Origin of the sequence: Paractinoplanes rishiriensis, assembly GCF_016862375.1 — a bacterium.
GTDB lineage: Bacteria > Actinomycetota > Actinomycetes > Mycobacteriales > Micromonosporaceae > Actinoplanes > Actinoplanes rishiriensis.
The window spans coordinates 1-52,444 of record NZ_BOMV01000009.1; the positions used below are offsets into that span (position 1 = coordinate 1).

The 52,444-nt window shown below is 72.6% G+C and carries 43 protein-coding genes; 21 read left to right on the forward strand and 22 right to left on the reverse strand.

Features of this window, described 5'->3' with window-relative positions:
* Positions 1–182: 182 nt before the first annotated feature.
* Positions 183–2,564 carry a phosphoketolase family protein gene (locus Ari01nite_RS07680; RefSeq protein ID WP_203780404.1) on the forward strand — a complete coding sequence of 794 codons (2,382 nt, stop codon included), beginning with the start codon at positions 183–185 and terminating at the stop codon, positions 2,562–2,564.
* A gap of 1 nt (position 2,565) precedes the next feature.
* On the opposite strand, the gene Ari01nite_RS07685 is transcribed toward Ari01nite_RS07680, so the two are convergent.
* Both Ari01nite_RS07685 and Ari01nite_RS07690 read right to left on the reverse strand, forming a co-directional pair.
* Positions 2,566–3,987 carry a fatty acid desaturase gene (locus tag Ari01nite_RS07685; protein ID WP_203780405.1) on the reverse strand — a complete coding sequence of 474 codons (1,422 nt, stop codon included), beginning with the start codon at positions 3,985–3,987 and terminating at the stop codon, positions 2,566–2,568.
* A gap of 85 nt (positions 3,988–4,072) precedes the next feature.
* On the reverse strand, positions 4,073–5,200 hold the full coding sequence (locus Ari01nite_RS07690) for a type III polyketide synthase (protein ID WP_203780406.1): 1,128 nt from the start codon (positions 5,198–5,200) through the stop codon (positions 4,073–4,075).
* A 196-nt stretch (positions 5,201–5,396) separates the two neighbouring features.
* On the opposite strand from Ari01nite_RS07690, the gene Ari01nite_RS07695 reads away from it, so the two are divergent.
* From Ari01nite_RS07695 to Ari01nite_RS07705, 3 genes are read left to right on the forward strand one after another with little or no spacing between them, the layout of a single operon-like run.
* Positions 5,397–6,188: a sulfotransferase domain-containing protein gene (locus tag Ari01nite_RS07695; protein WP_239162559.1), complete on the forward strand. Its 792-nt coding sequence runs from the start codon at positions 5,397–5,399 to the stop codon at positions 6,186–6,188.
* A gap of 37 nt (positions 6,189–6,225) precedes the next feature.
* Positions 6,226–6,660: a hypothetical protein gene (locus Ari01nite_RS07700; RefSeq protein ID WP_203780408.1), complete on the forward strand. Its 435-nt coding sequence runs from the start codon at positions 6,226–6,228 to the stop codon at positions 6,658–6,660.
* Entirely contained in the window at positions 6,657–7,526 is an 870-nt protein-coding gene (locus Ari01nite_RS07705) for a tetratricopeptide repeat protein (protein WP_203780409.1), read from the forward strand. The genes Ari01nite_RS07700 and Ari01nite_RS07705 overlap by 4 nt, the downstream gene beginning before the upstream one ends.
* Here Ari01nite_RS07705 and Ari01nite_RS07710 read toward each other — a convergent pair.
* Complete coding sequence (locus tag Ari01nite_RS07710; protein WP_203780410.1) at positions 7,523–10,597, reverse strand: tetratricopeptide repeat protein; 3,075 nt, start codon at positions 10,595–10,597, stop codon at positions 7,523–7,525. The two genes, Ari01nite_RS07705 and Ari01nite_RS07710, sit on opposite strands and share 4 nt — an antisense overlap.
* A 131-nt stretch (positions 10,598–10,728) precedes the next feature.
* Here Ari01nite_RS07710 and Ari01nite_RS07715 point away from each other — a divergent pair, with 131 nt between their 5' ends.
* The 4 genes from Ari01nite_RS07715 to Ari01nite_RS07730 all read left to right on the forward strand — a co-directional run bounded on the left by Ari01nite_RS07715 (position 10,729) and on the right by Ari01nite_RS07730 (position 13,156).
* The gene (locus Ari01nite_RS07715) at positions 10,729–11,151 is read left to right on the forward strand and encodes a peptidase inhibitor family I36 protein (RefSeq protein ID WP_203780411.1); all 423 of its coding nucleotides are present in this window, start codon (positions 10,729–10,731) and stop codon (positions 11,149–11,151) included.
* A gap of 39 nt (positions 11,152–11,190) precedes the next feature.
* Complete coding sequence (locus Ari01nite_RS07720; RefSeq protein WP_203780412.1) at positions 11,191–11,706, forward strand: hypothetical protein; 516 nt, start codon at positions 11,191–11,193, stop codon at positions 11,704–11,706.
* Positions 11,707–11,956: 250 nt separating this feature from the next.
* Positions 11,957–12,562, forward strand: a complete 606-nt coding sequence (locus tag Ari01nite_RS07725; RefSeq protein WP_203780413.1) for a response regulator transcription factor — start codon at positions 11,957–11,959, stop codon at positions 12,560–12,562.
* A 39-nt stretch (positions 12,563–12,601) separates the two neighbouring features.
* Positions 12,602–13,156, forward strand: coding sequence for a VanZ family protein (locus Ari01nite_RS07730; RefSeq protein WP_203780414.1), 555 nt, complete (start codon positions 12,602–12,604; stop codon positions 13,154–13,156).
* Here the strand turns inward: Ari01nite_RS07730 and Ari01nite_RS07735 are convergent.
* Positions 13,127–14,227: a glycosyltransferase gene (locus tag Ari01nite_RS07735; protein WP_203780415.1), complete on the reverse strand. Its 1,101-nt coding sequence runs from the start codon at positions 14,225–14,227 to the stop codon at positions 13,127–13,129. The genes Ari01nite_RS07730 and Ari01nite_RS07735 overlap by 30 nt on opposite strands.
* A gap of 227 nt (positions 14,228–14,454) precedes the next feature.
* Between Ari01nite_RS07735 and Ari01nite_RS07740 the strand changes: the two genes are divergently transcribed.
* Genes Ari01nite_RS07740 through Ari01nite_RS07755 form a run of 4 tightly spaced genes read left to right on the forward strand, consistent with a single transcriptional unit; the run spans position 14,455 to position 19,320 of the window.
* Complete coding sequence (locus tag Ari01nite_RS07740; RefSeq protein WP_203780416.1) at positions 14,455–16,299, forward strand: nucleoside-diphosphate sugar epimerase/dehydratase; 1,845 nt, start codon at positions 14,455–14,457, stop codon at positions 16,297–16,299.
* Positions 16,296–17,555, forward strand: a complete 1,260-nt coding sequence (locus tag Ari01nite_RS07745; protein ID WP_203780417.1) for a nucleotide sugar dehydrogenase — start codon at positions 16,296–16,298, stop codon at positions 17,553–17,555. Before Ari01nite_RS07740 ends, Ari01nite_RS07745 begins: the two co-directional genes overlap by 4 nt.
* Positions 17,556–17,564: 9 nt before the next feature.
* Complete coding sequence (locus Ari01nite_RS07750) at positions 17,565–18,200, forward strand: sugar transferase (protein WP_203780418.1); 636 nt, start codon at positions 17,565–17,567, stop codon at positions 18,198–18,200.
* Positions 18,190–19,320, forward strand: coding sequence for a hypothetical protein (locus tag Ari01nite_RS07755; RefSeq protein ID WP_203780419.1), 1,131 nt, complete (start codon positions 18,190–18,192; stop codon positions 19,318–19,320). The genes Ari01nite_RS07750 and Ari01nite_RS07755 overlap by 11 nt, the downstream gene beginning before the upstream one ends.
* Here the strand turns inward: Ari01nite_RS07755 and Ari01nite_RS07760 are convergent.
* From Ari01nite_RS07760 to Ari01nite_RS07800, 9 genes are read right to left on the reverse strand one after another with little or no spacing between them, the layout of a single operon-like run.
* Positions 19,222–20,460 carry an FAD-dependent monooxygenase gene (locus Ari01nite_RS07760; RefSeq protein WP_203780420.1) on the reverse strand — a complete coding sequence of 413 codons (1,239 nt, stop codon included), beginning with the start codon at positions 20,458–20,460 and terminating at the stop codon, positions 19,222–19,224. The two genes, Ari01nite_RS07755 and Ari01nite_RS07760, sit on opposite strands and share 99 nt — an antisense overlap.
* A gap of 9 nt (positions 20,461–20,469) precedes the next feature.
* Positions 20,470–21,468 (reverse strand): GNAT family N-acetyltransferase, encoded by a 999-nt coding sequence (locus tag Ari01nite_RS07765; RefSeq protein ID WP_203780421.1) that lies wholly within the window; start codon positions 21,466–21,468, stop codon positions 20,470–20,472.
* A complete protein-coding gene (locus Ari01nite_RS07770) occupies positions 21,469–22,572 on the reverse strand; it encodes a hypothetical protein (protein ID WP_203780422.1) in 1,104 nt (367 codons plus the stop codon).
* Positions 22,569–23,804 (reverse strand): O-antigen ligase family protein, encoded by a 1,236-nt coding sequence (locus tag Ari01nite_RS07775; RefSeq protein WP_239162560.1) that lies wholly within the window; start codon positions 23,802–23,804, stop codon positions 22,569–22,571. The genes Ari01nite_RS07770 and Ari01nite_RS07775 overlap by 4 nt, the downstream gene beginning before the upstream one ends.
* Complete coding sequence (locus Ari01nite_RS07780; RefSeq protein WP_203780423.1) at positions 23,801–25,057, reverse strand: lipopolysaccharide biosynthesis protein; 1,257 nt, start codon at positions 25,055–25,057, stop codon at positions 23,801–23,803. Before Ari01nite_RS07780 ends, Ari01nite_RS07775 begins: the two co-directional genes overlap by 4 nt.
* Positions 25,050–26,456 carry a tyrosine-protein kinase domain-containing protein gene (locus tag Ari01nite_RS07785; protein ID WP_203780424.1) on the reverse strand — a complete coding sequence of 469 codons (1,407 nt, stop codon included), beginning with the start codon at positions 26,454–26,456 and terminating at the stop codon, positions 25,050–25,052. Before Ari01nite_RS07785 ends, Ari01nite_RS07780 begins: the two co-directional genes overlap by 8 nt.
* Positions 26,443–27,669 (reverse strand): glycosyltransferase family 4 protein, encoded by a 1,227-nt coding sequence (locus Ari01nite_RS07790; RefSeq protein WP_203780425.1) that lies wholly within the window; start codon positions 27,667–27,669, stop codon positions 26,443–26,445. Before Ari01nite_RS07790 ends, Ari01nite_RS07785 begins: the two co-directional genes overlap by 14 nt.
* Before the next feature lie 7 nt (positions 27,670–27,676).
* Positions 27,677–28,798 (reverse strand): aminotransferase class I/II-fold pyridoxal phosphate-dependent enzyme, encoded by a 1,122-nt coding sequence (locus tag Ari01nite_RS07795; RefSeq protein WP_203780426.1) that lies wholly within the window; start codon positions 28,796–28,798, stop codon positions 27,677–27,679.
* Positions 28,791–29,576: a polysaccharide deacetylase family protein gene (locus Ari01nite_RS07800; protein ID WP_203780427.1), complete on the reverse strand. Its 786-nt coding sequence runs from the start codon at positions 29,574–29,576 to the stop codon at positions 28,791–28,793. The genes Ari01nite_RS07795 and Ari01nite_RS07800 overlap by 8 nt, the downstream gene beginning before the upstream one ends.
* A gap of 152 nt (positions 29,577–29,728) precedes the next feature.
* Between Ari01nite_RS07800 and Ari01nite_RS07805 the strand changes: the two genes are divergently transcribed.
* Both Ari01nite_RS07805 and Ari01nite_RS07810 read left to right on the forward strand, forming a co-directional pair.
* A complete protein-coding gene (locus Ari01nite_RS07805; protein ID WP_203780428.1) occupies positions 29,729–30,736 on the forward strand; it encodes a lipid II:glycine glycyltransferase FemX in 1,008 nt (335 codons plus the stop codon).
* A gap of 71 nt (positions 30,737–30,807) precedes the next feature.
* The gene (locus Ari01nite_RS07810; protein ID WP_203780429.1) at positions 30,808–31,764 is read left to right on the forward strand and encodes a DivIVA domain-containing protein; all 957 of its coding nucleotides are present in this window, start codon (positions 30,808–30,810) and stop codon (positions 31,762–31,764) included.
* Here the strand turns inward: Ari01nite_RS07810 and Ari01nite_RS07815 are convergent.
* From Ari01nite_RS07815 to Ari01nite_RS07835, 5 genes are read right to left on the reverse strand one after another with little or no spacing between them, the layout of a single operon-like run.
* Positions 31,685–33,319 (reverse strand): aldehyde dehydrogenase (NADP(+)), encoded by a 1,635-nt coding sequence (locus Ari01nite_RS07815; RefSeq protein ID WP_203780430.1) that lies wholly within the window; start codon positions 33,317–33,319, stop codon positions 31,685–31,687. The two genes, Ari01nite_RS07810 and Ari01nite_RS07815, sit on opposite strands and share 80 nt — an antisense overlap.
* Positions 33,316–34,485 carry an L-talarate/galactarate dehydratase gene (locus Ari01nite_RS07820; RefSeq protein WP_275410831.1) on the reverse strand — a complete coding sequence of 390 codons (1,170 nt, stop codon included), beginning with the start codon at positions 34,483–34,485 and terminating at the stop codon, positions 33,316–33,318. The genes Ari01nite_RS07815 and Ari01nite_RS07820 overlap by 4 nt, the downstream gene beginning before the upstream one ends.
* Complete coding sequence (locus tag Ari01nite_RS07825) at positions 34,482–35,807, reverse strand: enolase C-terminal domain-like protein (RefSeq protein WP_239162561.1); 1,326 nt, start codon at positions 35,805–35,807, stop codon at positions 34,482–34,484. The genes Ari01nite_RS07820 and Ari01nite_RS07825 overlap by 4 nt, the downstream gene beginning before the upstream one ends.
* Positions 35,804–36,730: a 5-dehydro-4-deoxyglucarate dehydratase gene (gene kdgD / locus Ari01nite_RS07830; protein ID WP_203780431.1), complete on the reverse strand. Its 927-nt coding sequence runs from the start codon at positions 36,728–36,730 to the stop codon at positions 35,804–35,806. Before kdgD ends, Ari01nite_RS07825 begins: the two co-directional genes overlap by 4 nt.
* A 43-nt stretch (positions 36,731–36,773) precedes the next feature.
* Complete coding sequence (locus Ari01nite_RS07835; protein ID WP_203780432.1) at positions 36,774–37,673, reverse strand: LysR family transcriptional regulator; 900 nt, start codon at positions 37,671–37,673, stop codon at positions 36,774–36,776.
* A gap of 201 nt (positions 37,674–37,874) precedes the next feature.
* Here Ari01nite_RS07835 and Ari01nite_RS07840 point away from each other — a divergent pair, with 201 nt between their 5' ends.
* The 3 genes from Ari01nite_RS07840 to Ari01nite_RS07850 are packed head-to-tail and all read left to right on the forward strand — an operon-like array spanning position 37,875 to position 40,847.
* A complete protein-coding gene (locus tag Ari01nite_RS07840) occupies positions 37,875–38,864 on the forward strand; it encodes a tripartite tricarboxylate transporter substrate binding protein (RefSeq protein ID WP_203780433.1) in 990 nt (329 codons plus the stop codon).
* Positions 38,861–39,316 (forward strand): tripartite tricarboxylate transporter TctB family protein, encoded by a 456-nt coding sequence (locus Ari01nite_RS07845; RefSeq protein WP_203780434.1) that lies wholly within the window; start codon positions 38,861–38,863, stop codon positions 39,314–39,316. Before Ari01nite_RS07840 ends, Ari01nite_RS07845 begins: the two co-directional genes overlap by 4 nt.
* A gap of 10 nt (positions 39,317–39,326) precedes the next feature.
* Positions 39,327–40,847 carry a tripartite tricarboxylate transporter permease gene (locus tag Ari01nite_RS07850; RefSeq protein WP_203780435.1) on the forward strand — a complete coding sequence of 507 codons (1,521 nt, stop codon included), beginning with the start codon at positions 39,327–39,329 and terminating at the stop codon, positions 40,845–40,847.
* Here the strand turns inward: Ari01nite_RS07850 and Ari01nite_RS07855 are convergent.
* Together Ari01nite_RS07855 and Ari01nite_RS07860 are read right to left on the reverse strand one after the other, a co-directional pair.
* The gene (locus Ari01nite_RS07855) at positions 40,828–41,118 is read right to left on the reverse strand and encodes a hypothetical protein (RefSeq protein ID WP_203780436.1); all 291 of its coding nucleotides are present in this window, start codon (positions 41,116–41,118) and stop codon (positions 40,828–40,830) included. The genes Ari01nite_RS07850 and Ari01nite_RS07855 overlap by 20 nt on opposite strands.
* 627 nt (positions 41,119–41,745) lie before the next feature.
* Positions 41,746–42,978 carry a LacI family DNA-binding transcriptional regulator gene (locus tag Ari01nite_RS07860; protein WP_203780437.1) on the reverse strand — a complete coding sequence of 411 codons (1,233 nt, stop codon included), beginning with the start codon at positions 42,976–42,978 and terminating at the stop codon, positions 41,746–41,748.
* A gap of 292 nt (positions 42,979–43,270) precedes the next feature.
* Between Ari01nite_RS07860 and Ari01nite_RS07865 the strand changes: the two genes are divergently transcribed.
* The 3 genes from Ari01nite_RS07865 to Ari01nite_RS07875 are packed head-to-tail and all read left to right on the forward strand — an operon-like array spanning position 43,271 to position 48,212.
* On the forward strand, positions 43,271–44,929 hold the full coding sequence (locus tag Ari01nite_RS07865) for a glucuronyl esterase domain-containing protein (protein ID WP_239162562.1): 1,659 nt from the start codon (positions 43,271–43,273) through the stop codon (positions 44,927–44,929).
* Positions 44,929–46,500, forward strand: a complete 1,572-nt coding sequence (locus Ari01nite_RS07870) for a GH39 family glycosyl hydrolase (protein WP_239162563.1) — start codon at positions 44,929–44,931, stop codon at positions 46,498–46,500. The genes Ari01nite_RS07865 and Ari01nite_RS07870 overlap by 1 nt, the downstream gene beginning before the upstream one ends.
* The gene (locus Ari01nite_RS07875) at positions 46,497–48,212 is read left to right on the forward strand and encodes a cellulose binding domain-containing protein (RefSeq protein WP_203780438.1); all 1,716 of its coding nucleotides are present in this window, start codon (positions 46,497–46,499) and stop codon (positions 48,210–48,212) included. Before Ari01nite_RS07870 ends, Ari01nite_RS07875 begins: the two co-directional genes overlap by 4 nt.
* Positions 48,213–48,569: 357 nt before the next feature.
* On the opposite strand, the gene Ari01nite_RS07880 is transcribed toward Ari01nite_RS07875, so the two are convergent.
* Together Ari01nite_RS07880 and Ari01nite_RS07885 are read right to left on the reverse strand one after the other, a co-directional pair.
* The gene (locus Ari01nite_RS07880) at positions 48,570–49,214 is read right to left on the reverse strand and encodes a response regulator (protein WP_239162564.1); all 645 of its coding nucleotides are present in this window, start codon (positions 49,212–49,214) and stop codon (positions 48,570–48,572) included.
* A 59-nt stretch (positions 49,215–49,273) separates the two neighbouring features.
* Complete coding sequence (locus Ari01nite_RS07885) at positions 49,274–51,283, reverse strand: sensor histidine kinase (protein ID WP_203780439.1); 2,010 nt, start codon at positions 51,281–51,283, stop codon at positions 49,274–49,276.
* A 76-nt stretch (positions 51,284–51,359) separates the two neighbouring features.
* Here Ari01nite_RS07885 and Ari01nite_RS50825 point away from each other — a divergent pair.
* Positions 51,360–52,444: CPBP family intramembrane glutamic endopeptidase (locus Ari01nite_RS50825; RefSeq protein ID WP_203780440.1), on the forward strand; the 1,085-nt coding region annotated here is incomplete at its 3' end.

A 52,444-nucleotide genomic window follows, 5' to 3' on the forward strand; every position in this document is an offset into this window, starting at 1 on the left:
CTCGTCGAGCCGCACCCGGGACAGCGGGCTGAGGCCCAGGGACGGCGGCGCGGGCTACTCGACCATGGTGGTCAGGGTATCGCCATCCGGTGTCCACGTCGTGATGCGACGCTGGGGTAGGGCCGTCCGGCCCTACGGGTGCGGCCGGTGGCCGCCATACGGTCGATGAGACGACCCGATCGATGGAAAGGGGCCTCGTGAAGACCCTCGCAGAGCTGGACGACGCCGAGCTGGCCGGGCTGGATGCCTGGTGGCGGGCGGCCAACTACCTGACGATCGGCCAGATCTACCTGCGCGGCAACCCGCTGCTGCGGGAGCCGCTGCGGCCCGAGCACATCAAGCCGCGCCTGCTCGGCCACTGGGGCACCAGCCCGGGCCTGTCGCTGATCTACGCGCACGTGTCCCGCCTGATCCGGCACACCGGGCAGGAGGCGATCTATCTGGCCGGTCCGGGGCACGGCGGCCCGGCGCTGGTGGCCGCCGGCTACCTGGAGGGCACCTACAGCGAGATCTACCCGCGGGTGAGCCAGGACGAGGCCGGTATGCTCCAGCTGTTCCGCCAGTTCTCCAGCCCGGGCGGCATCCCGAGCCACGTGTCGGTGACCACGCCGGGTTCGATCCACGAGGGCGGCGAACTGGGTTACGTGCTGGTGCACGCGTTCGGCGCGGTGCTCGACAACCCGGATCTGCTGGCCGTCGCGGTGATCGGTGACGGCGAGGCCGAGACCGGCCCGCTGGAGGGCTCCTGGAAGGGCATCTCGTTCCTGAACCCGGCCCGGGACGGCGCGGTGCTGCCGATCCTGCACCTGAACGGCGCCAAGATCGCCGGTCCCACGGTGCTGTCCCGCAAGCCGGCCGAGGAGGTCAACGGCCTGCTGCGCGGCCACGGGTACGAGGTGATCGAGGTGTCCGGCGACGACCTGCCCGGCATGCACGTGCGGTTCGCCGCCGCGCTGGCCCGGGCGTGGGGCCGGATCCGCGAGATCCAGGACGCCGCCCGCAACGGCCGGTGGGACGGCACCCGCCCGCTGTGGCCGCTGATCGTGTTGCGCTCGCCGAAGGGCTGGACCGGCCCGGACGAGGTCGACGGCGTCCGGGTGACCGGCACCTGGCGGTCGCACCAGGTGCCGCTGTCCGGGGTGCGGGACAACGCCGACCACCTGGCGCTGCTGGAGCGGTGGCTCAGGTCGTACCGGCCGGAGGAGCTGTTCGACGACGCCGGCGCGCCGGTCGAGGTGATCCGGCAGCAGGCGCCGGACGGTGCCCTGCGGATGAGCGCGTCGCCGCACGCGAACGGCGGCATCCTCACCCGTGATCTCGATCTGCCGGACTTCCGCACGTACGCCATCGAAGTGAAGGAACCGGGCACCGAGCGTGCCGAGTCGACGCGCAAACTCGGCGAACTGATGCGTGACATCTACGCGCGCAACCCGCGGACCTTCCGGCTGTTCTGCCCGGACGAGACCAACAGCAACCGGCTCGGCGCCGTCTTCGAGGTCTCCGACCGCGCCTTCATGGAGCGGGTGAACGACGACGACGTGGCGATCGGCCGGGACGGCCGGGTCATGGAGGTGCTCAGCGAGCACAACTGCCACGGCTGGCTGGAGGGCTACAACCTGACCGGCCGGCACGGGATGTTCGCGACGTACGAGGCGTTCGCGATGGTGAGCGCCTCCCAGACGGTGCAGCACGGCAAGTGGCTGCAGGAGGCCAAGCCGCTGCCCTGGCGGCTGCCGGTGCCCAGCCTGAACGTGCTGCTCACCTCGACCGCCTGGCGCAACGACCACAACGGCTTCTCGCACCAGGGCCCCGGCCTGCTCCAGGTGGTGCTGAACCAGCGCGGTGACGTGGCCCGGCTCTATCTGCCGCCGGACGCGAACACCCTGCTCTCGGTGGCCGACCACTGCTTCCGGTCGCGCTCGTACATCAACCTCATCGTGATCGACAAGCAGCCGCAGCTGCAGTACCTGTCAATCGACGAGGCGGTGGCGCACTGCACCCGCGGCGCCGGAGTGTGGGAGTGGGCCGGCACCGACGACGGCACCAGCGATCCGGACATCGTGCTGGCCTGCGCCGGCGACGTGGTCACCATGGAAACGGTGGCGGCCGCGCAGATCCTGCGGGAGCGGCTGCCCGGGTTCAAGGTGCGCCTGGTCAACGTGGTCGACCTGATGACGCTGATCCGGCCCAAGGACCATCCGCACGGGATGAGCGAGACCCTGTTCACCGAGTTGTTCACCGACACGGTCGACGTGGTGTTCGCGTTCCACGGCTACCCGGGCGCCATCCACCAGCTGGTGCACGGCCGGCCGGACGCCGACCGGTTCCGGGTGCGCGGCTTCGTCGAGCAGGGCACCACCACGACCCCGTTCGACATGACCGTGCGCAACCGGACCTCGCGCTACCACCTGGTGATGGACGCGCTGAACAACGCGCGGCGACTGCCGCGCGGCGCCGCCGAACTGATGGCCTGGTGCGAGTCCCAACTGCAGAAACATGAGGGGTACGTGGTGGAGCACCTCGAGGACATGCCCGAGGTGCGCGACTGGGTGGTGCCGCGCTAGGTCAGACGCCCACCCCGCGGAAGCCGTCGGCGGTGTACCGGACCAGGCCAGCGAGCTGGTTGCGGACGGTCACCTCCGGCGGCCTGCCGGGCAGCGGCTTCGCCGGGCGCGACAGGTAGTGCCGGATGACCGCGGGGAAGCGGTCGAACAGCAGGTTCCGCGGCCTCTCCCAGACGATGCCGTTCTCCTCGCACACCGCCCGCACGTCCCGCTCGGTGGCCAGGTTGGCGAAGCCGGAGCCCTGGTAGGGCAGGACGTGGTGCACCCGGTGCGGGCTGAGGCCGGCGCTCAGGAACAGGTCGACCCAGCGGTTGCCCACGATGGTCAGGTCGTAGCTGAGGCAGATCTGCCGGGCCGCCCAGTCGTCGCGCCACCGCTCCGGGATCGACGCGACCTCTTCCTCATCGGTGCGGTCGTCCTCGAAGTCGTGGCTGGCCACCACCAGGAACGTGTTGAACCAGAGCGTGATGACGAACTGGACCAGCCAGGCCAGCACGTGCCCGGTGAGCAGGCAGGCGACCAGTTCGACCAGCAGCCAGGCCCGGACCAGCCAGAAGTCGGCGCGCAGCGGCGGCTTGTCGCCCTTGGGCCGCTCGAACAGGGCCAGTTCGCGGGCCCGCAGCGACAGCCCGCTCAGGCAGATGCCGAGTTTGTGCAGCGTGTACCCGGGGATGCGCAGCACCGGGTGCAGCTGGAGCATGCCGTCGAAGAACGTCTTTTTCACGTCCGCGCCGGAGCCCATGTACGGGTGGTGCAGCAGCACGTGCCCGTCCGCGCCGATCAGGCTGGTGCCGACGTAGTTGACGTCGAACAGCGCCTTGCCGATCGGGAGCGAGTATTTGCGCTGGTCGCGCCACTTCCGGTGCAGGTGGTAGTGGCCGGAGCCGGCCAGCGCGGTGCGGGTCAGCACCATGACCACCACGAACAGCCAGGCCGGTACGAGGCCGGCGACCAGCAGGCCGAGCGTGGCCACGTGCGCGGCCGCGACGGCCACCGTGACCGCGTCGAACCAGCGGTCGTACCGGCGCAGGTCGCGTTTCGAGAACCGGGCGTTGACCCGGGTGCGGATCGCGGCGAGCAGGCTGACCTCGTCGCGGTAGTCGAGGCGGGGCAGGTCGCGCGCGGCGTCGAAGTCCGGGTCGAGCAGGAACGGTGGGACGCCCAGTTTCGGGAGCACGTCCTTCTCGGTGACGCCGGTTATCTCGTACCGGGAAAGGATCTTTTGAAGTTTGGCCGGGTCGCGGTGATAGGTGTGCAGGACCGCGCTGATGTCCCGGCCCTGACTCGGTCCGAACCAGGTGGTGCCGCCGGGATGGATTTTCATCCACTCGGTGAAGTCGTACGCCTTTCCGTCCACGATCCAGAACGGCCGGCCCTGCGGGAGAACGGTGCCGGTATAGGGCGAGCTGCGAATGTCGGTCATGCTGTGCCTTCCTTAGGCATGCCCTTCTGGCCCTCGCCTCCAGCGCCGTCCGCAAGTGCCGCCGGGTGCCGCTCGGTGCAGGCGGTCATGCGGACCACTCCACGAGTGCGGTTTCGATCTGTGCTCCCGGCCCCATGGTGACCAGCACACCCCGGTCGCCCTCCGCCGCGCTGCCCTCGGCCAGCAGCCGCTCGAGGCTCACCAGGAAGCTGCCGCTGGAGATGTTGCCGTAGTCGCGCAGCACCGAGCGGCTGTGCCGGACGTCGTGCTCGTCGAGGCCGAGCCCGTCCCGCACGGCGTCGATCACCGCCCCGCCGCCGGTGTGCAGCACCCAGTGCCGGACGTCGGCGAGGCCCATCCCGTGGCGGCGCAGCAGCCGGGTCACCGGTTCCCGGACGTTGCCGCCGATCACGGACGGGATGGCCGGGTCGATGTAGAAGCTCCACTTGCCGGCGGCGTCGTCGAAATCGAACCGCATGGCGGCCCACTGTTCGGGGATGCACCAGCTCTCGAAGTCGAGCACCACCGGCCGCGGCCCGCCGGTGCCGGCGCCCGCCGCGTAGACGCCCGGGCCGGTCAGCACCGCGGCCGCCGCGCCGTCGCCGAACAGGCTGTTCACCACGCCGGTCCGGGGCGTGTCGTCGACCACGTACATGGCCGAATTGATCTCGCAGCACACCAGCAGCGCGACCCGGCCGGGATGGTTCGCCACCCACTGCACCAGCGGGTTCAGGCCGTTGAGCCCGGCGTTGCAGCCCATGCCCACCACGTCGGCCCGCACCAGCCGCCGGCCGAACCCCAGTTCGCGGGCGAACAGCGAACTCAGTCCCGGCACCAGGAAGCCGGTGGAGGTGACGCAGACCAGGTGGTCGACGTCCGCGGTGGACAGACCGGCGCCGTGCAGCGCCCGGTCGACGGCCCGCGACCCGATCTGGAGGGCGCCGTCGGAGAACTTGGCCCGCAGCGCGGCCGGCGACTCGTCCGGCACCCGCCCGGTGCGCGGGTCGGCCGGCGGCAGGTAGAGATGGCGTTTGCGGATGTGCGGCGCGGCGAGCAGTTTGCGGACCGCCGGATGGTGCAGGCCGAGCAGCGCGCCCACCTCGTCCTGCGAATAGGAATCGTCCGGAAATGCGCTGCCGACCGAGGCGATGGTGGCGGTCTTTTCCCGTAATAGCGGCAGCCGGTCGGTTTCCCGGACATCTCCGATAGGCATCATGTATCTGTCCCCCGATCGACACGTGCCCACGTCGCGGCTACGAGAGTAGGACACTGACGACACCCCCACAACGCCCGGCGAATATATGGGAGCTAATGTGGACAGAGCGGTTAACGGGGCACCGATTCGCTATTTATCGCGCGACGAGGACAGCGCGCGGTGGCACGGATTCCGGTTCCGTCCCGGCGATATCGTGATCAGCACCCGGCGGCGGGGCGGCACCACCTGGATGCAGATGATCTGCGCGTTACTGATCTTCCAGCACCCCGAGCCGCCGATCCCGCTCTGGCACCTCTCGCCCTGGCTGGACCACACGATCGCGCCCGCGCATCTGGTGCACGCGCGGCTGGCCGAGCAGCCGCACCGGCGGTTCATCAAGACGCACACCCCGCTCGACGGCATCCCGTACGACGCGCGGGTCAGCTACATCGTGGTGGCCCGGCACCCGCTGGACGTGTTCGTGTCGCTGCGGCACCAGCTCAACAACATCGACGGCGCCCGGATGAGCCGGATCACCGGCGGCACCCTCCCGGACGAACCGGCCGGTCCGGTGCGCGACGCGCTGCTGCGCTGGATCGAGGGCGAGGCCGGGCCGTACCCGGAAACCCTGGCCGGCGTGCTGGGGCACCTGGCCGTCGGGTGGGACCGGCGGGAGCTGCCGAACGTGCTGCTGGTGCACTACGACGACCTGGTCGCCGACCTCGACGGGCAGATGCGCGGGCTGGCCGGCCGGCTCGGCATCGCGGTGCCGGAGGCGGCCTGGCCGGTGCTGACCCGGGCGGCATCGTTCGAGCAGATGCGCGGCGCCGCCGACCGGCTGGTGCCGGGCGCCCGCGGGATGTTCCGCGACATCGCCTCGTTCTTCCGCCGGGGCACCTCCGGCGCGGGCCGTGAACTGCTGACGGCCGCGGAGCTGGCGCACTATCACGCCCGGGCCGCCGAGCTGGCGCCGACGGACCTGCTGGAGTGGCTGCACGGGAAGTAGGCTGTGCCCCGCGACGCGCAGCGACAGGGACGGGGACGTGATGCACGACGAGCTGTTCCGCCCGACTATCCGGGAGGAACCCGGTCCGGGACGGCCGCCCTGGCGCCCCGAGTCGATCCTGTACCCGGCGTTCTTCGGCGGCCCGCTGGCCGGCGGCCTGCTCGGCGTGCTCAACGGCCGCCGGCTCGGCCTGTCCGCGCCGCAGCTCGCCGCGATCGGCGCCGCCGCGTGCGCCGCGTTCGGCGCCCGCCTCGCGGTCAGCGCTTCTCTCGACGCCAACTCCGGGGTGCGGCTGGCCGGTTCGGTGGCCGGCGTCCTGGTGTGGCTCGTCGTCATCGCCCTGCAGCGCCGGCCGTTCCGCAGCTGGAGCCTGCGCGGCGGCGACCCGGCCAGCCTGGTCGGACCGGGCTGGCTCGCGTTCCTCGGCTGCGGACTGCTGGAGGTCGTCGTCATCGTGGGGCTGATCCGGTGACCGCGCCCGAACCGGTGCTCGGCCGGGTGCAGGCGCTGCTCATGGCCGGCCGCCCGGACCAGGCGCTGGCCGAGCTGTCCGCGTTGCCGCCGGCCGAGGCGGTCGGGTCGGTGGCGATGCAGTTGCGCTGCGCCGCGCTGGTGCAGATGGGCCGCTGGCCCGAGGTGAGCGAGGCGGCCCGGGCCGGGCTGGCGAGCACCGGCCCCGATCCGGGGCTGCTGCTCTGGCTGGGCCGCGCCGAGCACGAACTGGGCCGGTCCGCGATCGCCGAGCGGGCGCTGCTGGACGGGCTCGCGCTGCTGCCGCACGACGTCGACCTGCTGTGCGCGTACGCCGACGTGTGTGCCGCCAACGGCCAGGTGGACAAGGCCGGCAAGCTGGTCGACCTGGCCGCCGCGCAGGACCCGCACTCGCCGGTGGTGTACGCGGCCCGGGTGCAGGTGGCCTACGCCCGCGGCGACGACAAGGCCGCACAGCGGATCAGCCAGGAGTTCGTGGCGGCGTACCCGGAGAACCCGGCAGCGCACGCACTGCTGGGCGGGATCAGCGCGGCCCGCGGTCAGGTCGGTGCCGCCTACGCCGGTTTCCGCCAGGCGGCCGCCACCGCGCCGGCCGAGCACTCGTTCGCCGAGTCCGCGCTGGAGCTCAAGGCCGCGCAGCATCCGCTGATGTGGCCGCTGCGGCCGGTGCTGCGGTTCGGCGCGCTCAAGGTGTGGATCGCGGCCATCCTGCTGATCTTCGGGTTGCGGGCGATCGGGCTGGCCCCGCTGGGCGGGCTGCTCGGCCTGTGCTGGCTGGTCTACTGCATCTACTCGTGGGTGGTGCCGCCCCTGGTCCGGCGCTGGGTGCGGCGAGCCTGGCGTTAGTCCAGGCGGCGCAGAAGGACCCGGACCTCGTCGGCTTCCGGTGTGCCGAGGTTGATGTACAAGGTCAAGGCCCGCTCGTAATGCTCGCGGGCAAGGTCAGGGTGGCCGAGGCTCAGATGTGCGTGGCCGAGACCGGTGTGGGCGCGGGCCTGCTGCTGGCGGTCGCAGACGTCGACGGCGAGTGCGTCGGTGTGGTGGCCGACGGCCTCGGCGTGGCGGCCCGCCGCGTGGGCTGCTTCGCCGAGGCCGTTGAGTGCCCAGACCTGCCCGAACCGGTGGTGAGCCTCGCGGAGGACGGTCAGTGCCCGCTGGTGGAGGTCGACGGCCCGGTCCGGCCGGCCGAGGCGGGTCTCGATGCTGCCGAGGCTGTCCAGCACGCTTGCTTCGCCGGTGTGGTTGCCGAGTTTCCGGAACAGGGCCAGGGACTGGCGCAGATGGCGGCCGGCGTCCTCGTACCGGCCCCAGCGCATCTCGGCGTAGCCGAGACTGTCCAGCGTGCTGGCCTCGCCGAAGAGGTCACCAGCCTGCCGGAACAGGAACAGCGACTGGTTGTCGTAGTTGACGGCCTCCTGGTATCTGCACAGCCGCCAGTGGACGTTGCCGAGGTTGTTCAGTGTCCGGGCCTCGCCGATCTGGTCGCCGGACTGCCGATCGAGGTCCAAGGCCCGGGTGAACTGGTCGGTGGCCTCGCGGTAGTCGCCCGCCCGGACGGCGGCGTTGCCGAGGTGATTCCGCGCGCGGGCCTCGCCGGCCGGGTCGCGGACCTGCTGGAACAGTTCCAGGGCCTGCTCGAAATGCTCGGTGGCCGGCTCGGGCCGGCCCAGTCGCTGGTAGGCGAGGCCGAGGCTGTTCAGGGCGTGGGCCTGACCGGCCGGGTCGCCGTTGTCGCGAGCGGCCCGCCGGGCGTGCGTGTGCACGGTCAGGCCGTCGGTGTAGTGCCCGCCATCGAGGTAAGTGTGCAGGATGCGGGCGAGCCGGGTGCTGTGGGCGGGCCAGCCGTGTGTCGCGGCGTGTACGGCGACGGCGACCAGGTTGGGTCGCTCGGTGTCGAGCCAGCCGAGGGCGGCGGCCGGGTCGGCCAGGTCCGGGTCTGGTGTGCCGGCCGAGGGTGGGTGGGGCTGCGGGCGCGACTCGGTGGGGTGCAAGGTGCCCATGGCAGCCGCGGCCGCGGCGAGGTAATGGTCGAACAGGCGGGTCAGCGCGGCGCGGCGCTGCGATGGGCGGTCCTGGTCGTGGGCGAGCGTGGTGGCGTAGGCGCGGACCAGGTCGTGGAACGTGTAACGGCCGAGGGACGCCTGCTGCAGGAGGTGGTCGCCGTGCAGCAGGCCGAGGTGGGTGCGGGCGGTGTCCGGATCCGTGCCGGCGAGGGCTGCGGCCGCGTGGGCGTCCAAATCGTGCCCCGGGTGCAGGGCCAGCAGCCGCAACAGTCGTCGCCGGTCGGGAGGCAGGTGCTGGTAGGACAGGTTCAGGGCGAGTTCGACACCGGTGTCCAGTCGCCGCTGGTGGTGGCGTTCGTCCAGCCAGTCGGCGTGGTCGGTCAGGCTCCAATCCGGTTTGGCCTGGATGTGCCCGGCCACCAGCCCGAGCGCGAGGGGCAGGTGGCCGCAGCGGTCGGCGATGCGGGCCGCCGCGGTGGAGTCGTCGCCGGCCGGCAGTCGCGGCGTGGCCCGGGCCAGGAACTCGACCGCCTCGCCGGGGGTGAACACATCCAGCGCGAGATGGGTGGCGGATCGCAGGTCGGCGAGAGCACGGCGGCTGGTGATGAGTGCGGGACTGTTCCCGTCGCGCGGTAGCAGCGGCCGGACCTGGTCGGCTCCGGCAGCGTTGTCCAGAACCACCAGCACGCGGCGGCCGGCCAGCAGATCTCGGTAGCGTGCGGCACGGCCCTCCAGGTCGTGCGGAATCTGCTGGCCGGTCTCGCCGAGCAGTCGCAGGAACCCCTCCAGCACGGCTGCCGGGTCGGCCGGGGGCTGACCCGCGTCGGGGTGGAAGCCACGCAGGTTGACGAAGAGCACCTGGTCGACGGACCGTTCCCGGAGCACAAGATGCCCGGCGTGCACGGCGAGCTGGGTCTTGCCGATCCCGGCCATCCCCTCGATCGCGGAGATCACCACCGGCCCCCGGTCGCGGCGGTCGTCGCCGAGCTCACGGCGTATCCACTCCACCTCGGCCGTGCGGCCGGTGAACCTGGCCAGCTCGGGCGGCAACCGGTCCTGAACCCGGACCTGCGCCGCCGCCGTGCTCTCCGCGCCGATCACCCGCAACGCCTGGCGCCACTGGGCCACGTATCCGACGTCCGGGTGCAGCGTCTGCACAATCGCGACAATCAACTCGGCGTTCACCCGCCGCCGGTCGGTCCGGAAGCAATCGAGCACGGTGGTTCGGCCCGGTAGTTCGGTGGCCGGCCGGCCCGCCGCGGACCACGCCTTGCCCACCCGGGTCCGAATGTCGCCGTAGGACGGATCACCGGCCCACACCTTCAGCATCCGTAGCCGTTCCAGCAGGCCGTCCAGAGTGGTTGCCGACCCGGGATCGGGTGGTGCCACCAGCGTGTGCCGGGGATCCGGCGTGCGGAGGCCGGTGTCGTCCGCGGGCGCCCGGACTGCGCCAGCCGCCGGTCGGGGCCACAACCGGGCGACCACCTCAACCGGTACGCCGTACGTCCGCGCCATCGCGGCGACGACCGCGGCGCGGCGGGACGTGGAGCGCCAAGCCGCCGGAACGTTGGCGGTCTCCGCCTGTTCAAGGAGCCACCTCGTCGCCGGCACACGGTCGCCGAGCGCACCGGCCAGCCGGGCGACGGCCTGAGTTCGGGTCATCCCCGCGGCCCGGCGCAGCCCCGCCAGATCCGCCGGCTCGGGCGCGGCGGTGAGCACGCCGGGCGCGCATCCTATCGCCGCCGCCAGCGTTGCCAGCCGGGCCGGCTCGGGTGCGGCTCGGCCCCGCTCGTAGGCGATGATCTGTTGACGGGTGGTGCCGACAGCTTCGGCCACCCGCTGCTGGCTGAGCCCGGTCGCCAGCCGCCGCCGCCGGAATTCCGCCGCGTTGAATCGGCTCGTCCCCCGCGCCACGCCCACAAGCCTAGAGCACCCGTGCGGTTTAGACCGGCCGCCCGGCGTCGGATCAGGTCGGACTTCGCGTCTCCTGCCGCGCCGGAACTCAGCCTGGGTGGAGGTTTTCATCTCGTTCACGGAGGACAATCGTGCATCGACAAATCCTGGCAACGGTGGCGGTCTTCGCCACCGCCCTGGCCGTTCCGCTCACCGTCGGCTCGCCGGCCCAGGCGTACGGCACCCGGCCCGCATCCTGCAACACCGCCTCGCTCTGCTTCTACAACTTCATCCAGTTCCGGGAGAGCGACGGCGTGGGAAAGGTCACCGGTAGTAACCCCCACCTCGGCGTCTTCTCACACGCCACCTGTAAGGACGGCACCTGGAACAACTGCATGTCGTCGGTGTGGAACGCCACCTCCAGGTGCTTCCACCTGCACAACGGCACCGACTACACGCTCGGCTATCACAACCTGGCACCCAACGACGGCTACACGGACATGGGCGCGCAGACGTCGTTGAACAACAGGGTCAGCTCGGTGCGGGCCGGCAGTACCGGCAACTGCAACTTCTGACGGGCCGCACCCATGCGATGGGTCATGACCATCGTTCCGGTGGCTCTGATCGCATCGGTGGTGTCGTCCGGCTGCGCGCCGGACGACACCACACCGCGGCCACCGGACACGTACGCAGTCGACATGGTCGTGCGGGGCGAGCAGTTCCAGCGCGACGCGGACCTGCTCGCCGCTGCCGAGGACCAGCTGGTCACGACATGCATGCGGGTCGCGGGCCTCGCGTTTCCGCAGGACGAACCGCCCGCCGGATACGACGAGGCGCTGACCGGGCGGTCCTACCTCGAGACGCGGTACGGCGACAGCCCCACGATCGTGGTCAGCTCGGGCGGATGCCGGGGCCGGGCCCGTGCCGGGCTGGCCGGATCGGTGCAGCGGTGGGCCACCGCGTTCTACGCACCCGGCTACCTGCGAGACGACCTGATCCGGCAGGCCGGGACTGACGACCCGACCGCCCTTCGCGCCGCCGCGGCTACGATGCCGAGGGACTGGCAGGCCGAGGTGGCGGAGGTCGCTCTGATCCGGCGCGCTGCCGTGGACGCCGCACTTCAGGTCTGACCGTCCCTAAAAGACAGACTATTTCCTCGCCATTTTGGTGGGCGGTTCAGAAGATCCGGTACATCTGGATCGGTCGATCGGCTACGCCTCGTGTGCGGTTGGTCCTTGGCCGTTACGCCGGGAACCGGCAGCATTCTGGGTGAGCTGGCGAAACGGCGGCGGCAACGGATCTTTGCCGGCGTGGCACGGAATGGACACGAGGCGCTAAAGAGGAATCGGCTGTTCTTTCCCTGGGGCGGGGTGGTGCGTCATGATCCGGGTTCTGGTGGTGCGGGACGAGGGGTATTTCGGGGTCCCGGTGCGTGCCCTCATCGAGTCCCGGCCAGACCTGCACTGTGTCGGCACCCTGGCCCTCGACCACGGCCTGGTCGAACGCGCCGCCCAGCTGTGGCCGCACGTGATCGTCTTCGACTCCCAGCACATGGTGAGCCAGTTGCTGCCGTTCGCGTCCGACCTGCACGCCGCCATCCCGTCCTGCGCCCTGCTGGTGCTGTCCGACCCCGCCAAGCGCGGCATGCTGCCGCCACGGCGGCGGGCCGCCGGGCTCAATTTTCTGCTCAAGGGCGCGTCCGAGACCCTTCTGGCCGATTCGGTACGCCGGCTGGCCGCGGGCGAGCGGGTGGTGTCGCCGGTGCTCCAGGCCGCGTCGCTGAACGCCGACCGCTCGCTGACCACCCGGGAACTCGAGGTGCTCGGGCTGGCCGCCGAGGGCGACTCGGTGAAGGACATCGCGAGCCGGCTGTTCCTGTCCGGCGGCACGGTCCGCAACTACCTCTCGGCGATCATCTCCAAGACCGGGGCGCGCAACCGGCTCGACGCGATCCGCATCGCCCGCCGGGATGGTTGGCTGCATTGATCCACCGGGCGGGTCCTGCGCGACGTACCGTTGGGCGGGATGCGACCCGAACCGTTCGTCATCCCGGCGCTGCCGATCCTGCTGCCGCTGGGCGCCGTCCTCATGGTCGCGTCCTGGGTGGTGCTGCGCCGGCGGGGCACGCTGACCGGCCGGCGGCTGGCCGCGTTCTGGCTGGCTTCGTGGTATGCGGTGGCGGTGCTGGGCGCCACGCTGCTCCCGCTCGAGGTCGACCCGGGCGGTGCGATCGAGTGGTTCCGGATCAACCCGGTGCCGCTGACCATGCTGCGGGTCCGCGACTTCGTGCTGAACATCGCGATGACCGTGCCGCTGGCCGCCGTGCTGTATGTCGTGTTCGGGGTGCGCGACCGGGCCCGGGTGCTGCGGGTGGCGGTGCTGGTGAGCGCGTCCATCGAGGTCACGCAGACCGTGCTGATCCTGACCGTGCACGGCAACCGGTGGGCCGAGGCCAACGACCTGGTCGCCAATGTGGGTGGTGCGTGGCTGGGCTTCCTGCTCTTCCGCCGGCTTCTCGACGTCGAGGGGGTACGCCGAGCGGTGGACGGTTCAGCAGCGGTGCCCGAGCGCACGCCCTGACGGCCGGCTGGCGCACGCGTACACCCGGGCGACCGCGGCGGCCTGGTGGTCGGCGTCGTACCGGCGGCCCGCGGTGCGCGGCGGCAACCGGGCGAAGTGGCGCTCGGCGAGGCAGAGCAGTTCGGCCCGCAACTGGCGGGGCAGCGACTCCCGGTCGTGCGGGGTGAGCCGGCGGCTGCCGCCGACCGCGGCCCGGGCCTCGGCCAGTTCCTCCAGCGGCGTGCAGCGGGCGTACAGCGCGGGCAGCCCGGCCGCGATGGCCTCCAGCACCACGAGGCCGAACGTGTGGTCGCCGGGCGAGGCGAAGACGTCCATGGCGCTCAGCATCGCCCGGGGGTGCCCGACCGCGCCGGCGAAGCGCACCCGGTCGGCGATCCCCTCGATCTCGGCGAGCCGTTCCAGCGCGGTGCGCGCCGAGCCGTCGCCGACCAGCAGGAGCACCGCGCCGGGCACCTCGGCCACCGCCCGGATCAGCCGGTCGAACCGTTCGCCCGGCTCGAGCCGGCCCACGCCGCCGACCACCGGCGCGTCCGGCGCGATGCCGAGCCGGTCCCGCACCGCGTGCCGCAGGCCCGGGTCGTACCGGAACTCCTCGGCCGCGACCGCCTTGGGGATCACCGTGACCCGGCCGTCCGGCACGCCGCACGCACGCAGCCGGCCGGCGACCGCCGGGGTGGCCGCGATGGTGACCCGGCCGAGCCGCTCGCCGGCCAGGTAGAGCCGGCCCGCCGGGGCGTCCGGGTCGAGGTGGTGCTCGGTGGCCACCACGCACGGCACGCCGGCCAGCCGGGCCGCGAACCGGCCGGCCAGACAGGCTCGGTGCGCGTGCGCGTGCACCAGGTCGAAACGGCCGCGCCGGATCAGCCGGCGCAGCGGGCCGACCGCGGCCAGGTCGTGCCGCGCGCTCACCTCGTGCACCCGGACCCCGGCGGCGCGCAGGGCGGCGGCGACCGCGCCCGGCGGCGACAGCGTGACGACCTCGCTCTCGTGCGGCAGCCGGCGCACCAGCAGGCGCAACTGATGCTCGGGACCGCCCTCGGCCAGCGCACTGATGACGTGCAGCACTCTCATGGCCCGACCTCGATCCGCGCCTCTCTTTGACGCGTTTAATCGACGCTGCCAAATCAATCGGCCGCAATAACAGTTGCAAATGTCATGGGAAACATGAAGGATCTTCACACTGCTCGTGACAATTGCTACTGTGCCCGGCCACCCCGGAATGACACGCTCCAAATGCGAGCTCGGAAATCATTTCGCGGGCCAATTCCGGCCCTCCCATCGGCGGCCAGGGGGATTTCATGGAGTCAGTGCGCGCGTGGCGTTGGGCTGCCCTGCGCGGCCGGGCCGCCCGGGCCGGGGCGGACGTCCTGGCACTCGCGGTCGCGCTGCTGATCGCCACGCTGCTGCGGCACGACGGCCATGTCAGCCATCTGAACCTGACCGGTCTGCTGGCGCTGGCCGCGGTCGGCGCGGTGGTGCAGGTCGCCGCCGGGCTGCACTTCGGCCTCTACACCGGCCGCTGGTCGTACGGCTGCTTCGAGGAGATCGCGGCGCTGGCCAAGACCGCGGCCGTCGCCACGCCGGTGATCTTCGTGCTGGACACGCTGCTCGGCCGCCTGGCGCCCCGGTCGGCGATCATCGGCTCCGGCCTGATCGCGCTGGTGCTGGCGGCCGGCGTGCGCTACGCCGTGCGGCTGCTGCGCGACCAGCGGCTGCGGCCGTCGCCCGAGCAGGGCAGCCGGGTCGTGGTGATGGGCGCCGGCGAGGGCGCGGCCCAGGTGGTCCGGGCCATGCTGCGCAGCCCGGCCAGCCCGTACGTGCCGGTGGCGCTGCTCGACGACGACCCGGCCAAGCGCAGCCTGCGGGTCATGGGCGTACCGGTCACCGGTAACCGGCACGCGCTGGCCGACGTGGTCCGCCGGTTCCGGGCCGACGCGGTGCTGATCGCCATCCCGAGCGCCGGCGCCGACCTGGTGCGCACCCTCAGCGACCTGGCCCGCCCGCTGAACGTGGACGTCAAGGTGGTGCCGCCGGTGGTCGAGCTGTTCGGCCGCAGCGTCAGCATCGACGACATCCGCCCGGTCAGCCACGCCGACCTGCTCGGCCGCCGCGAGATCAGCATCGACCTGGCCGCGGTGGCGGGCTACCTGGCCGGGCGCCGGGTGCTGGTCACCGGGGCCGGCGGGTCGATCGGCTCGGAGCTGTGCCGGCAGCTGGCCCGGTTCCAGCCGGCCCGGCTGGTGATGCTCGACCGCGACGAGTCCGGCCTGCACGCGGTGCAGCTGTCGCTGGACGGCCGCGGCCTGCTCGACGACCGCAACCTGGTGGTCGCCGACATCCGCGACCAGCAGCGGCTCGACGAGGTGTTCCGGGAACACCGGCCGCAGGTGGTGTTCCACGCGGCGGCCCTCAAACACCTGCCGCTGCTGGAGATGCACCCGGCCGAGGCGCTGAAGACGAACGTGCTGGGCACCTACCAGATCCTGCAGACCGCGCTGCGGCACGGCGTCGACCGCCTGGTCAACATCTCCACCGACAAGGCCGCCGAGCCGGTGAGCGTGCTCGGCTACTCGAAACGCATCACGGAGCGGCTGACCGCGGCCGCGGACACGGCGGTGGCCGGCACCTACTGCAGCGTCCGGTTCGGCAACGTGCTGGGCAGCCGCGGCTCGGTGCTCACGGCGTTCGCCGCCCAGGTGGCCGCGGGCGGGCCGCTGGCCGTCACCGACCCCGAGGTGTCCCGGTTCTTCATGACCGTGCAGGAGGCGGTCCGGCTGGTGATCCAGGCCGGCGCGCTGGACAGCGCCGGCGAGGTGCTGGTGCTCGACATGGGCGAGCCGGTGCGGATCGCCGATGTGGCGCACCGGATCGCCGCCGAGGCCGACCGGCACATCCAGGTGGTCTACACCGGGCTGCGGGCCGGCGAGAAACTGCACGAGGTGCTGCTCGGCCCCGGCGAGGTGGACCGCCGCCCGAACCATCCGCTGATCTCGCAGGTGCCGGTGCCGCCGCTGGACGGTGCGGTGCTGTCGCTGGCCGACCCGGCCGCGCCGCGCACCGACCTGATCGCGGTGCTGCGCTGGCTGGCCGAGTCTCCGGCGCTGTCCGTGGTGCGCGAGCCGCAGCAGGCGAGGCAGCGATGAGCCGGGTCATCGTGGTGGGGCAGGGCTACGTGGGGTTGCCGCTCGCGGTCCGGGCCGCCCAGGTGGGGCACGACGTGGTCGGCTTCGACCTGGACGACGAACGCGTCAAGCGGCTCGCCGCCGCCGAGTCCTACGTGGACGACATCTCGAACGAGGAACTGCGCGAGGTGCTGGACGCCGGCACCTTCCACCCGTCGGCCGACCCGCGCTCGTGCGCCGGGTTCGACGTCGCGGTCATCGCGGTGCCCACCCCGCTGCGCGACGGCACCCCCGACCTGACCTACATCGAGGAGTCGGCTCGCACGCTGGCCCGTTACCTGCGTCCCGGCGCCACCGTCGCGCTGGAGTCCACCACCTACCCGGGCACCACCGCCGAGCTGGTGGCGCCGCTGCTCGAGGAGGGCTCCGGCCTGGTCGCCGGCGTCGACTTCCACCTCGGCTACAGCCCCGAGCGGATCGACCCGGGCAACCGCGAGTGGGATCTGGTGCGTACCCCCAAGGTTGTCTCCGGCATCAACCCGGAGTCACTGGCCCGCATCGAGGCCTTCTACGGCTCGGTGGTCGAGCGCACCGTGCCGGTCTCCGACACCCGGGTCGCCGAGCTGGCCAAGCTGCTCGAGAACACGTTCCGGCACGTCAACATCGCGCTGGTCAACGAGCTCGCGGTGTTCGCGCACGACCTCGGCATCGACGTGTGGGAGGCGATCGGCGCGGCCGCCTCGAAACCGTTCGGGTACATGAAGTTCGTGCCCGGACCCGGCGTGGGCGGGCACTGCCTGCCGATCGACCCGTCCTACCTGTCCTGGCGGGTGCAGCGCACGCTCGGCCAGAGTTTCCGCTTCGTCGAGCTGGCCAACGACATCAACAACCACATGCCCGACTACGTGATCCGGCGGCTGGTGGCCGCGCTCAACCGGCAGCGCAAGGCGGTCAACGGGTCGACCGTGCTGCTGCTGGGCCTCGCGTACAAGAAGAACAGCGGCGACGCGCGCGAGTCGCCGGCCCGCCGGGTGGCCGCGCTGCTGCTCGACATGGGCGCCGAGGTGCGCGCCGCCGACCCGCACGTGGTGGAGGACGCGCACATCGACCGGCGGGTGATCCGGGTGGCGCCGACCGCCGAGCAGATCGCCGCCGCGGACGCCGTGCTGCTACTCGCCGACCACGACGCCTTCGACCTGGACCTGGTGCTGGAGCACGCCCGGTACGTGCTGGACACCCGGCGCCGCCTCACCGGACCCACCGTGGAGTCGCTCTAAGGAGGACACGTGCCCGCCGTACGCCTGCTCTGGGATCTTGCCAACCGCCTGGCCGCCGCCGTCGCTCTCATGCTGTTGTCCCCGGTGTTGCTGGGCGTAGCCCTGTGGATCCGGCTCGCCGACGGGCCGGGCGTGCTGTTCATTCAGGACCGCGCCGGCCGCAACGGGGTGCCGTTCCGGATGTGGAAGTTCCGCACCATGGTCCCCGACTCGGTGGCGCTGAGCGCCCGGATGGGACTCGACGACCCGTTCGGCCTGGTCGAGAACGACCCGCGGATCACCCGCTGCGGCCGGTTCCTGCGCCGCACCAGCCTGGACGAGCTGCCCCAGCTGGCGCACGTGCTGCTCGGCACGATGAGCCTGGTCGGCCCGCGCCCCGACGTGCTGCCGCAGGTGGCCAACTACTCGGCCGCCGACCGCCGCCGCCTCGAGGTGAAGCCCGGCATCACCGGCTGGGCGCAGATCAACGGCCGCGAGGACATCGACTGGCAGCAGCGCTTCGAACTGGACCGCTGGTATGTCGACCACTGGTCGCCGGCGCTCGACCTGCGCATCCTGTGGCGCACCGCGACCTCGCTGCACCGCGGCGAACCCCCGGTGCACGTCGACGAGCTGAACATCCAGCGTGCCGGCCGTGCCGCCTGACATCGGGTCCGAGTTCCACTGGGATCCGTCCCTGCTGACCGGCGGCGGCCCGCCCTGGCTGCCGCCGCGGCACGAGCTGTTCGCGACCGGCTGCGGTGCGCTGGCCGCGCTGCTGCTCCGGCTGAGCCCGGCCGGTCGCCTGCACCTGCCCACCTACTTCTGCATCGGCGTCGCCGAGTGGCTCTCCGCGCGGATCCCGATCGCCTGGTACCGGCATCTGCCGGACGGCCGCGGACCGCGCTGGGAGACGCTGCGGGTGCGCGACGGCGATCTGGTGCTGGCGCAGAACCTGTTCGGGCGCGACGACGGTTCGCCGTGGCTCGACTGGATGCGCGCCCACCCCGGCATCGTCGTGGTCGAGGACCATTCGCACGATCCGGTGGGGGAGTGGGCAAGAGCAAGCCAGGCGCCGTACGCGCTGGCGTCGTTGCGCAAGACCCTGCCGGTGCCGGACGGCGGCCTGCTGTGGTCGCCGCGCGGCCTGGACCTGCCCCGGCCGGCCGGCGGCGCGAGCCCGGGGACCGAGCTCAAGCTGGCCGGGATGCTGCTGAAGGCGGCCTGGCTGGCGGGGCGGCCGGTGCCGCGCGAGACGTTCCGCTCGCTGCAGGGACGCGGCGAAGGGGAGTTGCTGGGCAGCGGTGGTCCGGCGCACGCGCTGACGGCGGCGGCGCTGCCGCTGCTGGACGCCTACGCGATCCGCCGCCGCGACGCGGCGAACGCCCGCGCTTTAACGGCGGCACTGTCGCCGAAAGCCGCCTCCCAGCCGGATATTTCGCCCACGCCCGCTATTTCGCCCGCGGTGGACGCCTCCGGGTGGCGACTTCTCGGCGCCGGGCCGTTCCGCGTGCAGCTTCTCTGCCGTTCCCAGAACGGCCGTGACGCCCTGCTGCGGCACCTCGCGGCCCACCACATCTTTGCGCCGGTGCACTGGCGGCAGGACCGCACCGCGTTCTGGAGCGGCGACCCCGAAGCCGCCGCGCTGGCCGACCGGATGCTCACGCTCCCGGTCGACCACCGCTGCTCACCGGCCGACGTGCGCCGGACCGCCGAAGTGCTGCGCGCCGCCGCGGAAAGCGCCGCCCAGCGACGGCCGGCGACGGGCCCGGCTCCAGCGGCGTAGGCTCAGCGCCCACCGCAGCGCCGTGCGCGGCACCCGCCGCTGGGTCGTCACGTGCAGCAGGTAGCGCCACAGCGGATACTCGCCGCGCCGGTTCGACAGGGCGTAGGAGAACCGTTTCGCCGGCAGGTCCGCATACTCGGGCATCCGCTCGAACCATTCGCTGCTGGCCCGCGCGGCCTTCTGGAGCGGGGCCAGCGCCGCCTTGCGCCGGTGCTCGTAGCGTTCCAGCGCGGCCGCCAGGTCGCCGCCGCCGGCGATCGCGTCGGCCAGCGCCATGGCGTCCTGCATGGCCAGCTTGGTGCCGGAGCCGATCGCGAAGTGGGTGGTGTGCGCGGCGTCGCCCATCAGCGCCACGTTGCCGCTGTCCCAGCGCCGGTTGGTGACCCGGCGGAAGTTCAGCCAGCCGCCGCCGGCCCGCTGGTCGACCAGCGGGTGGCCGCCGAGGTGGCCGGCGAAGATCCGGCCGAGCAGGTCGGCGCCGGCCGGGCCGTCGAGCCGGTCGAGGCCCAGGCCGGTCCACGTCTCGGGGGTGCATTCGACGATGAACGTGCTGGCGCCGTCGGCGAACGGGTAGGCGTGGAACCAGATCCAGCCGGCCGTGGTCCGCTCGAAGCCGAACGTGAAGGTCCGGAACACGTGCGGGGTGCCGAGCCAGATGTACTTGTTGCGGCCGGTCTCCACCTCGGCGCCGAAGTGCGCGGCGTCCCGCTCGCGGATCCGGCTGCCGGCGCCGTCGCAGGCCACCACGAGATCCGCATCCGAAATGTCCGCCTCGGCCGAAGAGGAGAGCGAGTAACGCACGTCGACACCCAGCTCGACGGCCCGCTCGGCGAGCAGCGACAGGAGCCGGTGCCGGCCCAGGCTGAACCCGTACCCGGCCAGGTGGGTGACCGGCTTGCCGGCCGCGCGCACCTCGTACTCGTCCCAGCGGTAGGCCGCGTCCGAGATCCGCCGGGCGCTGACCGGGTCGTGCCGGAACAGGTCGTCGAGCAGGTCGTCCCAGAACACCACGCCCCAGCCGTAGGTGACGCCGGCCGGGTTGCGCTCCAGCACGGTGACCTCGTGGCCCGGGTCGGCCAGCTTGGCCAGCACCGCGAAATACAGCCCGGCGGGCCCGCCGCCGACGCAGGTGATCCGCATGGTGGGCTCCTAACGGTAGGGCGGGAAGGTGTCCGACGAGGGGCGGTCGCGCGTCAGGTCGCGGAACGCCTCCGGGTCGGCCACCACCCGCCAGGTGTGGAACGGGTGCCGGCCCTCGGCGAAGCCGGTCTTGTAGAAGAACAGCGAGTCGTTGCTGCCGCCCTTGCCGCCGCCGAGGTGGAAGATCGCGTTGCCGCGCGCCTTGCAGTACCGGCGCACCTCGTCGTAGAGCAGTTCGTCGGCGAACCGGTGCCGGGCCCGCCGGGTCGATGCCAGATAGCCGGTGGCGATGCCGTCGTGCTCGAAGAACGTGTTGCCGCCGACCACCTCGTCGCCCTCCAGCGCGACCGCCAGGTGCATCCGGTCGCCGACCGCGTCGTGCAGCGCGACCAGGTGCTCCTCGGTGAAGAAGTAGTACGGCGACGCGCCGAGCCGCCGCATGTTGTCGTGGTAGACGGCGACCCACTCGCCGAGCCGGGACCAGTCGTCGAACACCACCTTGGTGCCGTCCCGCCGGGCCCGGTTGATGTGGTTGCGGTGGTCGCCGCGGGTCTGCCGCCACATCTCGTCGAAACTGACGCACAGGTCGACGGTGACCGTCTCGCCGTGCCGCACCAGCGTGCCGAACCGTTCCAGCACCGGCAGCGGGGCCGGCAGCAGCGGGTGCATCCGGACGAACGCGGTGACGATCCGCTCCGCCCGCAGTGTCGCCAGCAGCGCGGCGCAGGCGCGTTCCCAGAAACCCGGGTCCTCGGTGTCGGCGACCGGCGCCGGGTAGCCGTACGGTGACACCACATCGCGCCGCCCGGTGGCGCCCGGGATGTCCCGCACGATCAGCGGCAGCAGCAGATGGTGACCGTCCTCGGTGTAGTGGAACGCGGCCGGTTCGCCGCCGACCAGCCGGGCGTCCAGCGTCGCGTACACCGGCTCGTGATGCAGGTCGTGAAAGATCGTGCGCAGCGCCTGCCGCCACTGGGCGGCCTCCGGTCCCACCAGCGATCCGGTCATCTACTGCCTCCCCTGTCCGGCCCGCAGCATCCGGGCGTTGAGCGCCATGTTGGCCGCGAACTGATCGTTGACCACCCGGTGCTGGTCGAGCCGCAACTGCACGGCCGGGTCGGTGCGGCCCAGCTTCACGAAACCATCCGCGTACCACCCGTTGTCGGTGCCGCTGCCGTCCACATAGCCGCGATAGGTCTGCCCTGCGGGCCAGACCACCCGGGTGAGCAGCGCCGCGAAGGCCGCCAGGTCCGTCGTGGTCCAGGTGGGGGTTTCGAGCACGTACGCGACGACGCCGTTGCCGTGCCCGACGTCCTGCCCGGGCCGGGCCGCCGAGCCCCACCGGTCGGACCAGAAGTACGCGGTCGGCTCCACCGGGTTGCGCCGCATCTGGTCGCGCAGGCGCCGGTCGATGGTGGTGCTCACCTCGCGGTAGCGGTCGCGCCGGGCCGGGTCGGCGGTCATCCCGGCCAGGTGCACCGCGATCAGCGCCCAGTGCGCGGCCATGTGGGTGCGCTCGCGATAGATGGTCTCGTCGGCGCCGCGCGCGAACCACTTCTCGAAGACCTGCACCTCGGCGAACTCGAGCAGCCGCCGATAGTCCGGGGTAAGCAGGCCGGCGTCGTGCATGGCGGCCAGCAGCGCGGTGCCGTACCGCCAGAAGTAGCTCTCGTAGAGCGGCACCTCGTCACCGTCCTGTCCGGATTTCGACGACGGCCAGCCGAGGTAGTGGTCGCGGAAGGTGCTGCCCGGAATCGACCGGGACGGCACCGCTGAGCCGGCCACGTTGGTCACCAACTGCACGGCCCGGTCGAGGTAGCGGCGGCCGCCGGTGGCCCGGAACATGGCCACGCACGCGTCCACCGAGTAGGACAGGTCGTAGTGGTCGCGGCTGTCCGCGGACCGGCTCATCGGCAGCCCGGTCTCGCCCTGGTAGTCCCAGCTCTGCTCGAACACGGCGGTCCACTGCTCGACGGTCTTGAGCCGCCCGGCCGGCGGCGGGGTGCCCGGCTCGGCGGGCAGCGGCGCGAGTATGGCCGGCGCCTCGCCGTCGTGCCCGCACCCGGCCAGCGCGCCGAGCGCGACCAGCAGCAGGGTCCGCCGCGCGGTCATGCTGTGCCCTCCCTAGGCATGCCGCCCACCGCCTCACGGTCGGGCGACGGGACCACCGCGGCGGCCGCGGCCATGGCGGCGAACAGCCAGGCCAGCCGGGCGTCGTAGTAGTCGCCGGAGAACAGGCTGCTCAGCGCCACGAACACGGCCGAGGCCACGGCCAGGCCGGTGAGCCGCGGGTGCGCGCCGCCGCGGCGGACCGTGGCGGCCCACAGCACGATCGCGGTGACCAGCAGCGCGAGCCCGGCCAGCCCGCCCTCGGCGGCCACCCCGAGCAGGTAGTTGTGCGGGTATTCGACGTGCTGGTTGACGCCGATCAGGCCGTAGTAGCCGTCCAGGCCGGCGCCGGCCAGCGGGTGGTCGGCGGCCAGCCGCCAGGCGGACGCCCAGATGTCGGTGCGGTCCGACAGGTAGCGCTGCTGCACGGTCTGCTCGACGAAGCGCTCCTGGAACAGGCCGGTGATCGCGGGCGGGGCGAACGCGGCCACCGCGACGGCGACCGCGGTCAGCCCCAGTCCGGCCACCACGACCGGGCCGGCCCGCAGCCGGTGGCGCAGCTTGAGCAGGGCGGCCCCGGCGACCACCAGACCGGCCAGCAGCCCGGCCCGCGACCCGGACAGCACCGCGGCCAGCAGGAACAGCGGCACGGCGAGCAGCAGCCAGAGGCGGCGGTAGGTCAGGTAGAGGGCGATCGCGCTGATCACGCCGAGGATCTGGATCCGGACGAAGACGTTGGGGCCGCCGCCGAACGCCGAATACCGTCCCTGCTCGCCCGGGCCGTTGACCAGCAGGGCGGCCAGCGCGAAGACCACCCCGGCCGCGTAGAACAGCACGAACGTGGTGCGCACCACCCGGACCGGGTCGCCGGTCGCGTACAGGTAGACGGCGACCGTCAGCGCGGCCATCAGCACCAGGTCGAGGGTCTGCGAACCGACTCGCGCGGCCTCGGGCGCCCACAGCCCGGACGCGATCTGGTAGACGAAGAACAGGATGGCCGCCACCAGCCAGCCCTCGCGGCGCCGGGCGGGCTCGCTGACGGCGGCCGGGCGCGGGCGGCGGCGCAGGTCGACCACCAGCACGGCGAGCGCCGCCAGCAGGCCGATCACCCGCAGGTCGACCCAGGCCAGGTCGGTGAACCCGGCCCGGTCCAGGGTGAACCGGCCGCCGATCGCCACCAGCACCAGCACCAGGGCCGGGGCCAGGAAGACGCGGGGCGCGATGTACCACTTCACGGCGCGCTCCGCGGCAGGCGGTCGGCCAGCAGCGCGAACACCAGGCAGGCGCCGTAGCCGAGCAGCGACCCGTACGCGGCGCCGAGCATGCCGTAGGCCGGGATCAGCAGCAGGTACGCCGCGAAGCTCACCACGAAACCGGCGATCTCGGCGGCCGAGACGAGCGCGCCGTGCCCCTTGGCGACCATCAGGCCGAGACTGACCCGGGACAGCGCGTACAGCCCGGCCGCGGCCACCAGCGGCAGCACCACGTCGCGGGCCGGCGCGTAGCGGTCGCCGAAGACCGGGACGATCAGCAGGTACAGGCCGCCGGCCACCAGCGGGCCCGCGGCCAGCACGAACACCAGCGACCCGGCGAGGATCCGGCGGGTGTGCAGGCGGCCCTCGCGGTGCGCCCGCCGCCACCGGCCCAGCCGCGAGTCGGCGTACGCCCGCAACGGCCAGGCCAGCAACTCGGTCATGGTGGCCACCGCGGCGTAGAGGCCGAGCGCGGTGGTGGAGGCGAGCGCGGGCAGCGCCAGCCGGTCGGAGCGCAGCATGGCCATGTTGGACAGCGCGGCCGGGAACAGCGCGAGCCCCTGCCGGCGGACGAGCCGGTTGCGGTCGTCGACGGGCCGGTCCGCCTGCTGGGCCGGGCGGCGCAGCCAGTAGGCCACGAACCCGGCCGTGGGCAGCGCGCCGGCCAGCAGGTAGGCCAGCAGCCACGCCTCGGGCCGGGTGGCGCCGGCCAGGAACAGCGCGGTCATGCCGCCGAGCAGCAACACGGTCTCGACCACCCGGCAGGTCAGGAAATCCTGGGCGCGGCCCACCGCGATGGCGATCGACCGGGTGGCCAGCCCGGCCGCCTCGACCAGTGCGAACGCGGCGATCAGGGCCAGCACGAGCGGGCCGGGGTCGAGCCGGGGCGGTGCCAGCGCGGCGTATCCGGCGACCACCGCGACGCCCACGCCGCACGGCACCACCAGCAGGCGCGCGTAGGCCCGGATCGCGGCGGCCGGCGGCACCTCGTGGTAGGCCGCCACGAAGCTGCGCTCGGTGCCCAGCAGCAGGCCCTGGCTGGCCAGGTAGACCACCTGGAGCAGCAGCGCCACCTCGCCGCGGTGCGCCGGGTCGAGCGTCCGCACCATCATCACGTTGGCGGCCAGCGCGACCAGGCCCATCAGCAGCTGCGCGGCGATCAGGTGCACCACCGGGTCGCGCAGCCGGGCCGCCAGCCCGGTGGCCGGCGCCGGCGCGACCCGCAGGTCAGCCATCGTCGTCCTCGGTGGACTCCACCCGGGCCCGGCCGCGGGCCAGGCCGGCCGCCCGGTACGTGCCCGGCGGCGGCCCGGTGATCAGGCCCAGCCCGGCGGCCGGCGGCACCGGGCGGTGGCCCGCGGTGCCGGCCGGCAGCCGGCGCGGCAGCGCGTTGAGCACCGCGCCGGCCAGCGTGGCGCCGACCCGTTCGAGCAGGTCGGCAGAACGCTGCACGTCGGCCGCCGGGGTGCGGTTGGCGCGCACCACCAGCAGTGCCCGGTCGGTCACCTTGCTGAGCACCACGGTGTCGGCCACGCCGCGCAGCGGGGGAGCGTCCACCAGCACCACGTCGAACAAGCCGGTGAGCATGGTCAGCGTGGCGCTCAGCCGGGGCGACGCCAGCAGCTCGCCCGGATCGGCGACCGGGGCGCCGCAAGGCAGCACGGTGAGCCGGCCGTCCAGCGGGTCGCGCAGCACGGTGGTCACCGGCGTGGCGCCGGTCAGCACCTCGGCGAGGCCCGGCCCGTCGTCGAGGGCCAGGTAGCGGGCGACGCCGGGGGTGCGCAGGTTGGCGTCGACCAGCACCACCCGGGCGCCGGTCTCGGCCAGCGCGATGGCCAGCCCGCAGGTGATCGCGGTGGTGCCCTCCTTGGGCCCGGTGCCGGTGAGCAGCAGTGAGGAGCCGTGTCCCGGGGTGGTGGCGGCCAGTTCCGGCAGCAGGCTGCGCAGCCGGCGGAAGGCCTCGGCCAGGGCCTCGCCGGGCCGGCCGGCCGAGCGGTCCAGCGAGATCGTGCCGACCGTGCCGATGCCGAGCCGGCGCAGGTCGTCCTCCTCGGTGACGGTGCGGCGGGTGGCCTCGCGGACGGCCACCGCGACGGCGCCGGTGAGCAGCCCCAGCACGGCCGAGAACGCCAGGTTGCGCACCAGGTTGCCGGGCTCGCGGGCGGTGACCGGGTCCTGCGCGACGGTCACCGACGGTTTCGGCCCGTCCCCGGCGGAGCCCGGCGGGTCGAGCTGTTTGGCCAGGCCCACCAGCACCGCGGTGGCGGTGGTGACGAGTTGCCGGCTGCGCTGCGCGGACGCGTCGGTGGCGGTGACCACCAGCAGGTCGGTGCCGTCCTGCACCTGTGCCGACAGGCTCTCCTGCACCTGCTCGGCGGTCAGGCCGCCGCCCAATTTGGTGACCACCGCGCCGGCCACCCGGGGGCCGGTCAGCAGCACGATGTACGAGTTGAGCCGGCTCGCCTTGGCGTCCGGGTCGCCGGCCCCGGTGGTCACGTACAGCACCATCGACGACCGGTAGGCGGGTGCCGCGGTCAGCGACACCGCCGCCGCGATGCCGGTGGCGAGCAGCACCGGCAGCAGCAGCCACAGCCACCGGCGGCGGCAGGCCCGGACGTACTCACGCAGTTCCACGTCGCGCCACCGCCCGGTTCAGCACTGCCTCGAAGTCGTCGAACAGGCGGTCCCGGGAGAACCGCTCGACGGCCAGCCGGTGCGCCGCGGCGCGGGCCCGGGCCAGCCAGTCGTGGTCACGGACGTGCTCGGCGAGCAGCACACCGGCCTTGTCCGGGTCGTACGGGTCGAGCAACAGCCCGGCCCCGGTCTCCTGGAGCAGGTCGGCCTGCCAGCCGCCGTAGTTGATGGCGATCGGGCGGGACGCGGCGAGCGCGTCGAAGAACTTGTTGGCCGAGTTGTCCCAGAGCGCGCGGACCGGCCGCACGAAGCTGGACGACAGGGTGGACGCGGCCAGGATCACCGGCAGGTCGGCCTTGGGCACCTTCTCCCACATGTGCACGGTGTTGCCGAGCAGCCCCAGCCCGGCCGCGAGTTGCCGGGTCTGGTCCCACTCCCGGCCGTGCCCGACGATCAGCACCTGCGCCGCCGGGTCACGCTCGCGCAGCCGCTGCGCGGCCCGCACCAGATAGTCCACGCCGTTCACCGCGCCCAGCGCTCCGGTGTAGACGATCAGCGGCCGGTCGCCCAGCCAGCGGTGCTCCGAGCGGAACCGGTGCACGTCCTGGTCGCGTACCCCCTCGAACATGGCCAGGTCGGCGGCGTTGGGAATCATCGTGGTTCTGGTGGCCGGGCGGCGGGCGGTGACGCCGGCCGCCATGCCGGGGGAGAGCGCGACGACCTCGGCGGCGTTGCGGTACGCGAAGTTGGCCAGCGCGCAGGCCAGCCGCCGGGCCACCGGGTTGCGCAGCGCACCCATCTCGATCGGCACCTCGGGCCACAGGTCGCGCACCTCGAACACGAACGGCACCCGGCGCAGGCGGGCCGCGATCACGCCGGGCACCGCCACGGTCAGCGGGGTGCTGGTGGCGAACACCAGGTCGGCGCGTAGCCGTGCGGCTTTCGCCGCGGCCAGCACCATGAACTCGGCGAAGGCGCGCAGGCGGCGGGCATGGGACATGTGATTCGAGTACGGGACGGAGTACCAGTGCACGGTGACCCCGTCGTCCTCGGTACGCCGCCAGCCGACCGCCCGCTTGCCGGGCGTGATGTCGGTGGTGATGACGTCGACCGTGTGGCCGCGCGCGACCAGCCGCCGGGCCTGCTCGTAGGAGCGGATGCCCCCGGTCATGCCGGGGTTGCAGTAGTACTGATGGATGTAGACGATGCGCATCGGCCGGTCATCCCTCCCGCACGGCGGATACCACGCGTTCCCGGTCGTGGTCGGTGAGCGCCGACCCGCTGGGCAGACAGACGCCGCGGTGGAACAGGTCAGCGCTGACCGCGCCGCCGCGCCGCGGACAGTCGTGGAAGGCCGGCTGGAGGTGCATGGGTTTCCAGGCCGGCCGGGCCTCGATGTTGTGCCGGGCCAGGCGGGCCAGGACGGTGTCGCGGTCGGCGCCGAACTCGTCCGGGTCGACCAGCAGGCAGGTGAGCCACCAGTTCGGCCGGCCGTACCCGGCGACCGGCATGAAGGTGAGCCCGGGCAGGTCGAGGGCCTGCCGGTAGTAGCGGGCCGTCTCGCGGCGGCAGGCGATCATCTCGCCGAGCCGTTGCACCTGGCCGCGGCCCACGGCGGCGAGCAGGTTGCTGAGCCGGTAGTTGTAGCCGACCGTGCGGTGCTCGTAGTGCGGCACCGGCTCGCGGGCCTGGGTGGCCAGGTGCCGGGCCTGGCGCGCCACCCGGTCGTCGCCGGTGAGCAGCATGCCGCCCCCGCCGGTCGTGATGATCTTGTTGCCGTTGAAGGACAGCACCCCGGCCAGCCCGAACGAGCCGGCCGGCCGCCCGTGGTAGGTGGCGCCGAGGGCCTCGGCCGCGTCCTCGATCAGCGGCACGCCGTACCGGTCGCAGGCGTCCAGCAGCGGCCGGTAGTCGGCGCACTGGCCGTACATGTCGACCGCGATCACCGCCCTGGGCAGCCGGCCGCGCGCGTTGCGGGCCCTCAGCTCCTCGGCCACCAGGGCCGGGTCGACGTTCCAGCTCTCCGGCGTGCTGTCCAGGAAGACCGGGCGGGCGCCCAGGTACATCACCGCGTTCGCGGTGGCGGCGAAGGTGAACGACGGCACCAGCACGGTGTCGCCGCGGCGCACGCCGGCCGCCACCAGCGCCAGATGCAGTGCCGCGGTGCCGCTGGCCAGGGCGACCGCGTGCGGCACGCCGACCAGTTCGGCCACCTGCGATTCGAACGCGTCGAGGTCGGGGCCGACCGGCGCCACCCAGTTGGCGTCGAACGCGGCCAGCAGCAGCTTCCGCTCGACGTCGCTGACGTCCGGCGGGGACAGGTAGATGCGGGTGTCAGTCATGGATCCGGGTCCGCACCGCGCCCAGCGGCCAGGCCGGGTGCAGGCCCTGCCGGTTGATGTGCAGCGGGGGGTCGCCCGGCCGCATCGGGGTGCGCAGCGTGCTGGCGAAGCTGCGGTAGCCGGCCTCCCGGGCGAGGCGCACGTCGCGCTCGCCGAAGTCGACGGCCGGGTGCCCGTACGGCGCGGCGAAGTCGCGCACCTCGGCGCCCAGCTGGTCCTCCAGCTCGCGTTTCGAGGCGGCGATCTCGTGCCGCGCGCCGTCGCCGTCGCAGTCGGCGAGCCGGGTGTGGGTGACCGTGTGCGAGCCGACCGGGTAGCCGGCGGCGTGCAACGCGCGGCAGTCGTCCCAGTTCATCTGCCCGGGCCGGCCGACCAGCCCGGTGGTGACGAAGAACGTGGCCGGCACGTTCAGCTCGCGCAGGATCGGCACCACCACCCCGGTCCAGCTCGGGTGGCCGTCGTCGAAGGAGAGACAGAACACCGGCCCGGTCATCGACCGCCGGCCGGCCAGGATCTCGAGCGCGTCGTCCCAGGAGACCAGCGTGCCGAGCCGGCCGAACGTACGCAGGTGGTGGCGCAGGCCGGCGGCGTACTCCGGGAGCACGTCGTGGTAGAAGGGGAAGTAGAGCCGCGCGGTCGCCGGCAGCCGGCGGAACAGGCCGGCGGCAGCCAGGATGCGGCCCTGGGTGCGTGGCCGCTGTCGCAGCCGGCGGCGCAGGCCCAGCTCGTTCAGGCGCCGCTTGATGAAGGTCGGCTTGATGAGGGTCGGCGGCTGCATGCACTCACCCTGACAAATGAATACCGGCTCGCGTCAGTAGCAATTGTCATATTGAACGCGAGACTTATTCACATCGAAAAGAACGCCTTGCGGAATGCGCTTGCGGGCGCGCATCATCCTGGCTTGGAGGCCCATTCCACGAAGGGGATCCGATGTTTCGATTGCACCGCGTGGAGCCGTCCGCCGAGTTGTGGGCGGACCGCGCCACGTACCCGGATCGCCTGATCTTCCACACCCCGCAGTGGCTGCGGTTCGTGGCCGAGACGCAGCGCGCCGAGCCGGTGCTGGCCACCGTGCACGACGGCGGCACACCGGTGGGCCACTTCACCGGGCTGGTCACCAAGCGGTACGGCCTGCGCATCCTGGGCAGCCCGATGGCCGGCTGGACCACCTCGTACGGGGGCTTCAACCTGCGGCCTGCAGTGCCGCGGCGGGCGGCACTGGAGGCGCTGATGCCGTTCGCGTTCGGCGATCTGGGGTGCGCCCACCTGGAGATCCGCGACCGGCACCTGACCGAGGCCGACCTGGGCGGCCTGGGTCTGCGCTGGCAGTCCGCCCCGACCGCGGTGATCGATCTGACCCCGGGCGAGGACGCGCTGTTCGGCGCCATGGCGAGTGCCTGCCGGCGCAATATCCGTAAGGCCGAACGATCCGGCGTGGTCATCGAGGAGGTCACCGGTGATCCGGCATTCGCCGGGCAATTCTTTGACCAGTTAAGGGACGTTTTCGCCAAACAGAATCTGGTGCCGACCTATCCGGTGGAGCGGGTCCGGTCGCTGATCCGGCACCTCGGCCCGGCCGGCCGGTTGCTGCTGCTGCGCGCCCGCGACCCGGGCGGCCGGTGCATCGCCACGGCGGTGCTGCCCTGGTATCACCGCACCATGTACTTCTGGGGCGGCGCGAGCTACCGGCCCGATCAGCACCTGCGGCCCAACGAGGCACTGATCTGGTACGCGCTGCGCTGGGCCCGGCAGCGCGGCGTCACCGAGTTCGACTTCGTCGGCGGCAACTCCTACAAGCAGAAGTACGGCACCACCGAGGTGCCGGTGCCGTGGGCCCGCCGGTCCCGGTCGCCGTTGGTGGCCGGCCTCCGGGACGCCGCCAAGGAGGCCTTTTCGCTGCGCCAGAAAGCCGTTGCGCGCCTGACTAGGCAGGTTTGAACTCACCGGCCTCGTAGCCCGTAGTAGTCGGCAGGGGGCGGTTGGGTGGAGGCCCTGGGTGGAGGCCCGGAATGAGTGGTGACCGGATCGTCGGCATCGGTACGCGCTGGGCCGGCACCGAGCGGCGGCCACGGCGGCACGGCGAGCGACCCATGGAGCGCGAGCCGGTGGATCGTGCTGCCCAGGATCGGGCTGCCCAGGATCGGGCGGCGATGGAACGGGCCGCCATGGAACGGGCCGCGATGGAGCGGGCGGAGCGCACCGCCGCCATGGAACGCGCCGCGGTGGAACGGATGCCCGGCCAGCGGCCACCGATGGAACGGTCCCCGATGGACCGGCAGCCGATCGACCGGTCGATGCTGGACCGGCCCGATCGGCCGCCCCTCGGCCTGGTCCCCGACGACAGTCCGGACCGGGCCATGGAGGTCCTGGTCATCGCGCAGCGCACGGCCGAGGACCACATCCGCACCACCCGGGCCGAGGCCGACAAGATGCGCGCCGAGGCGCTCGCCTCGGCCGACGAGATCGTGCGTGACGCGCACACCCAGGCACAGGACATCCGGCGCCGGGCCGAGCAGATGATGGTCGAGGCGAACGACGCCGCCGACCGCCTCGGCCGGCGCGCCCAGGAGCGCGCCGAGGAGGTGGAGCACTCCGCCATGGTGATCCTCTCGGACGCCCGGGAGCGTGCCGAGCGGATCGGCGCGGAGGCCCAGCTCGGCGCCGAGGAGGTGGAGCGCTCGGCGCTGGTGATCCTGTCCGACGCCCGGGACCGGGCCGAACGGATCGGCGCGGACGCGCAGATGAGCGCCGACGAGCTGCGCCGGCAGGCCAAGGCCGAGTACGACGCGGTGCTGGAGCGGCTGCAGTCCAATCGGGAAAATCTGCTGGGCCAGATCGAGTCGCTGGAGCAGTTCGACCGGGACTTCCGTGGTCAGCTGCTGGACTTCATGCAGGGTCAGGTGCGGGCCTTGCTGGCCGACGATCCGCAGCGGGCGGAACAGCAGCAGCAGTATCCGCAGGGGTGACCACGCCGTCGACCCGCCGCGGGACGGCGCGGTAGTCGTCGGCCAGTTCCGGCGGCAGCAGCGTGGGCGGGCAGTTCTGCCAGGCGACCGGCCGCAGGAAGCGGCGGATCGCGGTGGCGCCCACCGACGTGTGCTGCGAGTTGGTGGCCGGCCAGGGGCCGCCGTGCTGCTGCGCCCAGGCCACCGCGACGCCGGTCGGGTAGCCGTTGTAGATGATCCGGCCGGCCCGCGGCAGCAGCCGCCGGGACAGCTCGGCGGGCAGCCGGGTCTCGCCGGAGGCGTGCTGCACGGTGGCGGTCAGCGACCCGGGCAGCCGGCCGAGCGCGCCGACCAGGTCCGCCTCGTCCCGGTAGCGGGCCACCACGGTGACCGGCCCGAAACACTCCTCGGTGGCCTCCGGCGGCAGGCCGGCGGCGGTGGTGGCGAGCAGCAGCGGCCGCCCGAAGAATCCCCCGGCACCGGCCGGCCCGGTGGCCCGTGCCGCAGCCTCGCCGCCGGTGGCCGGAGCTGCCTCCGCGCCGTGCGTCACGGTCTCGGTCCGCGCCGCCAGCGCCGCGGAGATGCGGGCGAACGACTCGGCGATCCCGCCGTTGAGCATCACCTGCGGCTCGGCCGCACCGACCGCCTCGGCGATCGCCGCCACCACCGCGTCGCCGGCCGCACCGGCCGGCACGAAGACCAGGCCCGGCTTGGTGCAGAACTGCCCGGCGCCGAGCAGGACCGACCCGGCCACCCCGGCGCCGATGTCCGCGGCCCGCTCGGCCGCCGCGTCCGGGGTGACGATCACCGGGTTGAGGCTGCTCAGCTCGCCGAAGAACGGGATCGGCTCGGGCCGCCGTTCGATGATCTCCAGCAGCGCCCGGCCGCCGCCGAGCGAGCCGGTGAACCCGACCGCCCGGATCGCCGGATGGGCCACCAGATCGGCGCCGGCCGGCACGCCGTGCACGAGTGCGAGCGTGCCCTCGGGAGCGCCGCTCCTGCGGGCCGCCGCGTCCATCAGGTCGAAGCAGAGCTGTGCGGTGGCCGGATGTGAGCCGTGCGCCTTGACCACCACGGGGCAGCCGGCCGCCAGCGCCGACGCGGTGTCGCCGCCCGGCACCGAGAACGCCAGCGGGAAGTTCGACGCGCCGAACACCGCGACCGGACCGACCGGCACCAGCATCCGCCGCAGGTCGGGCCGCGGTCCCATCGGGGTGTCGCCGGCGTGGTCGACGATCGCCTCGAGATAGCCGCCGTCGCGCAGCACCTCCCCGAAGAACCGCAGCTGGTAGCAGGTGCGGGTGAGCTCGCCGTCGAGCCGGCCGGTGCCCAGGCCGGACTCCCGGCCGGCGGTCGCCACGATCCGGTCCCGGCCACCGTCCAGCGCCGCGGCGAGCGCGTCCAGCAGGGCGGCCCGGCCGAGGCGGCCGAACTCGTCGAGGGCACCGGCGGCGGCCGCGGCCTGCCGGCAGGCCGCGTCGACCTGGCCGGTGCCGGTCTCGGCGGCGACGGTGCCGGTCACCTCGCCGGTGCGCGGGTCGATGCTGACCACGTCGGTGCTGGCTACGTCGGTCACAGTGTCCTCCGGATGTCGGCGCGCTGCACGGTCCAGTGGCGGGCCTGATCGGTGAGCGTGATCCCGAGGCCGGGCCGGTCGGACAGGTGCATGCGGCCGTCGCGGATCTCGAGGCGCTCCTCGAACAGCGGGTGCAGCCAGTCGAAGTGTTCTACCCACGGCTCGTGCGGGTATGCGGCCGCGAGGTGCAGGTGGATCTCCATGGCGAAGTGCGGGGCGAGCGTGAGGTGCTCCTGCTCGGCCAGCGCGGCGAGACGCAGGAACTGGGTGATGCCGCCGATCCGGGGCGCGTCCGGCTGCAGCACGTCGGCGGCACCGTGCCGGATCAGCTCCCGGTGTTCGGCCACGCTGGTCAGCATCTCACCGGTGGCGACCGCGGTGTCCAGCGTAGCGGCGAGCCGGGCGTGTCCCGCGCAGTCGTACGCGTCCAGCGGCTCCTCGATCCACACCAGCCCGAACTCGTCCAGGGCCCGGCAGACCCGGCGCGCGGTGGGCCGGTCCCACTGTTGGTTGGCGTCGACCATCAGCGGCGTGTCGCCGAGCGCCTCGCGGACCTTGCCGACCCGCACCAGATCCACCCCCGGCTCGGGATGTCCCACCTTGATCTTGATGCCACCGATGCCGGCCGCCAGGTTGCGCCCGGCGTTCTCCAGGATCTGCTCGACCGGCTCGTGCAGGAAGCCGCCGGACGTGTCGTAGCAGCGCACCGAGTCGCGGTGGGCGCCGAGCAGCTTGGCCAGCGGCAGCCCGGCCCGTTTCGCCTTGAGATCCCAGAGCGCCACGTCGACCGCCGCGATCGCCTGGGTGGCGGCGCCGCTGCGGCCCACCGAGGCACCGGCCCAGACGAGCTTGGTCCAGAGCCGGCCGATGTCGCTCGGGTCCTCGCCGATCAGCTCCGGCGCCACCTCGGCGGCGTGCGCGAACTGCGCCGGACCGCCGGCCCGCTTCGAGTAGCCGAAGCCGATGCCCTGGTGGCCGTCCGCGGTGCCGATCTCGGCGAACAGGAACGCCACCTCGGTCATCGGCCGCTGCCGGCCGGTGAGCACCTTGGCGTCGCTGATCGCGGCGGCCAGCGGCAGCGTGATCGAAGACAGCGTGACGCGCTCGATCCGGTCGCCGGTCGCGGTCGCATCAGAGCCGGTCGCGGTCGCATCAGAGCCAGTCACGGCCGCATCAGCGCCGGTCGCTTCGGGTCGAACCGCCAGCCGGGCAGAATGTATTGCATGGCGGCGGCGTCGTCGCGGGCGCCGAGCCCGTTTTCGCGGTAGAGCTCGTGCGCGGCGGCCAGTGCGTCCCGGTCGATCTCGACGCCGAGCCCCGGCCCGTCCGGCACCGCGACGTGGCCGTCCCGGATCTGCGGCGGCTGCCGGGTGAGTGCCTGGCCGTCCTGCCAGATCCAGTGCGTGTCGAGAGCCGTGATCTGCCCGGGTGCGGCGGCGCCGACGTGGGTGAACATCGCGAGCGAGATGTCGAAGTGGTTGTTGGAGTGCGAGCCCCAGGTCAGCCCGAAGTCGTGGCACAGCTGGGCGACCCGGACCGCGCCGCGCATGGTCCAGAAGTGCGGGTCGGCCAGCGGGATGTCGACGGCGTGACTGCGGACCGCGTGGGCCAGTTCGCGCCAGTCACAGGCGATCATGTTGGTCGCCGTGGGCAGCCCGGTGAGCCGGCGGAACTCGGCCATCGTCTCCCGGCCGGAGAGGCCGGCCTCGGCGCCGACCGGGTCTTCGGCGTACGCGAGCACGCCGCGCAGGTCGCGGCAGAGCGCGACCGCCTCGGACAGCAGCCAGCCGCCGTTCGGGTCGAGGGTGATCCGCGCGTCCGGGAACCGGGCGGCCAGCGCGCGCACCGCGGCGACCTCCTGCGCGCCGGCGAACACGCCGCCCTTGAGCTTGAAGTCGGCGAACCCGTAGCGCTGCCGGGCCGCCTCGGCGAGCGCCACCACGGCCGCCGGGGTGAGGGCGGGCTCGCGGCGCAGCCGTTCCCAGTCGTCGCGCGGCTGCGGCTCGGCCCGGTACGGCAGATCGGTGGCCCGGCGGTCGCCGACGTAGAACAGGTAGCCGAGCACCGGCACGGCGTCGCGCTGCCTGCCGTCGCCGAGCAACTCCGCCACCGGCACGCCGAGGTGCCGGCCGAGCAGGTCGAGCAGCGCCGACTCGAGCCCGGTCAGCGCGTGCACGGTGACCCGCTGGTCGAACGTCTGCAGGCCCCGCCCGCCGGCGTCCAGGCCGGCGAACGGCGCGGCCGCGTCCCGGAGCGCCCCGGCGAACGACGCGATCGACCGGCCGACCAGCCGCTCGCCCATCTGCTCGGCGGTGCGCCGGATCGGCTCGCCGCCGGGCACCTCGCCCAGCCCGGTCGCGCCCGAACTGTCGGTGACCAGCACGACGGTGCGGGTGAAGAACGGCGCGTGCGCGCCGCTGAGGTTGAGCAGCATGCTGTCGTGGCCGGCCACCGGCACGACCTCGACCCGCGCGACCGTGGGCGTCACCGCTCACCCTCACCCACCTTCGCGATCAGCGCCGCCAGTTCGGTCTGCTCGGCCGGGGTCAGGTCGGTCAGCGGCGGCCGCACCCGGCCACCGTTGCGGCCGACCGCGGTGAGCCCGGCCTTGATGATCGAGACCGCGTAGCCCCGGGACCGGTCCCGGATGTCCAGGTAGGGGATCACGAAGTCGTTGAGCAGGTCGTACACCGTGGCGCGGTCCTGTGCCCGTACGGCGGCGAAGAAACGCAGCGCGAACCCGGGGAGGAAGTTGTAGAGCGCCGACGAATAGGTGTTGACCCCCAGTTGCAGCAGCGGCAGCGCGAACGTCTCGGCGGTCGGCAACCCGCCGATGTAGATGAGCCGCTCGCCGACCCGGGCGTAGGTGCGGGTCATCCGCTCGATGTCGCCGACGCCGTCCTTGAGGCCGATCAGATTCGGGCAGCGGTCGCAGAGGGCCGCCACCGTGGTGTCGGCGAAGACCGCGTTGCCCCGGCTGTAGACGATCACGCCGAGCTCGGTGGCCCGGCAGATCGCGGCCACGTGCTCGGCGAGCCCGGCCTGGCTGGCCTCAGTGAGGTAGGGCGGCATCAGCAGGATGCCGTTGGCGCCGGCGTCCTGCGCGGCCCGGGCCTGGGCGACCGCCTGAGCGGTGCCACCCGTCGCGGGTGCTACCACCGGGACCAGGTGGGCCGCCTCGCTCACCGCCGCGCGTACCACCTGATCTGTCTCGGCCGGGGTGAGCGAGAAACCCTCGCCGGTGCCACCCGCGGCGAACAGGCCGGACACTCCGAGCCCCGCCTGCCAGGCCAGGTGTTCGCGGTAGCGGGCCTCGTCGAACCGCAGGTCGTCGTCGAAGTGGGTGACCGGGAACGACAGCAGGCCTGCCGGCAGCCGAGCGGCGAGTTCGGCGGGGGGCATCAACGACATGCCGCCACGGTAGGGAGGATCGACGATGCCTGTCCAAGAGTGTTTACGTATCGTGTGATACCTCGAAGGCATCGAGTGCCCGCAGCACCTGGCGCAGCGCCGGGTTGGGGTTGTGCCGGGTCCACAGCAGGTGCAGCTCGACCGGCTCGGGCACCGGCGTCGCGAGCCGGACGTAGGCGACGCCCGGGACGCCGAGCCGGACGGCCGACGCGGGCACGAAGGCGATCCCCCGGCCGGCCGCGACCAGCCACAGCATGGTGACGATCTGGCTGACGCTGTGCGTGACGCTCTCCTGCGCCACCGGGACCATGCTGACCACCAGGTCGTAGAAGTACTTCGCGCGGTGCTGCGAATGCAGGATCAGGGCCTCGCCGGCCAGGTCGGCGGGTTGCGCCGGGCGGCGCAGTGCGGTCAGCGGATGTCTTTCCGGTACGGCGAGCAGCAGCGCCTCCCGGACCAGCGGGCGCGACTCGTACGTGGTCGGGTCGAACGGCGGCCGGGCCAGTCCCAGGTCGAGTTCGTCGGCGTCGAGCGCGGCCACCTGTTCCCGGGTGACCATCTCGAACAGGTCGACGTAGACCTCGGGCAGGTCCCGGCCGACCCGGTTGAGCAACTCGCCGAGCACCGCGAAGGTGGAGCCCGCGGTGAAGCCGAGCCGCACCACGCCGCGGGTGCCCGACGAGACCCGGCGAGCCAGGCCGGGCGCCGCGTCGATGAGCGCCAGTACCCGGCGGGCCTCGGCCAGGAACGCCGCGCCGGCCGGGGTGAGCGAGACGCTGCGGTTGTCCCGGTCGAGCAGGTGCGCGCCGACCGCGGCCTCGAGCTTCTGGATCTGCCGGCTCAGCGGCGGCTGGGTCATCCGCAGGCGCGCCGCGGCCCGCCCGAAGTGCAGCTCCTCGGCCACCGCCACGAGGCAGCGAAGTTGATCGAGGGTGTAGCTCATGCTGAGCCCTCCTTAGGCATGCCCTCCTGGCCCTCGCCTGCGGCGCCGTCCGGCGGCGCGGCCGGCTGCCGCTCGGTGCAGGCGGTCATGCTGCAAAGGTATCAATCGATGCCACAAGAGAGTTGGACAGGCATGAATGGCCGCCTTAGGCTCGCCGCATCGGCGGCCGGTGACCGACCTCACATCCCCTAGGAGTGGTCCATGAAGACCAGGCTTTGCGGCGCTGCCCTCGCGGTGGTGCTGGCCGCCGGCTGTGGCGGCAACCTCGGCAACGACGACGCGCCGGCGGCCGCGGCGAAATTCCCGGCCGGCGCGATCACCATGCTGGTCGGCCAGGACGCCGGCGGCAGCACCGATCTGATCGGCCGCGCGCTCGCCGACCAGGCCGGCCAGAAGCTGGGCGTACCGGTGACCGTGCAGAACCGGCCCGGCGCCAACGGCGCGATCGCCGCCAAGGAACTCGCCTCGGCCAAGCCGGACGGCCAGACCGTGATGGTGTTCGTCGGCTCGCTCGCGTACATCACACCGCTCGCGGTGCCGGCGAGCGAGGCGGTCGACATCAACGACTACGAGGTGGTCACCGGCATCTCCCAGGACGACTACGTGCTGGTCGCCAGCCCCAAGACCGGCTTCAAGTCGGTCCAGGACATGGTGAACGCCAAGCGCCCGGTCAAATTCGGCACCACTGGCGTCGGCACCGGCAGCCAGCTGTGCTCGCAACTGCTGTTCGCGGCGGCCGGCATCCAGGCCACCGCGGTGCCGTTCGACGGGGGAGCGCCCACCCTGACCGCGGTGCTCGGCGGCCAGGTCGACGTCGCCGCGGTGCAACTCGGCGAGGCGCAGGCCCAGATCACCGCCAAGAAGATCAACCCGATCGTCACGTTCGCGCAGAAGCGGCCCAGCTACCTGCCGGACACCCCGACGGCGGTCGAGGCCGGCTACAACGCGCCGGTCCAGCAGTCCCGCGCGATCGTGGCGCCCAAGGGCACGCCGCCCGAGGTGGTCGCGGCCCTGCGCGGCGCGTTCCAGGCCGCCTTCGCCGCCGCGAGCTATCAGGAGTTCAACGCCAAACGGCTGCTCACCCCGAACGAGGTGGACGGCGCGACCGTACTCCAGCAGTGGAACGCCCACCTGACCACGTACCGGGATCTGGTCGCCAAGAACAACATCACCATGGGGAAGACTGGATGACCGACGCCCCGCCCGCGGCCGGCCCGGTGACCAACGTCGTCACCGCGGCCGCGCTGGTGGCCGTCGCGGTCGCGGTGTTCCTGGGTTCGCTGGCGCTGGGTGTGGGTTCACCCGCCCGGCCCGGCCCCGGCACCTGGCCGCTGCTGGTGAGCGCCGTCCTCGGCGTACTCGGCCTGGCTCTTGCGGGTTTGGCCCGGCGCACCACCGATGCCGAACGCTTCACCCGGCCGGGACTGCTGGTGCTGGCCGCGGTCGGGGGCATGGTGGTGTTCGTGGCGCTGCTGCCGGTGATCGGCTTCGAGGTCCCGGCGCTGCTGGTCGCCTTCGCCTGGATGCGATTCCTGGGCGGCGAGTCGTGGCTCACCGCGGGCGTCGTCAGCCTCGCCACGGTCGCCGTCTTCTACCTGCTGTTCGTGGGCCTGCTGTCGGTGCCCATCCCGCACCTGTTCTGAAGGGGTCCCGATGGATGCGGTGCTGAGCGGCTTCGCCGTGCTGCTGGAGCCGGAGAACCTGCTCTACTGCCTGCTCGGCGTGGTCATCGGCATGCTGATCGGGGTGCTGCCCGGCCTCGGCCCGGCCGCCACGATCGCCATCCTGCTGCCGCTCACGTTCGCGCTCGAGCCGGTCACCGCGATCATCATGCTGGCCGGGATCTTCTACGGCGCGCAGTACGGCGGCACCATCACCTCGGTGCTGCTGCGGCTGCCCGGGGAGGCGTCCTCGGTGGTCACCGTCTTCGACGGCCACGCGCTGGCCCGGCAGGGCCGGGCCGGCACCGCGCTGGGCATCGCCGCGATCGGCTCGTTCGTCGGCGGGACGCTGTCCGTGGTGGCGCTGTCGCTGGTGGCGCCGTTCGTGGCCGGGTTCGCACTGGACTTCGGGCCGCCCGAGTACACCGCCCTGGCCCTGCTCGGCATCCTGCTGGTGGCCACCGTCGGCAGCGGCGGCCGGATCAAGGCGCTGGCTGCGGCCTGCGTCGGGTTGCTGCTGGCCACGGTCGGCCGGGACGGCTTCACTGGCGCCGAACGCTTCACCTTCGAGAGCCTCTCGCTGGCCGACGGCCTGGATTTCGTGCCGATCGCGATGGGCCTGTTCGGCCTGGGCGAGATTCTGCACAGCCTGGAGGAGCGGCACCGGGCCGTGACCGCCCCGCCGAAGGTGGCCGGCGTCTGGCCCGCCCGGTCCGACCTGCGGCAGTCGGGCGGCGCGATCGGCCGCGGCTCGGTGATCGGCTTCGTGCTGGGCGTGCTGCCCGGCGGCGGCGCGGTGCTGGCGTCGCTGGCCGCCTACGCGGTGGAGAAGCGCCGTTCCCGCACCCCCGAGCGTTTCGGCCGGGGTGCCGTGGAGGGCGTGGCCGCCCCGGAGAGCGCCAACAACGCCGCCGCCACCTCGTCGTTCATCCCGCTGCTCACGCTCGGCATCCCGGCGAACGCCACCATGGCAGTGATCTTCGGCGCGCTCCTGATCCAGGGCGTGACCCCCGGCCCGCAGCTGGTCACCGAAAATCCCGAGCTGTTCTGGGGCGTCATCAACTCGATGTACCTGGGCAACGTCCTGCTCCTGATCATGAGCCTCCCGCTGGTCGGGCTGTTCGTCAAAATCCTGCGGGTACGCCCGGCGATCCTGGCCCCGATCACCGTGCTGATCACGCTGATCGGCGCGTACACGGTCAACAACAGCACCTTCGACATCGCCCTGGTGGTCGCGTTCGGCGTGCTGGGTTACCTGATGAAGAAGCTCGGCTTCGAACCCGGCCCGCTGGTGCTGGCGTTCGTGCTGGGCTCGCTGCTGGAGAGTTCGCTGCGCCGCTCGCTGCTGCTGTTCGACGGCAACCCGGTGGAGTTCTTCGGCCGCCCCATCTCGGGCACCCTGCTGGTCCTGTTCGTCGCGGTGCTGGCCTGGCCGGCGGCGCGCGCGGTGCGGCGCCGCCGGCAGCCGGCTCCGGACGCCGCCGATCAGCCGGTCACGCGGGTCGGCAGCTGATCGCCGGCCAGTTCCGGTTGCCGCCGTGCAGGACGGTGAAGCCGAACGAATTGCCGCTGCCGTCCGGGCGCGCGGTGAGCGTCCGGTTGTTGTCGGTGAGGGTGACGGCGGCGCTCCAGCTGTTCTGGAACGTCTGCGGCGCGGTGGCGTTGACGGTGACCACCCAGGCGGTGGTGCCGGTGCCGGTGACGGTGAGGTTGAAGCGGTCACTCCACTGGTTGCCCGGGGTGTAGGTGGTCGTGCAGGCACCGCCGGTCGGCGGGGCGGACACGTCGCCGAGGCTGCCGGGAACCGCCTGCAGGCGCGGGACCAGACGTCGGCCATCTTGCGGTAGCCGCCGGCGTTCGGGTGCACGCCGTCGGCGAGGTCGCTCAGCGTCAGCGCGCCATACATGTCGACCAGGTGGACGGGTCTGCCGGCGCCGGCCTTGGCGGCGACGATGCCGGGCAGCGCCGCGTTGAACGCGCACCTGGGTCTCCGCGCCGGACAGCGGAACGATGGTGGCTACGAAGACTCCCGCGACGGGCGCGGTATTGGTGATCTTGTCGATCAGCGCCGACAACCGGGTGGTGGCGCCGCTCGCGCCGGCGAACATGTCGTTGGTGCCGATGTGCAGCAGGACGGTGCGCGGGGACGCGGGTACCGTCGTTGGACTCGGCGCCGGTCGCCACCGGCGCGAGGGCCAGGACGGAGAACGCCACGGCGGCGAAAGTCACGCCGAGAGACAGCAGTTTGCGCATGTCTTTTGTTCCTTTCCGGAGAATGGGTCGGAATTGGCCGGCGCAAAGACGAATTCACGGCGATCGGCGCACCGCGGTGAATTCGCGGCGCGGCCGTGCCCCACTTCGAAAACAGTGGCAAGTCTCGATGGAAACGGTTCGGCTTGGCAAGCGCGCGGCTACGGCGTCGCCGTGCTGTCCCGGACGATCAGAGTGGTCGGCAGCTCCACCCGGGTCCGCGCGGGTGGCCGGCCGCCGGCCAGGGCCAGCGCCACCTCGGCCGCCGCGGTGCCCATCTCGGTGATCGGCTGGCGCACCGTGGTCAGCGGCGGACCGCTCCACCGGCTGTGCGGTAGGTCGTCGAAACCGGTCACGCTGAGGTCCTGCGGGATGCGCAGCCCGGCCTGCCGGACCGCCTCGTAGACGCCGAGGGCCTGCAGGTCGTTGCCGCACACCACGGCCGTCGGCCGGTCCGGCAGGCGCAGCAGCTCGCGGCCGTGACTGAGCCCGTCCTCGAAGGCGAACCACCGGCCGGTGCGCACCAGCCGGTCGTCCAGCGGCGTGCCGGCCGCAGCCATCGCCGCCCGGGCGCCCTCGAGCCGGACCCGCGCGCACAGCCGTTCGGTCGGACCGGTGAGCACGGCGATCCGGCGGTGACCGAGACCGAGCAGGTGCCCGGTGGCGGCGGCCGCGCCGGCCCGGTTGGTGGCCACCACCGCGGGGACCGGGTGCTCCGGTTCGTCGTCCGGGTCGAGGGCCACCAGCGGGATGCCGCTCGCCACCAGCAGGTCGTGCTGGTCGGAGCTGAAGCCGAGCTGGACCGCGATCACCCCGGTGGGCCGGCGGGCGAGCAGCTCGCGGGCCCAGGGCCGGCCGGTCGCGGCCCGCTGCCGGGCGTCGGTGAAGCTGACCGCCAGTGCGTTGGCGCCGGCCACCCGCTCGACGCCGTGCAGGATGTTGACCGCCATGCTGCTCTGCATGCCGTAGAACACCACCTCGAGGTGCGCGGCCTGGATCAGGTTGCCCGGGCGGCGGTAACCCTGCTCGCGCAGCGCCGCCTCGACCCGGCGGCGGGTCTCCAGCGCGACGCCCGGGCGGCCGTTGAGCACCTTGGACACGGTGGGCGCCGAGACGCCGGCCAGCCGGGCGATCGTGGTGACCGTGAGCTCGCCCCGTCGGCGTCCGCGTCGCCGGAGGTCGGCCGGGCTGCCGGCGGCCGGTTCCGGCCGGCGGCGCTGGGCGGCCTCGTCGAGCAGCCGGGCCCGGACCGCCTCGGCGTCGCGGGCGGCGGTCGGGCCGGCCGGGATCGTCTCCACCAGGTAGCGCCGCTTCCGGGTCGCGGGGTCGATGCCCGCGTACACCCGGACCCGCAGCGATCCGCTGGGGAGTCGCTCGATCTCACCGCGCGCCATGGGTCGAACCCTAGTTCGGCATAGCTCCACGTCAATCGGCGGATGGCTCCACGGTACGTCGTTTGTCCCTTCTTCCGGCTTTGGCTCCACAATGTCGTGGAGCCGGGTGTGGAGCCATTTTTCCGGCGCGGAGAGCGGCCGAGGCCGATCGGAAACAGTTTCGGCAAGCTAGAAATCCGGACCCGTACGCCATCGAAGATCGGCTATTGACCGGTCTGACACCGCGTCGTAACGTGCGTTTACCCCTCCGAAAACTCTCGCACTATCACCGAAACTTCCGGAAGGAGCCCCCATGGGCGGCTCGAAGATACGTACGACGGTCGTCGTGCTGATGGCGTCGGCGCTCGCGTCCGCTGGTACGGCCGCTGTCGTCACGACGGTGAACACTGCTCAGGCGGCGGTTCTGGCCGCCGTCGAGGACGAGGGCGCGGACTGCGCGGTCCCCACCCTGCCCGACGCCGGCGCCCTGCCGACCGAGGCCCGGCTGCCCGACCCGTTCACCCGGATCAACGGCACCCGGATCGCGACCACGTCGGACTGGCGGTGCCGGCGCCAAGAGATCAAGCGGCTGGCCGAGAAGTTCGTGTACGGGCCCAAGCCGGCCCGGCCGTCGAGCGTCACCGGCACCGTCACCAGCAGCGGCATCACCGTGAACGTGAGCGACAACGGCCGGAGTTCGAGCTTCTCGGCGACCGTCTCGCTGCCCAGCGGCACCGGCCCGTTCCCGGCCGTGGTGGTCTACGGCGGGTTCGGCGCGGACACGGCGACGATCCGGGCCGCCGGTGCCGCGGTCATCAGCTACGACCCGTATGTGGTCGGCCGGGAGGGCACCGGGCGGGCCAACAAGCAGGGCGCGTTCTACAGCATCTACGGCAACACCAGCACGACCGGGCTGCTCCAGGCCTGGGGCTGGGGCGTGAGCCGGATCATCGACGTGATCGAGCAGTCCGGCGGCACTGTCCTCAAGGCCGACGCGACCGGGGTGACCGGGTGCTCGCGGTTCGGCAAGGGCGCGTTCGTGGCCGGCGTGTTCGACCAGCGCATCGCGCTCACCATGCCGATCGAGTCGGGCAGCGCGGGCACGCCGATCTTCCGCGGCATCCCGGGCGAGGGCGCGCAGAGCCTGAGTTCCGCGTACGGGGAGCAGCCGTGGCTCGGCGACGCGTTCGGCTCGTTCACCAGCAGCCCCGGACGCCTGCCGGTGGACACCCACGAGATGGTCGCGATGATCGCGCCGCGCGGCCTGTTCGTCATGGACAACCCGCACATCGCCAACCTGGGCCCGCGCTCGGCGAGCGTCGCAGCCCTGGGCGGCGCCGAGGTCTACCGGGCACTCGGCGCGGGCGGCAACATCACGTACTGGTCGGACGTCACCGACGGCACCCACTGCGCCAACCGCAGCGAGTGGCGCACGCCGCTGCAGCAGAACATCCAGAAGTTCCTGCTCAAGACCGGCAGCGCGGCGGGCGCCATCCGGATGCACAGCAAGGCGACCGGCAACCTGGCCGAGTGGCGGAACTGGTCGACCCCGACCCTGACCACGGGCCCGACCACGCCGCCCACCACAACTCCGACCACGCCGCCCACCACGCCGCCCACGACCGGGCCGACGACTCCGCCCACCACAACTCCGACCACGCCGCCCACCACACCGCCGTCCGCTGGTTGCAGCGCCACCGTCTCGCTGAACTCGTGGAACGGCGGCTTCGTCGCGACGATCAAGGTCAGTGCCGGCTCCACCCCGGTCAACGGCTGGGCCGTCACGGTCAACCTGCCGTCCGGCAGCGCGGTGACCAACGCCTGGAACTCGTCCAGCTCGGGGACCACCGGCGCGGTCACCTTCCGCAACGTCGGCTACAACGGCCAGATCGGGGCCGGCGGCAGCACCGAGTTCGGCTTCCAGGGCACCGGCGCCGGCCCGGGCCCGGCACCCACCTGCACGGCGTCCTGATGACCGGATCGGACGGCATGACCGGTTCGGACGGCATGACCGGATCGGGCGGCATGACCGGATCCGAGGGCGCCGGATCCCGGCTCGGCGACGCCTGGCGCGCGTGCGTCGGCACCGGGCGGCTCGAACTGGCCCTGCGCGCCGACTACCAGGAGTCGCTGTCCCTGATCCAGCGGGAGATCGGCTTCCGGCACATCCGCGGACACGGGCTGTTCAGCGACGGGATGGGCATCCACCGGCCGTACCACGACCGCGGCCGGCGGCACGTCCGGCACGTGTTCGGCTACCTCGACCAGGTGCTGGACCGGTATCTCGAGCTGGGCATCCGGCCGTTCCTGGAGCTGGGATTCATGCCGTCCACGCTGGCCTCCGGTGAGCAGACCGTGTTCTGGTGGCGGGGCAACGTCACCCCGCCCGCGTCCTGGAGCGAGTGGGCCGGCCTGGTCCGGGCCACGGTGGTGCACCTGATCGACCGGTACGGCCTCGACGAGGTTCGTGGCTGGCCGATCGAGGTCTGGAACGAACCGAACCTCAAGCATTTCTGGCAGGACGCGGACGCCGCCGCCTACCACCGGCTCTACGAGATATCGGCCCGCACCGTCAAGGAGGTCGACGCCGGCCTCCAGGTGGGCGGGCCGGCCATCTCACCCGGCGACGACGACTGGATGCTGCGGTTCGCCGAGTTCGTCGTCGACCGCGGCGTGCCGGTCGACTTCGTGAGCCGGCACGCGTACACCTCCGGCCCGGCGCAGCACGTGCCGTTCGGGACCCACCAGTCGCTGCGGCCGGCGGCCGACCTGCTCAGCCAGTTCGGACTGCCGCGCCGGCAGCTGCGCGACACGCCGCTGGCCGGTGTGCCGGTGCACATCACCGAGTTCAACTCGTCCTACCGCCCCGACAACCCGATCCACGACACCGCCTTCCACGCCGCCTACCTGGCGCCCGTGGTGGCCGCCGGGGGAGAGCTGGCCGACTCGTTCTCGTACTGGACGTTCAGCGACATGTTCGAGGAGGAGGGAGTTCCGGCCGCCCTCTTTCACGGCGGCTTCGGCCTGCTCACCCACCGGCAGATCAAAAAACCAACCTTCCACCTGTACGCCTTCATGGCGCGCATGGCGGACCGGGTGCTGGCCCGGGGCGACAACCACCTGGTCACCACCGACGACACCGGCCGGGTCACCGTCCTCGCCTGGTCGCCGGTCGACCACACCGACCTGACCGCCTCGCCGGAAAGTCATCACCTGCGGCTGTCCGTCCCGTTCGCCGGGGCGGCGGCCTTCCTGCTGCGCTCGACGGTCAGCGAGGACCACGGCAACGCCTGGCGGGCGTGGTGCGAGCTGGGCCGGCCCGCCGCACCGTACCGGCGGCAGCTGGAGATTCTGCGGGAGGCCGCCGAGCCGGCCCGCAGCCACCGTCGCCTGCCGGTCGCCGGCGGCGCCGTGCAGCTCGACCTGACCCTGACCCGCCACGAGGTGACCCTGCTGGAGATCACCCCGGTGGCCGACGAAACCCCGCCGTGGTGGGACGAAACCAGACTGCTCGGAGCCGGCCGCGAAGGAGAAGCCCGATGAGAAGACGCAATATCGCCCTGGTGTCGGCCGGTGCGGCGCTGCTGGCGTCGGTGGCCCTGGCGCCGCCCGCCTCGGCAGCCGCGGGCTGTTCGGTGAACTATGCGGTGTCGTCGCAGTGGCAGGGCGGCTTCGGCGCGAACGTCACCCTGACCAACCTCGGCGACCCGCTCAGCGGCTGGACGCTGACCTGGTCCTACGGCGCCGGCCAGACGGTTCAGCAGGCGTGGAACGCGACGGTGTCGCAGAGCGGCGCCGCGGTGACCGCGCGGAACGTCGGTTACAACGGCTCGGTGGCGACGAACGGCACGGTGTCGTTCGGCTTCAACGGCTCGTGGACGGGCAGCAACCCGGTGCCGGCGGCCTTCGCGGTCAACGGGGTGGCCTGCACCGGCAGCACCGCCCCGACCACCGGGCCGACCGCTGGGCCGACGACCCCGCCCACCACTGCCCCGACCACGGCGCCCACGGCCAACCCCAACGCCACTCCGGACATCACGGTGAACAGCGCCACCCGGTATCAGACCGTCGACGGCTTCGGGGCGGCGACCGCGATCTGGGGGACCGGCACGTGGTCGGCGGCGGAGACGCAGACGCTGGTCGGGCTGGGCGCCAACCAGTTCGGCATGTCGATCGTGCGTACCGGGATCTCGCCGGAGTCGGGTGAATGGGGCACCCATGTGAACGCTTTGAAGAGGGCTAAGGCGTACGGCTCCGGGGTGAAGGTTTTGGCCTCGCCCTGGACGGCACCGGCGGCGTGGAAGTCGAACAACAGCCGGGTCGGCGGCGGCAAGCTGCGGACCGACTACTACGACGACTACGCCGGCCACCTCAACAGCTATGTGCAGTACATGCGCGATCAGGGCGTGCCGGTGGACGTGACGTCGGTGCAGAACGAGCCGGACTGGCACCCGGACTACGACTCGATGGACTGGAGCGGCACCGAACTGCGCGACTGGGTCAAGGCGCAGGGCGCGAAGGTGCAGAACACCAAGCTGATGGTGGCCGAGGCGGTGAACCTGAACTACAGCTACACCGATCCGACGCTCAACGACGCGGCCGCCCGGAACAACGTCGGCTACATCGGCGGCCACCTGTACGGCACCGAGTCGTCCGGCCGGCTGGCGCCGTATCCGCTGGCGGCGCAGCACGGCAAGCCGGTGTGGATGACCGAGTGGAATCACCATGAGGCCGACGGCAGCGGCTCCACCATCTGGGGCAACCCGTCGAATCAGGCGGTCTGGGACGAGACGCTGGACGACATCATGCGCACGGTGCACCGGTCGATGGAGGCCAACTGGAGCGCGTACGTGTGGTGGTACGGCAAGCGGTTCTACTCGTTCATCGGTGACGGTGAGGCCGCGTACGGGACCACCGCGGGCGCGCCGCTCAAACGTGGGTACGCGTTCTCGCAGTACTCGAAATTCGTCCGGCCCGGCTATCAGCGGGTCGCGTTGACCAAGAGCGCGAAGGCATCCCCGCTGGAGGTGACCGCGTACGCCGGCGGCGGCAAGGTCACCCTGGTGATCCTCAACCGGTCGGCGAGCGCGGTGACCAACGCGGTGGTCCAGGCGCCGCAGAACGCCACCGCCGCCGCGTACTACGTGACGTCGCAGACCGCGAACGCGGCCGCCCAGCCGATCAGCGTGACCGGCGCGCAGGCCACCGTCAGCGTGCCGGCACGCAGTATCTCCACGGTGGTCTTCACGCTTTGAAGCTCTCGGAACTTACGGCTGTTGCAAAGGGCTCGGGCCTGGCCCGAGCCCTTTCGTTACCGCCATCCGGGCGGAAAAGATCAGCGCCACTCGGCGAAAGTTTCCGATAACTATTGACACTTTTCGATAACCTGCTCGACACTTTGGCGGTGTTCACGTCGGGAGCGCTACCCCCGTGACACATCCCCTTCCCCCTTTCCACCGGAGGAGAGAGGAGAGCTGTAGTGACCGACAGCTCGCACGTCCTCTCGCCGGGCGGCACGGCGGTGGCCATCCCCAATCAGCCACCGCCGTGACGCCTCTCGTCAGATCCGGAGCGGGTCCGGTGTGCCACTCTCCATCACATCGGGCCCGCTCTCAGCGCGGCCGGGCCAGCCCGAGGTCGTACGCGACAATCGTGGCCTGCACCCGATCGCGCGCCCCCAGCTTGGGCAGCAGGGCGTTGACGTGCGCCTTGACGGTGCCGACGCCGATGCCCAGAGCCGCGCCGATCTCCGCGTTGGACAGGCCCCTGGCCAGCGCTACCAGCACCTCCCGCTCCCGCGGCGTGAGCGCACCGAGCCGCGGGTCGGCCTCCGGCGCCGCGGCCAGATTGCCGCTGGCGAACGCGTCGATGAGCCGCCGGGTGACCGCCGGGCTGAGCATGGCCTCGCCACTCGCGATCACCCGGATCGCGCTGACGAGTTCCGCTGCGTCGGCGTCCTTGAGCAGAAACCCGGAGGCACCGGCCCGCAGCGCCTGAAAGACATAGGCGTCCTGATGAAACGTGGTCAGCACCAGCACCCGAGGCGCCGCGTCCCCGGCGGTGAGGCGGGCGGTGGCGGTGAGCCCGTCCATCCCCGGCATCCGCACGTCCATCAACACCACGTCCGGCCGGGTCTCCCCGGCGAGCGCGATGGCGGCGGCCCCGTCGGCGGCTTCCCCCACCACCTCGAAATCCGGCTGCGCCCCGACGATGGCGGCCAGCCCGGCCCGAACCATCACCTGGTCATCAACAATCATCACCCGGACGCCGATGACGGCACCTCCCGCTTCGCCGGCCGAACCTTATCGCGCCCCACTCACCGACCGGCGCCACCGTCACCCGTGCCGCGCTGATTCGGCGGGTCCGCCGGCGGCGCGACCGGGGGAGCGGCCAACCCGTCGAGGAGGGCACGCATCGCGGACAACGCCTGCCGCGCCGCCGTAACCACGCCCGGCAGGTCGGCGCGCTCCGCAGCCGCGGGAACGTCCGCGGCGTGGCGGAGGACGGCGTCGCGCAGGCCCGCCGCGACCCGCGCCCGTTCGATGCCGGCGTGGAAGGCCGCATTCGCCAGCGCCGCGTGCACGCCACCCTCCTCGCGGTCCCGGCGGCGGTCCCGGCGGCGGCGGGCGGCGGCACCGATCAGGACACTCGCGGTCATCGGGACGGCCAGCAGCACGGCCACCACCATCGCCACCAGGACCATCGCGGCGATCCGGAAGATCGGGCCCTCCTCGGTGGGGGTCGGCGGTTCGAGGGCCAGCAGCGTCCCCACCGCCAGGCCCGACGATCCGGCTGCGGCCAGGGCGCCCAGCCAGGCCAGGGGTGGGCGGGCGCCGCGGGAGGCGACCGCCGCCACGGCTACGAACTCGGCGGTCGCGCTGAACAGGAACAGCCAACTGCCGTCGGGCGGGGTGACGTCGGCGGCCACCAGCAGCGGCCCCAGCCAGGCCGTCGCGATCACGGCGGCCAGCACTGTCCACGGTCTGGTCCGGCGCCACATCAGCGGCACGCCGTGGGCGATCTGGGCCAGCAGGATGAGCGTGGCGGCGGCCGGTTCCACGTCGCCGTCCTCCACCGCGACCGCCAGACCGGCCAGCGGCAGCAACAGGACCAGGAGCAGAACACCGAGATCGAGTACGAGTGGACTCAGCGTGAACCGCCCGGCCGGTGTGTCGCCGGCCGTCAGCGGGAGGACGGCCCGGACCCGCCAACCGGCGCCGTCGTCGCGCGGTCCGGCGGTCAGGGTTCCGCCCAGGGCCGCGGCTCGTTCGCGCATGCCGGTCACGCCCCGGCCGCCACCCAGGCCGGTGGCGGGTGCCGTGCCGTCCCGCGGTCCCGCATCGTCGATGACCAGTTCCGCCTGCTCCCCGGCGTACCGCAAAAGCAGCGTGACCGGACCTCCTGGCGCATAACGCAGGGTGTTGGTGAGCGCCTCGCGAGCGATGCCGTAGGCAGCGGCGGCGAGCGCGGGTGGCGGATCGCTGGAGGGTAGCTGTATGCCGATCGGCTGACCCAGCCCCCGGAAGTCCTCGGCTAAGCTGGCCAGACCAGGAGCCGCCTCCGCTCGCGGCTCGTCGAACGGGAGAATTTCGACCAGCCGGTGCAGCGCCGCCAGCGTGTCCCGGCCGGTGCGGCGCGCGAAGTCGACGGCCTGCGGCCGCAGCTCGGGTCGCTGGTCGCCGACCATCTCGGCGGCCGACGCGTTCACCACGATCGAGGTCAGGTGGTGCGCGGTCACGTCGTGCAGTTCGCGGGCCAGCCGGTGCCGCTCGGCCGTCGCCGCCTCGGCCTCGGAACGGCGCGCCTCCGCCAGCCGGCGCGCGGCTGCCGCACGGTCCCGGATCCACCGGCCCCGGAGCCGGCCCCACGCTGCCACCCCGCCGTAGAGGATCAGCCCGGTCAGCACCTCGAGCGGGAAGTCACTGGTCACGCCGGTGTCCGCCGCCGTCAGTGCGGCCTGCAGGGCCACCAGACCAAGGAGGGTGTACGCCGTGGTCCGCCGGCCGCAGCGCGCGGCGACCCCGAACATGGCCACGAACGAGGCGAGCGAGAACGGGAGGAGCGCGTCTCCCGGCACGAAGAACTGCTGCTCGGCCGGCGCGGCCCAGGTGCCGAGCGCGATCCCGGCCGCCACCACGACGGTCACCGCGACCGGCCGCCTCCGCCGCCAGCCCAGCGCCGCCGCGGTCAGCAGCACGGTGACCGACACGGCGATCGCGGGCAGCGTCGCGGGTGGTTCGCCGCGCAGCAACGGCAGGCCCGGCCACGCCGCGAACTGTGCGGCGGCGAGCAGACCGGGCACCAGCCAGGTCCTCCAACGGATCATCTATAACCCAGGGTGTAGACCAACTCAGGACCACAGACGGATTCGCAAAAACCCCCCGCCCACAAGACTCACCAGTATGCAAACCCCCTACCACCGCCTGGCCCGCACTCCCGCTCACCGCTGGTGGCGCACGCTTCTCGGCACCCTGTTCATCGTCGTGGGCGGCGCCGTCGTGGCCATCGGCGTGCTGCTGGCGGTGACCCTGTCCGCCGCGATAGCCGGCCGCCCGGAAAACGCCGACGGCCTGCCCAGCTTCGGCGTGCACACCGATCTGGCCCTGGCCTTCGTGACGATCGCGCTGCTGCTGCCGCTGGTCCTGTTCGCGGCCCGCTGGATCCAGGGCCGCCCCGCCGGCACCGTCTCGTCGGTGACCGGCCGCCTGCGCTGGCGCTGGCTGCTCACCTGTCTGCCGGTCGCCGCCGCGGCCATCGTCGTGGTCCTGTCCGGTGGCGCGACGCTGGCCTGGCTGACCGGCGAAGACCTGGGCCTGGACGGCGGCGTGGTCGGCTGGGCACCATTCCTGGTCTCCATGTCCGTGCTGATCCTGGTAGTGCCGGCCCAGGCGGCCGCCGAGGAGTATGTGACAAGGGGCTGGCTCCTGCAGGCCGTGGGAGCGTGGTGCCGCAGTCCGTGGCTGCCGATCACGGTGCAGGCGGTGGTGTTCGCGGCCCTGCACGGCTGGGGCACGCCCTGGGGTTTCGCCGACCTGGTGGTGTTCGGCGCCGTGGCCGGTTGGCTCACGGTCCGCACGGGCGGCTTGGAGGCCGCGATCGCGCTCCACGTCGCCAACAACTTGATAAGCAGCGTCCTGGCCGCAGCCTTCGGCGAACTGACCCTGGACGAAACAGCCGCCGACATGCCGTGGCAGTTCTTCGCCGTCGACGTCCCGGCCCTGCTGACTTTCGCCGCCGTCATCGCCTGGCTGGCCCGCCGAAAGAAGATCGCCACCCTATCCCCACCCACCCCGCCGCCGGCGCCCCAGTTCCCGCCGCCCCCCGCATACATGCCATACCCCGCCACCCCGACCGCCGGCTGGCCCGCGGTCCCCGCCAGCGGCCCTTTGCCCGCCGCGCCCGCCGGCCCGAGCGTCTCGTTGGGAGCTCCGCCATCCGACTCACCGCCCACGGAGCCTGCGGCCATCCCGCCGCCCGCGCCCGCCGA

Coding starts and splice junctions, on each gene's coding strand:
- Ari01nite_RS07680 (WP_203780404.1), top strand. CDS start 183: ATGGAAAGGGGCCTCGTGAAGACCCTCGCAGAGCTGGACGACGCCGAG.
- Ari01nite_RS07685 (WP_203780405.1), bottom strand. CDS start 3,987: ATGACCGACATTCGCAGCTCGCCCTATACCGGCACCGTTCTCCCGCAG.
- Ari01nite_RS07690 (WP_203780406.1), bottom strand. CDS start 5,200: ATGCCTATCGGAGATGTCCGGGAAACCGACCGGCTGCCGCTATTACGG.
- Ari01nite_RS07725 (WP_203780413.1), top strand. CDS start 11,957: ATGATCCGGGTTCTGGTGGTGCGGGACGAGGGGTATTTCGGGGTCCCG.
- Ari01nite_RS07730 (WP_203780414.1), top strand. CDS start 12,602: ATGCGACCCGAACCGTTCGTCATCCCGGCGCTGCCGATCCTGCTGCCG.
- Ari01nite_RS07735 (WP_203780415.1), bottom strand. CDS start 14,227: ATGAGAGTGCTGCACGTCATCAGTGCGCTGGCCGAGGGCGGTCCCGAG.
- Ari01nite_RS07740 (WP_203780416.1), top strand. CDS start 14,455: ATGGAGTCAGTGCGCGCGTGGCGTTGGGCTGCCCTGCGCGGCCGGGCC.
- Ari01nite_RS07745 (WP_203780417.1), top strand. CDS start 16,296: ATGAGCCGGGTCATCGTGGTGGGGCAGGGCTACGTGGGGTTGCCGCTC.
- Ari01nite_RS07760 (WP_203780420.1), bottom strand. CDS start 20,460: ATGCGGATCACCTGCGTCGGCGGCGGGCCCGCCGGGCTGTATTTCGCG.
- Ari01nite_RS07765 (WP_203780421.1), bottom strand. CDS start 21,468: ATGACCGGATCGCTGGTGGGACCGGAGGCCGCCCAGTGGCGGCAGGCG.
- Ari01nite_RS07770 (WP_203780422.1), bottom strand. CDS start 22,572: ATGACCGCGCGGCGGACCCTGCTGCTGGTCGCGCTCGGCGCGCTGGCC.
- Ari01nite_RS07780 (WP_203780423.1), bottom strand. CDS start 25,057: ATGGCTGACCTGCGGGTCGCGCCGGCGCCGGCCACCGGGCTGGCGGCC.
- Ari01nite_RS07790 (WP_203780425.1), bottom strand. CDS start 27,669: ATGCGCATCGTCTACATCCATCAGTACTACTGCAACCCCGGCATGACC.
- Ari01nite_RS07795 (WP_203780426.1), bottom strand. CDS start 28,798: ATGACTGACACCCGCATCTACCTGTCCCCGCCGGACGTCAGCGACGTC.
- Ari01nite_RS07800 (WP_203780427.1), bottom strand. CDS start 29,576: ATGCAGCCGCCGACCCTCATCAAGCCGACCTTCATCAAGCGGCGCCTG.
- Ari01nite_RS07805 (WP_203780428.1), top strand. CDS start 29,729: ATGTTTCGATTGCACCGCGTGGAGCCGTCCGCCGAGTTGTGGGCGGAC.
- Ari01nite_RS07810 (WP_203780429.1), top strand. CDS start 30,808: ATGAGTGGTGACCGGATCGTCGGCATCGGTACGCGCTGGGCCGGCACC.
- kdgD (WP_203780431.1), bottom strand. CDS start 36,730: ATGTCGTTGATGCCCCCCGCCGAACTCGCCGCTCGGCTGCCGGCAGGC.
- Ari01nite_RS07835 (WP_203780432.1), bottom strand. CDS start 37,673: ATGAGCTACACCCTCGATCAACTTCGCTGCCTCGTGGCGGTGGCCGAG.
- Ari01nite_RS07840 (WP_203780433.1), top strand. CDS start 37,875: ATGAAGACCAGGCTTTGCGGCGCTGCCCTCGCGGTGGTGCTGGCCGCC.
- Ari01nite_RS07845 (WP_203780434.1), top strand. CDS start 38,861: ATGACCGACGCCCCGCCCGCGGCCGGCCCGGTGACCAACGTCGTCACC.
- Ari01nite_RS07850 (WP_203780435.1), top strand. CDS start 39,327: ATGGATGCGGTGCTGAGCGGCTTCGCCGTGCTGCTGGAGCCGGAGAAC.
- Ari01nite_RS07860 (WP_203780437.1), bottom strand. CDS start 42,978: ATGGCGCGCGGTGAGATCGAGCGACTCCCCAGCGGATCGCTGCGGGTC.
- Ari01nite_RS07865 (WP_239162562.1), top strand. CDS start 43,271: ATGGGCGGCTCGAAGATACGTACGACGGTCGTCGTGCTGATGGCGTCG.
- Ari01nite_RS07870 (WP_239162563.1), top strand. CDS start 44,929: ATGACCGGATCGGACGGCATGACCGGTTCGGACGGCATGACCGGATCG.
- Ari01nite_RS07875 (WP_203780438.1), top strand. CDS start 46,497: ATGAGAAGACGCAATATCGCCCTGGTGTCGGCCGGTGCGGCGCTGCTG.
- Ari01nite_RS07880 (WP_239162564.1), bottom strand. CDS start 49,214: ATGATTGTTGATGACCAGGTGATGGTTCGGGCCGGGCTGGCCGCCATC.
- Ari01nite_RS07885 (WP_203780439.1), bottom strand. CDS start 51,283: ATGATCCGTTGGAGGACCTGGCTGGTGCCCGGTCTGCTCGCCGCCGCA.